The organism is Mesorhizobium kowhaii (assembly GCF_003253745.1).
GTDB classification, from domain to species: Bacteria; Pseudomonadota; Alphaproteobacteria; order Rhizobiales; family Rhizobiaceae; genus Mesorhizobium; species Mesorhizobium kowhaii.
Genome location: NZ_MZXV01000013.1, coordinates 395177 through 450815, shown reverse-complemented (window position 1 = coordinate 450815; position 55639 = coordinate 395177). Strand labels below are relative to the sequence as shown.

Annotated in this window: 55 protein-coding genes (2 of these 55 cut by a window edge); 25 read left to right on the top strand and 30 right to left on the bottom strand. The window is 63.6% G+C overall.

What is annotated here, in order from left to right; translation table 11 throughout:
* Positions 1-18, top strand: partial view of a type II toxin-antitoxin system RelE/ParE family toxin gene (locus B5V02_RS04620; RefSeq protein ID WP_111543023.1) — the 3' portion only. 276 nt of this gene lie to the left of the window's left edge; the window shows 18 of its 294 coding nt (coding positions 277-294); the start codon falls outside the window, past its left edge; it ends in the stop codon at positions 16-18.
* On the opposite strand, the gene B5V02_RS04615 is transcribed toward B5V02_RS04620, so the two are convergent.
* The 3 genes from B5V02_RS04615 to B5V02_RS04605 form a co-directional block, all read right to left on the bottom strand.
* Entirely contained in the window at positions 15-881 is an 867-nt protein-coding gene (locus tag B5V02_RS04615; protein ID WP_111543022.1) for an SDR family oxidoreductase, read from the bottom strand. The two genes, B5V02_RS04620 and B5V02_RS04615, sit on opposite strands and share 4 nt — an antisense overlap.
* Positions 882-991: 110 nt before the next feature.
* Positions 992-1621, bottom strand: a complete 630-nt coding sequence (locus B5V02_RS04610) for a helix-turn-helix transcriptional regulator (RefSeq protein WP_111543021.1) — start codon at positions 1619-1621, stop codon at positions 992-994.
* An 8-nt stretch (positions 1622-1629) separates the two neighbouring features.
* Entirely contained in the window at positions 1630-2502 is an 873-nt protein-coding gene (locus tag B5V02_RS04605; RefSeq protein WP_111543020.1) for a S1C family serine protease, read from the bottom strand.
* Between the two features lie 167 nt (positions 2503-2669).
* On the opposite strand from B5V02_RS04605, the gene B5V02_RS04600 reads away from it, so the two are divergent.
* A complete protein-coding gene (locus B5V02_RS04600; RefSeq protein WP_111543019.1) occupies positions 2670-3617 on the top strand; it encodes a S1C family serine protease in 948 nt (315 codons plus the stop codon).
* Positions 3618-3620: 3 nt separating this feature from the next.
* Here the strand turns inward: B5V02_RS04600 and B5V02_RS04595 are convergent, their stop codons facing one another.
* Positions 3621-4526: an arginase family protein gene (locus B5V02_RS04595; protein ID WP_208647039.1), complete on the bottom strand. Its 906-nt coding sequence runs from the start codon at positions 4524-4526 to the stop codon at positions 3621-3623.
* Between the two features lie 106 nt (positions 4527-4632).
* The gene (locus tag B5V02_RS04590; protein ID WP_111543018.1) at positions 4633-5049 is read right to left on the bottom strand and encodes a VOC family protein; all 417 of its coding nucleotides are present in this window, start codon (positions 5047-5049) and stop codon (positions 4633-4635) included.
* A gap of 66 nt (positions 5050-5115) precedes the next feature.
* On the opposite strand from B5V02_RS04590, the gene B5V02_RS04585 reads away from it, so the two are divergent.
* A complete protein-coding gene (locus B5V02_RS04585) occupies positions 5116-5742 on the top strand; it encodes a TetR/AcrR family transcriptional regulator (protein WP_111543017.1) in 627 nt (208 codons plus the stop codon).
* On the opposite strand, the gene B5V02_RS04580 is transcribed toward B5V02_RS04585, so the two are convergent.
* A complete protein-coding gene (locus B5V02_RS04580; RefSeq protein WP_111543734.1) occupies positions 5675-6634 on the bottom strand; it encodes a LysR family transcriptional regulator in 960 nt (319 codons plus the stop codon). The genes B5V02_RS04585 and B5V02_RS04580 overlap by 68 nt on opposite strands.
* Positions 6635-6745: 111 nt before the next feature.
* On the opposite strand from B5V02_RS04580, the gene B5V02_RS04575 reads away from it, so the two are divergent.
* Complete coding sequence (locus B5V02_RS04575) at positions 6746-7381, top strand: FMN-dependent NADH-azoreductase (RefSeq protein ID WP_111543016.1); 636 nt, start codon at positions 6746-6748, stop codon at positions 7379-7381.
* Between the two features lie 55 nt (positions 7382-7436).
* Here B5V02_RS04575 and B5V02_RS04570 read toward each other — a convergent pair whose 3' ends face one another.
* The 3 genes from B5V02_RS04570 to B5V02_RS04560 form a co-directional block, all read right to left on the bottom strand.
* Positions 7437-8663 carry an ROK family transcriptional regulator gene (locus tag B5V02_RS04570; RefSeq protein WP_111543015.1) on the bottom strand — a complete coding sequence of 409 codons (1227 nt, stop codon included), beginning with the start codon at positions 8661-8663 and terminating at the stop codon, positions 7437-7439.
* A 133-nt stretch (positions 8664-8796) separates the two neighbouring features.
* Complete coding sequence (locus B5V02_RS04565; protein ID WP_111543014.1) at positions 8797-9819, bottom strand: SIS domain-containing protein; 1023 nt, start codon at positions 9817-9819, stop codon at positions 8797-8799.
* Complete coding sequence (locus tag B5V02_RS04560; RefSeq protein WP_245445679.1) at positions 9820-10746, bottom strand: BadF/BadG/BcrA/BcrD ATPase family protein; 927 nt, start codon at positions 10744-10746, stop codon at positions 9820-9822.
* 148 nt (positions 10747-10894) lie between these two features.
* Here B5V02_RS04560 and B5V02_RS04555 point away from each other — a divergent pair, with 148 nt between their 5' ends.
* From B5V02_RS04555 to B5V02_RS04535, 5 genes are read left to right on the top strand one after another with little or no spacing between them, the layout of a single operon-like run.
* The gene (locus B5V02_RS04555) at positions 10895-12145 is read left to right on the top strand and encodes a sugar ABC transporter substrate-binding protein (RefSeq protein ID WP_111543013.1); all 1251 of its coding nucleotides are present in this window, start codon (positions 10895-10897) and stop codon (positions 12143-12145) included.
* 1 nt (position 12146) lies between these two features.
* A complete protein-coding gene (locus B5V02_RS04550; RefSeq protein ID WP_111543012.1) occupies positions 12147-13082 on the top strand; it encodes a carbohydrate ABC transporter permease in 936 nt (311 codons plus the stop codon).
* On the top strand, positions 13079-13927 hold the full coding sequence (locus B5V02_RS04545) for a carbohydrate ABC transporter permease (RefSeq protein ID WP_111543011.1): 849 nt from the start codon (positions 13079-13081) through the stop codon (positions 13925-13927). Before B5V02_RS04550 ends, B5V02_RS04545 begins: the two co-directional genes overlap by 4 nt.
* 31 nt (positions 13928-13958) lie before the next feature.
* Positions 13959-14891, top strand: coding sequence for a 3,5-dioxohexanoate:acetyl-CoA acetone transferase (kce, locus tag B5V02_RS04540; RefSeq protein WP_111543010.1), 933 nt, complete (start codon positions 13959-13961; stop codon positions 14889-14891).
* A 44-nt stretch (positions 14892-14935) separates the two neighbouring features.
* Entirely contained in the window at positions 14936-15994 is a 1059-nt protein-coding gene (locus tag B5V02_RS04535) for an ABC transporter ATP-binding protein (RefSeq protein ID WP_111543009.1), read from the top strand.
* A gap of 62 nt (positions 15995-16056) precedes the next feature.
* On the opposite strand, the gene B5V02_RS04530 is transcribed toward B5V02_RS04535, so the two are convergent.
* Both B5V02_RS04530 and B5V02_RS04525 read right to left on the bottom strand, forming a co-directional pair.
* Entirely contained in the window at positions 16057-16356 is a 300-nt protein-coding gene (locus B5V02_RS04530; RefSeq protein ID WP_111543008.1) for an AzlD family protein, read from the bottom strand.
* Positions 16353-17087 carry an AzlC family ABC transporter permease gene (locus tag B5V02_RS04525; protein ID WP_111543733.1) on the bottom strand — a complete coding sequence of 245 codons (735 nt, stop codon included), beginning with the start codon at positions 17085-17087 and terminating at the stop codon, positions 16353-16355. Before B5V02_RS04525 ends, B5V02_RS04530 begins: the two co-directional genes overlap by 4 nt.
* 171 nt (positions 17088-17258) lie before the next feature.
* On the opposite strand from B5V02_RS04525, the gene B5V02_RS04520 reads away from it, so the two are divergent.
* Positions 17259-17717 carry an Lrp/AsnC family transcriptional regulator gene (locus tag B5V02_RS04520; RefSeq protein WP_111543007.1) on the top strand — a complete coding sequence of 153 codons (459 nt, stop codon included), beginning with the start codon at positions 17259-17261 and terminating at the stop codon, positions 17715-17717.
* Between the two features lie 240 nt (positions 17718-17957).
* Complete coding sequence (locus tag B5V02_RS04515; RefSeq protein WP_111543006.1) at positions 17958-19160, top strand: MFS transporter; 1203 nt, start codon at positions 17958-17960, stop codon at positions 19158-19160.
* Between the two features lie 10 nt (positions 19161-19170).
* On the opposite strand, the gene mocR is transcribed toward B5V02_RS04515, so the two are convergent.
* Positions 19171-20622: a rhizopine catabolism transcriptional regulator MocR gene (gene mocR / locus B5V02_RS04510; RefSeq protein WP_111543005.1), complete on the bottom strand. Its 1452-nt coding sequence runs from the start codon at positions 20620-20622 to the stop codon at positions 19171-19173.
* Between the two features lie 98 nt (positions 20623-20720).
* On the opposite strand from mocR, the gene B5V02_RS04505 reads away from it, so the two are divergent.
* From B5V02_RS04505 to B5V02_RS04485, 5 genes are all read left to right on the top strand, one after another.
* Positions 20721-21839 carry a Gfo/Idh/MocA family protein gene (locus B5V02_RS04505; RefSeq protein WP_111543004.1) on the top strand — a complete coding sequence of 373 codons (1119 nt, stop codon included), beginning with the start codon at positions 20721-20723 and terminating at the stop codon, positions 21837-21839.
* Positions 21836-22735, top strand: a complete 900-nt coding sequence (gene iolE / locus B5V02_RS04500) for a myo-inosose-2 dehydratase (protein WP_111543003.1) — start codon at positions 21836-21838, stop codon at positions 22733-22735. Before B5V02_RS04505 ends, iolE begins: the two co-directional genes overlap by 4 nt.
* Before the next feature lie 114 nt (positions 22736-22849).
* The gene (locus B5V02_RS04495; protein WP_111543002.1) at positions 22850-23806 is read left to right on the top strand and encodes a rhizopine catabolism ABC transporter substrate-binding protein; all 957 of its coding nucleotides are present in this window, start codon (positions 22850-22852) and stop codon (positions 23804-23806) included.
* Positions 23807-23861: 55 nt separating this feature from the next.
* Positions 23862-24959 (top strand): ABC transporter permease, encoded by a 1098-nt coding sequence (locus B5V02_RS04490; RefSeq protein WP_111543001.1) that lies wholly within the window; start codon positions 23862-23864, stop codon positions 24957-24959.
* A complete protein-coding gene (locus tag B5V02_RS04485; RefSeq protein ID WP_111543000.1) occupies positions 24959-25753 on the top strand; it encodes an ATP-binding cassette domain-containing protein in 795 nt (264 codons plus the stop codon). The genes B5V02_RS04490 and B5V02_RS04485 overlap by 1 nt, the downstream gene beginning before the upstream one ends.
* Before the next feature lie 115 nt (positions 25754-25868).
* Here B5V02_RS04485 and B5V02_RS04480 read toward each other — a convergent pair whose 3' ends face one another.
* Positions 25869-26165 carry an HlyU family transcriptional regulator gene (locus B5V02_RS04480; RefSeq protein ID WP_111542999.1) on the bottom strand — a complete coding sequence of 99 codons (297 nt, stop codon included), beginning with the start codon at positions 26163-26165 and terminating at the stop codon, positions 25869-25871.
* Positions 26166-26498: 333 nt separating this feature from the next.
* A complete protein-coding gene (locus tag B5V02_RS04475) occupies positions 26499-27176 on the bottom strand; it encodes a PadR family transcriptional regulator (RefSeq protein ID WP_111542998.1) in 678 nt (225 codons plus the stop codon).
* Positions 27177-27448: 272 nt separating this feature from the next.
* Here B5V02_RS04475 and B5V02_RS04470 point away from each other — a divergent pair, with 272 nt between their 5' ends.
* The gene (locus B5V02_RS04470; protein ID WP_111542997.1) at positions 27449-27706 is read left to right on the top strand and encodes a DUF2798 domain-containing protein; all 258 of its coding nucleotides are present in this window, start codon (positions 27449-27451) and stop codon (positions 27704-27706) included.
* 67 nt (positions 27707-27773) lie between these two features.
* On the opposite strand, the gene B5V02_RS04465 is transcribed toward B5V02_RS04470, so the two are convergent.
* The 6 genes from B5V02_RS04465 to B5V02_RS04440 all read right to left on the bottom strand — a co-directional run bounded on the left by B5V02_RS04465 (position 27774) and on the right by B5V02_RS04440 (position 34846).
* Positions 27774-28166: a thiol-disulfide oxidoreductase DCC family protein gene (locus tag B5V02_RS04465; protein WP_245445677.1), complete on the bottom strand. Its 393-nt coding sequence runs from the start codon at positions 28164-28166 to the stop codon at positions 27774-27776.
* Positions 28167-28206: 40 nt separating this feature from the next.
* Complete coding sequence (locus B5V02_RS04460) at positions 28207-29265, bottom strand: DMT family transporter (RefSeq protein ID WP_111542996.1); 1059 nt, start codon at positions 29263-29265, stop codon at positions 28207-28209.
* Between the two features lie 104 nt (positions 29266-29369).
* Positions 29370-29663, bottom strand: coding sequence for a GYD domain-containing protein (locus B5V02_RS04455; RefSeq protein ID WP_111543731.1), 294 nt, complete (start codon positions 29661-29663; stop codon positions 29370-29372).
* 185 nt (positions 29664-29848) lie between these two features.
* A complete protein-coding gene (gene rpoD, locus B5V02_RS04450) occupies positions 29849-31870 on the bottom strand; it encodes an RNA polymerase sigma factor RpoD (RefSeq protein WP_111542995.1) in 2022 nt (673 codons plus the stop codon).
* A 520-nt stretch (positions 31871-32390) separates the two neighbouring features.
* Positions 32391-34325, bottom strand: a complete 1935-nt coding sequence (gene dnaG, locus B5V02_RS04445) for a DNA primase (RefSeq protein ID WP_111542994.1) — start codon at positions 34323-34325, stop codon at positions 32391-32393.
* A gap of 152 nt (positions 34326-34477) precedes the next feature.
* On the bottom strand, positions 34478-34846 hold the full coding sequence (locus tag B5V02_RS04440; protein WP_111542993.1) for an RcnB family protein: 369 nt from the start codon (positions 34844-34846) through the stop codon (positions 34478-34480).
* Between the two features lie 362 nt (positions 34847-35208).
* Here B5V02_RS04440 and B5V02_RS04435 point away from each other — a divergent pair, with 362 nt between their 5' ends.
* The 3 genes from B5V02_RS04435 to B5V02_RS04425 all read left to right on the top strand — a co-directional run bounded on the left by B5V02_RS04435 (position 35209) and on the right by B5V02_RS04425 (position 38534).
* Entirely contained in the window at positions 35209-36873 is a 1665-nt protein-coding gene (locus tag B5V02_RS04435; protein WP_111543730.1) for a Na/Pi cotransporter family protein, read from the top strand.
* A gap of 107 nt (positions 36874-36980) precedes the next feature.
* On the top strand, positions 36981-37190 hold the full coding sequence (locus B5V02_RS04430) for a DUF2061 domain-containing protein (protein WP_111542992.1): 210 nt from the start codon (positions 36981-36983) through the stop codon (positions 37188-37190).
* A gap of 159 nt (positions 37191-37349) precedes the next feature.
* On the top strand, positions 37350-38534 hold the full coding sequence (locus tag B5V02_RS04425; protein ID WP_111542991.1) for an MFS transporter: 1185 nt from the start codon (positions 37350-37352) through the stop codon (positions 38532-38534).
* Positions 38535-38592: 58 nt separating this feature from the next.
* Here the strand turns inward: B5V02_RS04425 and B5V02_RS04420 are convergent, their stop codons facing one another.
* Complete coding sequence (locus B5V02_RS04420) at positions 38593-40830, bottom strand: heavy metal translocating P-type ATPase (RefSeq protein WP_111542990.1); 2238 nt, start codon at positions 40828-40830, stop codon at positions 38593-38595.
* A 107-nt stretch (positions 40831-40937) separates the two neighbouring features.
* Here B5V02_RS04420 and B5V02_RS04415 point away from each other — a divergent pair, with 107 nt between their 5' ends.
* Positions 40938-41354, top strand: a complete 417-nt coding sequence (locus tag B5V02_RS04415) for a MerR family transcriptional regulator (RefSeq protein WP_111542989.1) — start codon at positions 40938-40940, stop codon at positions 41352-41354.
* 18 nt (positions 41355-41372) lie between these two features.
* Here B5V02_RS04415 and B5V02_RS04410 read toward each other — a convergent pair whose 3' ends face one another.
* Together B5V02_RS04410 and katG are read right to left on the bottom strand one after the other, a co-directional pair.
* Positions 41373-41930: a GNAT family N-acetyltransferase gene (locus tag B5V02_RS04410; protein ID WP_111542988.1), complete on the bottom strand. Its 558-nt coding sequence runs from the start codon at positions 41928-41930 to the stop codon at positions 41373-41375.
* 195 nt (positions 41931-42125) lie between these two features.
* Positions 42126-44312: a catalase/peroxidase HPI gene (gene katG, locus B5V02_RS04405; protein WP_111542987.1), complete on the bottom strand. Its 2187-nt coding sequence runs from the start codon at positions 44310-44312 to the stop codon at positions 42126-42128.
* Between the two features lie 264 nt (positions 44313-44576).
* Here katG and B5V02_RS04400 point away from each other — a divergent pair, with 264 nt between their 5' ends.
* On the top strand, positions 44577-45557 hold the full coding sequence (locus tag B5V02_RS04400) for a hydrogen peroxide-inducible genes activator (protein WP_245445675.1): 981 nt from the start codon (positions 44577-44579) through the stop codon (positions 45555-45557).
* A gap of 8 nt (positions 45558-45565) precedes the next feature.
* On the opposite strand, the gene B5V02_RS04395 is transcribed toward B5V02_RS04400, so the two are convergent.
* Positions 45566-46279 (bottom strand): DNA helicase, encoded by a 714-nt coding sequence (locus tag B5V02_RS04395; RefSeq protein ID WP_111542986.1) that lies wholly within the window; start codon positions 46277-46279, stop codon positions 45566-45568.
* Positions 46280-46656: 377 nt separating this feature from the next.
* Here B5V02_RS04395 and B5V02_RS04390 point away from each other — a divergent pair, with 377 nt between their 5' ends.
* Positions 46657-47643: a hypothetical protein gene (locus B5V02_RS04390; protein ID WP_111542985.1), complete on the top strand. Its 987-nt coding sequence runs from the start codon at positions 46657-46659 to the stop codon at positions 47641-47643.
* A 38-nt stretch (positions 47644-47681) separates the two neighbouring features.
* Here the strand turns inward: B5V02_RS04390 and B5V02_RS04385 are convergent, their stop codons facing one another.
* Positions 47682-48131, bottom strand: a complete 450-nt coding sequence (locus B5V02_RS04385; protein WP_111543729.1) for a GatB/YqeY domain-containing protein — start codon at positions 48129-48131, stop codon at positions 47682-47684.
* 278 nt (positions 48132-48409) lie between these two features.
* Here B5V02_RS04385 and carA point away from each other — a divergent pair, with 278 nt between their 5' ends.
* The gene (gene carA, locus B5V02_RS04380; protein WP_111542984.1) at positions 48410-49615 is read left to right on the top strand and encodes a glutamine-hydrolyzing carbamoyl-phosphate synthase small subunit; all 1206 of its coding nucleotides are present in this window, start codon (positions 48410-48412) and stop codon (positions 49613-49615) included.
* 185 nt (positions 49616-49800) lie between these two features.
* On the opposite strand, the gene B5V02_RS04375 is transcribed toward carA, so the two are convergent.
* The 3 genes from B5V02_RS04375 to ypfJ form a co-directional block, all read right to left on the bottom strand.
* Positions 49801-50721: an aldo/keto reductase gene (locus B5V02_RS04375; RefSeq protein ID WP_111542983.1), complete on the bottom strand. Its 921-nt coding sequence runs from the start codon at positions 50719-50721 to the stop codon at positions 49801-49803.
* Positions 50718-51983: a TCR/Tet family MFS transporter gene (locus B5V02_RS04370; protein WP_111542982.1), complete on the bottom strand. Its 1266-nt coding sequence runs from the start codon at positions 51981-51983 to the stop codon at positions 50718-50720. Before B5V02_RS04370 ends, B5V02_RS04375 begins: the two co-directional genes overlap by 4 nt.
* A 155-nt stretch (positions 51984-52138) precedes the next feature.
* On the bottom strand, positions 52139-53044 hold the full coding sequence (gene ypfJ, locus B5V02_RS04365) for a KPN_02809 family neutral zinc metallopeptidase (protein ID WP_111542981.1): 906 nt from the start codon (positions 53042-53044) through the stop codon (positions 52139-52141).
* Between the two features lie 213 nt (positions 53045-53257).
* On the opposite strand from ypfJ, the gene B5V02_RS41420 reads away from it, so the two are divergent.
* Positions 53258-54439, top strand: a complete 1182-nt coding sequence (locus B5V02_RS41420; RefSeq protein WP_245445673.1) for a hypothetical protein — start codon at positions 53258-53260, stop codon at positions 54437-54439.
* A gap of 719 nt (positions 54440-55158) precedes the next feature.
* Here the strand turns inward: B5V02_RS41420 and B5V02_RS04355 are convergent.
* Both B5V02_RS04355 and mntR read right to left on the bottom strand, forming a co-directional pair.
* Positions 55159-55347 (bottom strand): hypothetical protein, encoded by a 189-nt coding sequence (locus tag B5V02_RS04355; RefSeq protein ID WP_111542980.1) that lies wholly within the window; start codon positions 55345-55347, stop codon positions 55159-55161.
* 103 nt (positions 55348-55450) lie between these two features.
* Positions 55451-55639: the 3' end of a manganese-binding transcriptional regulator MntR gene (mntR, locus tag B5V02_RS04350; RefSeq protein WP_167458365.1), read on the bottom strand. 267 nt of this gene lie beyond the right edge of the window; only the last 189 of its 456 coding nucleotides appear in the window; its start codon lies beyond the right edge, outside the window — the gene reads right to left on this strand; its stop codon occupies positions 55451-55453.

The window sequence follows — 55639 nt, the reverse complement described above, 5'->3', positions numbered from 1 at the left end:
TACCCTAGGCATCTTTAAAACGTATTCCTGATCTTGGTATCAGAATTCGCAAACACCTCGTCCGGCACGAAGAAATCGCCGGCCAGCGGCCCGGTCGCATCAGGTGAGTAGATCGAAAAGTCGCCGACGCCCTCGGCGCGCAGCACCTCTTCGTCGATGTAGAAATTGCCTGTGGCCTCGCGTGATGGTCGCATGAAGATCGCATGCGCGGCATCGGCCATGATGTCGGGCGAACGGCTCATCGCCGCCACGGTCGCACCGCCCAGCAGATTGCGCACCGCGGCCGTGTCGATGGTCGAGATCGGCCACAGCGAATTGACCGCGATGCCGTCCCTGGCGAACTCGGCGCTCATGCCCAGCGTGCACATCGACATGCCGAACTTGGCCATAGTGTAGGCGACGTGGTTCTTGAACCATTTGGCCTTCATGTCGAGCGGCGGCGCCAGATTCAGAATGTGAGGATTATTAGCCAACTTCAGGTGCGGAATGCACATTTTGGAGACGAGGAATGTGCCGCGCGTGTTGATCTGGTGCATCAGATCGTAGCGCTTCATGTCGGTCTCCAGCGTGCCGGTGAGCTGGATGGCGCTGGCATTGTTGACGCAGATATCGATGCCGCCGAACTTTTCCACGGTCTTTGAAACCGCCTCGGCGACCTGCGCTTCCTCGCGGATGTCGCACAGCACAGGCAGCGCCTTGCCGCCGGCCTGCTCGATCTCTTCAGCGGCGGTGTAAATTGTGCCCGGCAGCTTCGGATGCGGCTCGGCGGTCTTGGCGGCGATCGTCACATTGGCGCCGTCGCGCGCGGCGCGCAGCGCGATCGCCAGCCCGATGCCGCGCGACCCGCCGGAGATGAACAGCGTCTTTCCCTTGAGCGACATTTCCTCGCGCCTCCCTTGCAACATAGCAGGCGCGAACCTTTGCGCGGCAGGCGACCACAGCGCAAGGCCCGACACGCTGGACGCCTAGTTACGCTGCGTAGGGTTTATGACTAAACCAGCACCAGCCCCTGCCGCATCGCAATGGCGATCGCATCGGTGCGGTTGGCGGCACCCAGCTTGATCAGGATCGCGGCGACATGGAACTTCGCCGTGTGCACGGAAATGTTCAGCCGCCGTGCGATCACCTTGTTGGGCGCGCCCTCGGCCAGCAGCGCCAGCACTTCCGCCTCGCGCGGCGACAGCGAAGGCCGGGCGGCGTGCTCGTCGGAGGCTTCATCCTCGAACGGCTCGCCATCGCCGGCATGGAAATCCTCATGGCGCCCGCCTCTGCCATCGCCTGATACGCGATAGCCGGCCGCCGCCAGCCGCGCCGCCGCTGCGATCAACAAATCGTCCGCGCCCGCAGGCATCACGGCCAACACCTCGCCGGCAGGCCGCTCGCCGCGTCCCGACAGCAGCACCCGTGGCGTGGAGGCCGGCACGGCATCACCGCTGCTGTCGTCGACGATGGCGACATCGGCCGTGCCGCCGCCGGCCACGACCGGCAGCAGGTCGTCGCTCGCGGCAAGCGAGGCAGCCAGGCGCTCGGCGCGCCCCGCGTCGCCAAGCGCAATCAGCACCACCAGCCGCCGCGAGGCGGCACCGTCATGCACAATCCGGTCGCTGGTGAGCGTGTCCATCACTCCTCTCAGGAAAGCGGCTTTTCGCCGATCGTCAGCACGACATCGCGCTGCTCGCCGCCGCGCACGACACCAAGTGTCACCGAAACGCCAGCGCTGTCGGGTCCGAGCCTGCGGATCAGGTCGCGCGGGCCATGCACGGCCTCACCATTCCATGCCACGATGATATCGCCGAGCGAAAGGCCGGCGGCCTTGGCCGGGCCCTCGTCGTCGAGGCTCATGACCATCGCACCATGCGCGTTGCGGTCGCGCACCGGATGCAGCCCGGCGCCGAGATAGCCGCGCGCGACATGACCCTTTTCGCGCAAGGTCGCAACTGCCCGCTCGATCGTCTCGTAAGGCATGACCAGCGCCCTGTGGCGCGGCCCGAACAAAAGCATGCCGATCAGCGCGCCCTTGGCGTCGAGCACCGGGCCGCCCTCGAAACGGCCGCCGGCGCCGACGGCCAGATTGATGCGCCGGTCGATGGTGCCGCCGCGCATCGAGCGCCAGGCCGGGCCGACTTCACCGACCGAGCCCGACACGGCCAGCGCCGAACCCTGGCTGTTGCCGATGGCGATGGCGACATTGCCGGGCCGTACCGCATCAGCCTTGGCCAGCGGCGCGGCGTTGATAGCATCGGCCGGCTTCAGCAGGGCAACGCCGGTCGATGGGTCGCGGCCGACGAGTTCGGCCTTCACCGTCTCGCCAGAGGCCAGCGTCAGTTCGATCTCCTCGCCAGCCTCGACGGCTTCCTCGGCGGTGACGAAATAGCCGTCGCGCCAGTGGAAGGCGCTTGCCGTGCGATGATGATGCGTGGCGAAACTCGCCGTTGCCGGCGCCGCCTTGGCGGCGAGATCGGCGATGGCTTGGGAAAACGCACTCAGATTGAAATCGCTCATATTGGTCTCCTGGGTTTCTTCATGCCCCAGATATCGCTCGACAGTGCGCTCAGAGGTACTCGCCTGACGGCTAGTTGGCGGTTTGACTGGCCATCTGGTCAGGTCGCGGCGGTTCCAGCCGCTCCGCACATATAGTCACGATCAAGCCTGATAACACGGAGCCCGCCATGGCCCTCGCCGCCGCCAAATTCCAGTCCGATGATACATTGCTCGACGCCTATTCGACGACAGTTGCCGACGCCGTCGACCGCATCGGCCCCGCCGTCTGCCGCATCGAGCGCATTGGCGGCCAGGGCGGCCATGGTTCCGGCTTCGTCATCGCGCCGGACGGGTTGGTCGTCACCAATTTCCATGTCGTCGGCGACGCCAAGACGGTGCGCGTCTCGATGCCCGACGGCGCCTCCCGCGAGGGCCGCGTGCTTGGCCGTGATCCCGACACCGACATCGCGCTGGTGCGCGCCGACGGCAGCTTTGCCGATGTCGCGCCGCTTGGCGATTCCAAACGGCTGCGGCGCGGCCAGATCGCCATTGCCATCGGCAATCCGCTCGGCTTCGAATGGACCGTCACTTCGGGTGTCGTCTCGGCGCTCGGCCGCTCGATGCGCGCCTCCACCGGGCGGCTGATCGACGACGTCATCCAGACCGACGCAGCACTCAACCCCGGCAATTCCGGCGGGCCGCTGGTGTCGTCGGCCGGCGAGGTCATCGGCGTCAACACCGCCATGATCCATGGCGCGCAGGGCATCGCCTTCGCCGTTGCCTCCAACACCGCCAACTTCGTCATCTCGGAGATCATCCGCTTCGGCCGCGTGCGCCGCGCCTTCATCGGCGTTTCCGCCGACACGACCAACCTGCCGCGCCGCGCCGCCCTTTTGTCGCAAGTCTCGACCAGCACTGCGGTGCGGCTGCGCAGCGTCGAGAAGAATGGCCCGGCGGCCAAGGCCGGCCTGAAAGAAGGCGACATCATCGCCGCCATTGACGGCCGTCCGGTCACCGGCGTCGACGATCTGGTGCGCCTGCTCGATGCCGAGCGCATCGGCCTCGAGACGCTGTGCACCGTCGTGCGCCGCACCGGCGTCAGCCAGGTGACGGTGACGCCGGTGGCGCGCAGCTGAGGTCTATCGCTGCTTGAGCACCCGCCCAAGCAGCGAGACCAGCAACGCCGCCAGTTCGCCGGTCGGGTCGAGGTCGGGATCGAAGATCGTCATGTCCATGCCGATGCCGGCGGGACCGGCAACCAGTGCTGACAGGATGGCGACGAGATCGTCGGGATCGATGCCGGGGCTGCCGGGCGAATCCACTGCCGGCATCACCGTCTGGTCGAGCACGTCGATGTCGAGATGCAGCCAGTAGCGAGACCGCGCCAGCGTCGACCGGGTCTTCTCCAGCACCCTCGCCGCGCCAAGCACGCGCGCGGCAAAGACGTCGATCAACGTCATGGCGGTGGAATTGATGTCCGGCCAAGCGAAGTCCGGATCGCGGCTCTCGCGCTCGCCGATCTGGATCACCCGTTCGTCGGCCACAAGCGGCCCGGCGACATCAGGCCACCCGGTCAGCAATGGCTCGCCACGTCCGGTGGCGAGTGCGAGATCCATGCCGGCGGCCGAGCCAAGCGCGGCGCCGGCATCGTAATTGCCGGGATGACGGAAATCGCTGTGACCGTCGACATGCACCAGCGACAGTGGACCGGACCGCCGTGCGGCCGCCAGCGCGCCAAGCAGGATCGAACAATCGCCGCCGACGATCAGTGGAAATTCGCCCTGCCCGATCGCGCCGGCGACAATCTCGGCAAGCTCCAGATTGAAGCGGCGGATCGCGGGACCGTTGCGCAGCCGGGTGCCCGGCTGCGGCTCCGTGCTGTAGGCGGGCCGTTCGAGATCGACCACCTTGGCGGGCGCAACCACCTCGACCAGGCCGGCCTCGCTCAGCGCCTGCGGCGCCCGCCATGTCCCCGGCACATGGCCGGGCCGCAGCGGGCGAAGACCAAGATTGGACGGGGCGCGGATAAGGCAGATTTCACGCATGGAAGGGCCTGGGTTTGCCAAGCCCACCATAGACCGCGAATGCCCGCCAGGTCACGCGGCCGGAACCGCCCCCATCTCTGCCGACAGTTCCTGCCGGCGGCCCCATTCAGGCTCCCTCGGTAAATTGAGCCTGAAACTCCGGGCTTAGCGGGATCGGCTTGATCACGTCGATCAGCACGCCATTGGGGTCCTTGGTGATGAAATGGCGCTGGCCGAAGGGTTCGTCGCGCAGGCTGCACAAGATCGGCAGGCCGACGGCGGTGATCCGTTCGTAGACAGCATCTGGGTTCCTGACCTCGAAATTGATCAGCAGGCCCGACGTGCGGCCCCGCCCCTCTTCCGGGATCGTTTCATGATCGCCATGGACGATGCCGAGATTGACGCGGCGATCGTCGGCGGATTGCAGATGCACGTACCAGTCGCTCTCGAATAGCGGCTTGAAGCCGAAATGCGCGACATAGAAGGCCTTGGTGCCGGCAACATCGCCTGTCATCAGCACCGGGTAGTAGCTCGTGGTCTTCATCTTTCCTTCTCCCGTCAAACAACATACAGTCTGCATGTAAAGCGAATTAACATACAGGCTGCATGTATGCAACAGGAATCCGCGCGCCGTTCCAACCGTGACCGCACCGAGGCGACGCGCGCCGACCTGATCGCCGCAGCGCGCAAATTGTTCACCGAAAAATCCTATGCCGAGACCGGCACGCCCGAGATCGTCGCCGCCGCAGGCGTCACGCGCGGCGCGCTCTACCACCACTTTGCCGACAAGCAAGCGCTGTTCGCCGCCGTGGTTGAGCAGGAAGCGGCAGTTGTGGCTGACGAAATCGAGCGCGCCTCGCCGCCCTCGTTGTTTGCCCGCGACGCGTTGATCGCCGGTTCGGACGCCTATCTCGCCGCCATGCGTGCGCCCGGCCGCACGCGGCTGTTGCTGCTCGATGGTCCCGCCGTGCTTGGCCGCGCCGCCATGGACGCGATCGACAACCGCCACGGCAACCGCTCGCTGCGCGAGGGGCTGGTCGCGGCAATGCGGGCGCAGACGATGACGAGATTGCCGGCGGAAGCGCTGACCGCGCTGCTGGCTTCCGCCTTCGACCGCGCCGCACTGGCCATCGAGGCTGGCGCGTCAGCCGAGGATTACCGCGCCGTTCTCATGGCGCTGATTGATGGACTGTCTCCGGCTCTTCCTCAGGCACCTCGCCCGGTTCGAATTCGTTGAAGCAGCCGAGCTGGCGCTTGAACTGCTCGATCAGCCAGGCCGCCGCCGGCTTCGGGGTACTGTCGTTACGATGCATGGCAAACAGTGGCGAGCTCACCTCCCTGAAAGGCTCGAGGTCGATTTCCACCAGCCGGCCGTTTGCCAGATCGTCGGCGATCAGCCAGCGCGGCAGCCCGCCCCAGCCCAGCCCCTCGCGCATCAGAATATGCTTGGTGCGCACATCCGTCAGCCGCCAGGTGCGGTAGGCGAAGACACCGAAGTCGCGTCCCTTGGTGCGTTCGGACTGGTCGGTCACGACAAGCTGGATGTGTTCGCGTGCATCCTCGATTGCCACGGGCTTCGGCAGCAGCGCCAGTGGGTGTTCGGGCGCGGCAGCCAGCACGATCGACATGAAGCCAATGCGCACAAGATGCACATCGTCGACCTCGCCCAGCAGGCCGCCGATGCCGAGATCGGCCTGCCCGCTGACGACATGATCGGGGATCAGGCCGAGCGAGCCGATATGCAGGCGCAGCATCACGGTTGGAAACTGCGCCTCGAATGCTTTCAGCACCCGAACCAACACCGGCGACGGCAGCGCCGCATCGACCGAAAGCGCGACTTCCGCCTCCAGTCCCTGATGGTGGCCGTCGGCACGCGAGCGGATTCGCTGCAGCACGCCGACCATGCGCCGGGCATCCTCCAGCATCGCCCGGCCGATCTCGGTCAGTTGCGGCTCGCGCGTGCCCTCGCGCTCGAACAACTTCAGTCCGAGCTGCGCCTCGAGATTGGCGATGCCATAGCTGATGACGGATTGCGCGCGGTTGAGCTTGCGGCCGGCGGCCGAGAAACTGCCGGTCTCGGCGACAGTCAAAAAGACCTGAAGTTGGTCGAGCGTCGGATTGGGCTGCATGATCATATCCACTTCATGGATGGATAGTATAGAAAATATACCAGTTTTTCAAATGGGTCGATGGACCCATATCCAGCGGGACAAATTATTCCAACCCCCTGGAGAGCCAACATGTCCATCCTTCTCGTCACATCGAGCCCGCGCGGCGCTGCCTCGCACTCGACCCGCATTGCTACTGAATTCGCTGAAAAGCTCGTCGCCGCCGATCCGTCGAACACGCTTGTCGTGCGTGATCTCGTCGCCAACCCGTTGCCGCACATCGATGCCGACTATTCAACCGGCATCTACACGCCGGCCGAAGCGCGCACCCCGCGCCAGGCTGAAGTGGTCGGCGTTTCCGACGTCGTGCTCGACGAGCTGTTCGCCGCCGACACGGTGATCCTCGCCACCGGCTTCATCAACTTCAACATTTCCTCGACGCTGAAGTCCTGGGTCGATCATATCGCCCGCTCCGGCAAGAGCTTTGCTTATGGCGAGAACGGCCCCAAGGGCCTCGTCACCGGCAAGAAGGTTTATATCGTGCTGGCTTCGGGCGGCATCTACTCCGAAGGCGCGGCCGTGCAGTTGGATCACGCCATTCCCTATCTGCGCGGCGTGCTCGGCTTCCTCGGCATGACCGATGTCGACGTCATCCGCATCGAAGGCGTCGGCATGGGTGCTGACGCGGTGACCGCCGCGCTCGCCAAGGCGACCGCCAAGGTCGATGCCGTGGTGGCGGCCAGCCAGCAGATCTCTGCGGCGGCATAAGCCACCAATCGTTCGAATTTGAGAGGCAGGCGCCTGGCGCCTGCCTCTTTTTTGGTCAAGCGTCCTTTGCTTCAGCGATCATATCCGTCGCGTCTTGCGCCATCTCGGGCAAAGGCGGCAACACGACAGCCGGATGCCGGCCTTCGCGCAGCATGAGCCCCAGACTGTAGTCGACGGCCAGCTTCATCGCACCGAGCGCGGTGCCACCGTCTCCCAGCGAACTGACGGCGATCCGTGTCGGCCACGCAAGTTCTGCCGCGACGCGCTCAACGTTTTCCGTCATCAGCGGGTTTCTGCCGACGCCGCCGCCAAGCACGATCAGGCCGGGATCGAGCATACCGATGCAGCCGGCCGCCAGTCTGCCGATATCGGCGGCGTGACGCTCGACAGCCGCCATCGCAGACGCTGAACCCTCCCGGGCCCGCGCGAACAGATCCTTGGCCGAGTCGGGCGGCGCGCCTTCCTGCAAGGGCCAGTCGGCACGGCATCGCTCGATCAGCGCCCGCGAGCCGAGATAATGTTCGAGCCCTTCACGATAGGGTGTCTCGCTGACGGACCACGGAAACGGCATGCGGCCGATTTCGCCGGCGGCGCCGCCGGCGCCACGAAACAACCGTCCCTCGGTGATGAAGCCAAGGCCAACCCGCACGCCAACTTGCAAAAAGGCGAAGGTCTGGTGGCCCTGCGCGGCGCCGTAATGCATTTCGCCGATTGCCGCGCAGTTGACGTTGTTTTCCAGGATGATCGGCACTTCGACATGACGCCGCAACAGGCCAAGCACGGCGGACGGTCCGCCCGGCCGGTCGAAGCGGTCGTTGGAAACGATACGCGGCACCGCCACGGCAACGGCGCGCAGCGCACGAAAACCCTTGCCCACCTTGGCCATGGTGGCACGCGCCACCGACAGCACAATGGCGCCGACCTCGTCGGGGTGGCTGGATTTGGCTTCCGGTATTAGCTCTTCCGCCGCCGACAGCGGCTGCCCGTCCATCGAATAAGCGACAGCGCGCACCTGGGCTGCGCCGACATCGACGCCGATCGCATAACCGGCGCCCGGACCGATGCCATAGATGGTTGCCGTGCGGCCAATGGCGCCGCGCTCCAGCCCGCGCGAAGCGACGAGCCCCAGTTCGCTCAATTCCGAAACCGCTGCCGACATGGTCGGCTTCGACAGGTCGAGCATCGCGCCCAGCTTCGGCCGCGTCACAGGCCCATGCGCGGCCAGCACACGCAGCACGGCGCGGGCGCTGTCGGTCAGATTGGGGATTTCCGCCGCCGCCATCTCTGCCTTTCGAGCTTTGCCCTGCAAATCCTGTTGCCGGTCCGTGAGAGCGAAACACGCCGCCGCGACTCACACCTCTTCAATGCCTCATTGCCGGGCGGTTTGGCAATTTTCTCGATATCTGGCGGATGCGTCAGACTTCGGTCGGCGACCAAGGCTTCAGCTTGATATCGGTCTGGCGGTAGCGGAAAACGATATCTGTGAGGCCAGCGGCATCCTGCATGTCGCCGACGATAAGCTGGATGGCGATGATCTCCAGGATGGCGTCGGCGACGGCGTTGTCAAGGGCGGGAATGGAGATCACCACCAGCCTGTCTGCAGAGGCGACATCCGTGCGCCGCGTCACCAACACCGAGGGACAGCCAAACATGGCGACATCGGTGGCGATCTTCACCTCGCGGCCGTCGCCGATGGCGATCAGTCCGGTCGCCGCATCCTGCGATTCCATCGGCCCATGCAGATAGTTCAGCGTGTCCCATCCGGATGCCGGTACCCGAACCGCCTCACGGATCAGCATCGCCGCCTCGCCGGCATTGGCGAAGCTGACACCTGCGCCGACGATATCGATGGATGTCCTGCCCTGCAGCAGCGTTGCCGCCTGGCCGGCCGCCTGCTCGGCACCAGAAAGAACGGTGGCGACCGCGCTTGGCAAACGCGCCCAGTCGAAGCTGTTGCCGGCAAGCCTGTCGATCAACATGCCGAGCGCCAGCAAGGTGCCGGTATAGCCGGTCGAACTCGCGCCATTGTCGGCGCCCGAATCCGTGGCAAGCACGGCGCCGGTCAGATCAGCCAGCGGATTGTCGCTGCCACGGCAGACGGCCAGCCGCGGTGCCTCCGACGCCTCGTGCATGACATCCGAAATTTCCCGGCTCTGCCCCGAGGCCGAAAGCGCGATGAAGGCATCCGCGGCGGCTTCCGTCCGGCCATAAAGATCGGTCGGCGTGTAAGCGAAGGCCCGCATGCCGCACGCGCGCAGATAAAGCGCACCGGCCAGGGCGGCCTGATAGCTGGCGCCAATGCCGGCAAGCCCGATCGCCTTGCCGGCAAAGGCGTCGAGATCGAGACCATCGAGCGACCTGGTCACCGAACGCCTGCCGATTTCGAGACTTTCCGTCTGGCGCGCCACCGCCTGGCGGTAGCCGATACGCTTCATCATTCAAACGGCTCCGATCTGTGAGGACACACCTTGGCCGGCAAGTAGCCGCCTGGCCAGCGCGACCCCGCCGAGCACCGGCGGTTCGCGTAGTAGCAGCACCTGACTGGGTGGCGAGACTTTTGCCATGGCGTCGACGAAGGCCGTCATCAACATCGGCTGCTCCGATATGACGCCACCGCCGGCCACGACAAGGGCCGGATTGGCGCCGCGCTCGATCAGCAGTTCGACCAATGCGGCAAGCCCTGCCCCGCCTTCCCTGATCACACGGATAGCCAGCGCCGAGCCGGCGATCGCCGCATCGAACACGGCATTGGCATGGCGGCCCCAGACCGCCGCACCGCGCGTTTCGTTGAGCAGGATGCCAAGCTTGGTCTGGTCGTCAGTGCCGAGTTCCCGCATCAGCGCGCCAATCAGCGGGTCGCCCCCATCCTCGCCACGGTCGAGCGTGCGGCGGATAGCCTTGGCCGCCTCGCGCACTAGGGCAGGCGCGCTGCCTTCGTCGCCGAGGATCCAGCCCCAGCCGCCGGCAGCCAGCATCTTGCCTTCAGCCGTGCGTGCAACCGCAATTGAGCCGGTCCCCGAGACGACGCCGATGCCGTCGACATGGCCAGCGGCCGGCACCATCAGTTCGGCATCGTTGACGACCTGCACCGCGCCGCCGGTCCTGGTCGCCAGCAGCGCCTGGAAGCGAAGGCACTGTTCACCCGTGTCGCAGCCATGCGCGCCGACCGCCAGGGCAGCGGGCGCGACGCCGCCGCACAGATTGGTAACGATGCCGGCCAGCGTCGTGGCATCGGTCTCCATCTGGCGGACGCGCCAGGTCTCGGTCACCAGCACCTCGTCGGCGATCGTGCGTTCGCTCAGGCACACCATGATGCGCGTCTTGGTGCCGCCGATGTCCACGCCTGCAATGATTTTCTGGGTCAACGACATCCACCGCACAAGCCGGACGAAGCGGGTTGCCGCGTCCAATTCATATTAGTTAGGAAACTTTACAAACTATCTTTCCAGACGGCAAGAACTATGGTTTGATAATCGTCGTAAAAGCGCATCAAGCGCATTGGGAGATTGCAACATGAGCAGGAGAAGGATTGGTCTGGCCCTCGCGGCCGCGTCTTTCGCGTGGGGACTCGCAGCAAGCGTGGCGCATGCCACCGACATCTCGTTCTGGACCTGGCGCCAGGAAGACAAGGCCGCCTACAACGAACTTTTCGCCGATTTCACCAAGGCCAACCCGGACATCCATGTGAAGTTCGAGTCCTTCCCGGACGAGAACTATCCAACGATCGTCTCGACCGCGCTGGCCGCCGGCAAGGGCGGCGACGTCATCCACACCCACGCTTATGGCTGGCTGGAGCAGTTCGTGAAGGCCGGCTATTTCGAGCCGCAGGACATGACATCAGTGCCCTCGCTCGCCAACCAGCCCGCCGATGCGCTGGTGGCCGGCACCTACCGCGCCGACAAGAAGGTCTATTCCTTGCCCTTCGCTTCGCAGACGCTCGGTCTGTTCATCAACAAGGATGTCTTTGCCAAGGCCGGGTTGACCCCGCCGACCACCTGGGACGAGTTCATCAGCGTCAGCAAGGCGCTCAAGGAAAAGGGCATTTATCCCTTGGCCAACGGCATGGGCACCAGCTGGTTCAACGAGATGTTCGTGGCCATCTTCACCAACCCGTTCCTCGGCCAGGACTTCGTCAGCGACCTGACGTCGGGCAAGACCACCTTCAAGGACCAGCGCTATGTCGCGGCACTCGGCAAGCTGCTCGAGCTGCGCGACTACATGCCCGACGGCTTCGAAGGCATCGACTATGAAACCGCAGGCCAGCTGTTCATCAGCGGCAAGGCGGCGATGCTGGCCGGCGGCAGCTTCGACATCGCCACCTACCGGACCCAGAACCCGGCGATCAACATGGACTTCGTTGCCCCGCCAATGGCCAAGGCCGGCGACACGCCACAGGTGACCAAGTTCTTCGACGGCGGCTATGCCGTCAACGCCAAGTCGGCCAACAAGGAGGCCGCGCTCAAACTGGTCAACTGGATGGGCACCAAGGAGTTCGGGGACAAGTTCTCGGCCCTGCTCGGCAACATCTCGCCCATCAAGGGCGTCGTCATCAAGGACGAACTGCTCGCCCACGTCGCCAAGTTGAACGAAACGGCCATGCCGCATATCAATGTCGTCTACTTCCGTTTCGAGAAGCCGACGGGATCGGAGCTGCTGCAGGGCGACATCACCAAGATGATGTCGGGTTCGATCACCCCGGACCAGTTGGCCGCCGACCTGACCAACGGGCTCGCCAAGTGGTACAAGCCTTTCCAGGGCAAGTGAAATGAACAACGGCTGGCGCCACACTGCAAAAGCCTTTCGGTGGCGCCGGTCGCTCTGGATCGCATCCCTGCTGACACCAGCCCTGGTGGTCATGGTGCTGTTCGTGCTCTGGCCCCTGCTCTCGGCTTTCCGCCTTGCCTTCTATGAGTTCAATGGCTTGCAGCCCACTGGCTTCGTCGGCTTCGAGAACTTCCGCAAGGTGTTGTTCGAGACGCCGTATAGCGACTGGACCTACAATGCGCTGAAGCACAACATCATCGCCTTCGCGGCGCTGATGGTATTCGAGAATGGCACCGCCTTCCTGCTCGCCTACGCATTGTTGAAGGCGCTGCCCGGCCATCGCATCCACCAGGTTATCGTCTTTCTTCCTGTCGTGCTCTCGGCGGTCATTGTCGGCTTCCTGTGGAAACTGTTCCTGCATCCGCTGTTCGGGCTGGTGAACCAGACGCTGGCGCTTGTCGGCATCGGCGCCATCCCGTGGCTCGGCAATGAATCGACGGCGCTGGGCAGCATCCTGTTCGCCAACATCTGGCACTGGCTCGGCTTCCCGACATTGGTGTTGCTGGCCGGCATGCAGCGCGTCAGCAAGGAAGTGATCGAGGCCGCCCGTCTCGACGGCGCCGGCGACTATGTGCTGATGACCCGGATCATCTGGCCGCTGATTGCGCCGAGCGTCACCATCGTCACCATCCTGACCTTCATCGGCAGCTTCAACTGGTTCGAAATCCCCTATGTCATGGCTGGCCTTACCGGCTCACCCGGCGGCGCCACCGACGTGCTCGGCCTCTATTTCTACCGCACCGCCTTCGGCAGTACGACGACGGGCATCCAGGATTTCGGCCAGGGCAGCGCACTGGCCGTGATGATGTTCATCATCGTTGCCGGCGTGACCGCAATCGCGCTTCGCTACCTGCGCCGTCGTGAGATCGAACTGTGAGCGCAACAGCCGGCAGCAGGGACCGCGGCGAGTTGTTGAAGAACGGCGCCATCCAGCTGATGCTGGCGCTCAATGCCGTCATCATGATCTATCCGCTGTTCGTCATGGTGATGTCTTCCTTCAAGACCAATGCGGAGATCTTCAGTTCGCCGTTCGCCATGCCGTCGAGCTTTTCGCTCACCAATGCCGAGCGCGTGTGGACCGAAACCAACTTCGTCCGCTACCTCGCCAATTCCGTCGGCATCACCACGGCGGCGGTGGCTCTGATCCTCTTGTTCAGCACCATGGCCGCCTACGCGGTCGCCCGCTACCAGTTCAGGTTGAGCGCGCTGGTGCTGATGTTTTTCCTGAGCGGCATGACTGTGCCGTTGAAACTGGCAATCATTCCGCTGTTCATCCAACTGGATACGCTGGGACTGGTCGACAGCTATGCCGGCCTGGTGCTGGTCTATGTCGCCATGGGCATTCCTTCTGCGGTGTTCATAATGACCGGCTTCCTCAGAACCTTGCCGCGCGAACTGGAAGAGTCGGCGCGCATGGACGGCGCCAGCGAATTTCGCATCATGCGATCGATCATGCTGCCGCTGGCGCGCCCGGCTCTGGTCATCGTCGCGATCCAGAATGCGGTTCCGATCTGGAACGATTTCTTCTTCCCGCTGGTGCTGATCACTTCGGACGATCTCAAGACGCTGCCGCAGGGCCTCACCGTCTTCGTCGGCGAGTTCACCACCGATTGGGGCGTGCTGTTCACCGGACTGACGCTGGCGGCGCTGCCCATCACCTTGCTCTACATCGTGCTGTCGAAGCAGTTCATCTCGGGCATCACCCAAGGCGCGGTCAAATAAGGCGCGGTCAAATAGACGAGGATCCTTTCAAGTGGCCAACCAGAACAAGATCATCATCACCTGCGCCATTACCGGCTCGATCCATACGCCATCGATGTCGCCGCACCTGCCGGTAAGCGCCGAGCAGATCGCACAGGCCGCGATCGAAGCCGCTGAGGCAGGTGCTGCCATCGTCCATCTGCATGCGCGCAATCTCGCCGATGGCCGTCCCGACCAGTCGACCGAAGCCTTTGCGCCGTTTTTGCAGGTGATCAAGCAGCGCTCGGACTGCGTGATCAACATCACCACCGGCGGTGCCGCGACGATGAGCGTCGAGGAACGGGTCAAGCCGGCGGCGACCTTTGCGCCGGAAGTCGCCTCGCTCAACATGGGCTCGATGAATTTCGGCCTCTATCCGATGCTGGAGCGCTTCAAGACCTTCGAGCACGAATGGGAGCGGCCATATCTTGAAGGGTCGCGCGACCGCATCTTTCGCAACACCTTTGGCGACATCGAGCACATCCTGCGCACCTGCGCGGAAAACGGCACGCGTTTTGAAATCGAGTGTTACGACATCGGCCATCTCTACACGCTCGCCCATTTCGTCGAGCGCGGCCTGGTCAAGGCGCCGTTCTTCGTCCAGAGCGTGTTCGGCATCCTCGGCGGCATCGGCACCCATCCAGAGGATGTCGCACATATGAAACGCACCGCCGACCGCCTGTTCGGCAACGACTACCGCTGGTCCGTGCTGGGCGCCGGGCGCAGCCAGCTGCCCATCGCCACCCAGGCGATTGCGCTGGGCGGCAATGTGCGGGTCGGGCTGGAGGATTCACTGTGGATCGGCAAGGGCCAGCTGGCGAAATCCAACGCCGAGCAGGTGCGCAAAGTGCGCCAAATCATCGAAGGGCTCGGCGCCTCGGTAGCCACCTCTGACGAGGCGCGGCAGATCCTGCAACTCAAGGGCGGCGACAAGGTCTCTTTCTGAGGCCATTTCTTTTCCGGGGCCAGATCTTTTCCAAGGATGAAACGATGAGCGCGCTTTCCATCACCGATGTCGAGAAGGCCTATGGCAAGGCGAAGGTCATCCACGGCGTGTCGGTGGACATCGCTTCGGGCGAATTCGTCACCCTTGTCGGCCCATCCGGTTGCGGCAAGTCGACCTTGCTGAGGATGATCGCCGGGCTGGAGGACATCAGCACCGGCGAGATCGCACTCGAAGGCAAGGTCATCAACGACATCGCGCCAAAATCGCGCGATATCGCCATGGTGTTCCAGAACTATGCGCTCTACCCGCATATGACGGTGCGCGAGAACATGGCTTTCGCGTTGACGCTGAAGAAGGAAGACAAGCGCGAGATCGACAACAAGATTGCGCGCGCCGCGACAATCCTGGGACTGCAGGATCTGCTTGAGCGTTATCCGCGCCAGCTTTCCGGTGGCCAGCGCCAGCGTGTCGCCATGGGCCGCGCCATCGTGCGCGAGCCGAAGGTCTTCCTGTTCGACGAGCCGCTCTCCAACCTCGACGCCAAGCTGCGCGTGCAGATGCGCTCCGAAATCAAGGCGCTGCACCAGCGCCTGGGAACCACCATCGTCTATGTCACCCATGACCAGGTCGAAGCCATGACCATGGCGGACAAGATCGTCGTCATGAATGGCGGTATCGTCGAACAGGTCGGCGCCCCGCTCGATCTCTACGACCGGCCGGCCAACCTGTTCGTAGCCCAGTTCATCGGCTCGCCGGCAATGAACATCCTGCAGGGCCGCACCACCGCGGACGGCTTCACTGCCAGCGACGGCATCGTGTTCCCGCTACCTGTGTTGGAACAGACCGAAAGCGCCGTCGCCTGGGGCATCCGGCCCGAACATCTCAGGCTTTCCGACAGCGGCGTGCCGACAGTGGTCGAAGTGGTCGAGCCGACCGGCTCGGAAACCCTTGTCATTGCCAAAGCCGGCAACAACACGCTGAGCGCGCTGCTGCGCGAGCGGGTCCGCGTGATGCCGGGTCAGCAGGTTTTCCTGGCCCCGGACCTGACCCAGCTCCATCTGTTCGATGCCGAGGGTCGGCGCATCCCATCCACGATCCAATAGATCGCGGCGGCGACACAGCCATCGGTGAGAAAATGCAGGCGCCGGCGCCGGCCCTTTTTGTCCTAGCCGACCAGATGCCTCAGAAGACCCGCCGCGGTGACCCCGATCAGCACGGTCGGCAGCATGGAGAACCGTGTTGCGGCGACAAAAGTGATGGCCAGCGCCAGAAGGTCAGCCGGGTTCCTCGACACGAAGGCCGGTGCGATCACCGAGATCAGCACGCAGCCGGGCGCCGCCTCCATCACCGCCGTCGCACGGGCGCTGAGTGTGCGGTTGCGCAGCACGAGATAGCCGCCTATCCGGGTCAGATAGGTGACACCCGCCATCAGCACGATGGTGAAGAGGGTCGTCGCGTCGATCATGCTTCTCTCCAGAAGAACCAGGCCGAGACCAGCCCCGACACGGCGCCCGCCGCGACATACCAGCCGCCGGGAACCATGAGATAGGTCAGCGCCGCGACGACCAGGCTGACCAGCCAGGGCCGCGCGGCGGCCACGCCCTTCCACATGCCGCGCATCAACACAAGGAAGACGGCCGGGAACGCCATGTCGAAACCATAGGTCTCGACATGGCCCAACATCGGGCCGAGCAAGGCACCTAGCGTGGTGAACGCCACCCAGGTGAGATACATCGCCAGCGCCGCACCCATATAGTAGCGCGGGCTGAAGGCCGGCGTGATACCAGCCGCGGCGCGCTGCCTGGCGTCGGCAAGCCCGAGCGCCCAGCTTTCGTCGCATAGGAAGAACAGCGCCGGAAACATCTTGCGCCGCGGCAGGTGACGCAGGAACGGCGCCAATGCCGCCCCCATCAGCAGGTGCCGGCTGTTGACCAGGAAGGTGATGGCGACGATGAGCACGATGTGCGGCGGCGACGTCCACAGCTGGATCGCCGCGAATTCCGAGCCGCCGGCGAAATTCAGCCCTGTCATTGCCGAGAGTTCGACGATGCTCAAGCCTTTCTGGGTGGCCTGGGCGCCGAGCACCAGCGCATAGGGGATGGTGCCGAACAGCACCGGCGCGCATGACGCCACGCCACGGCGGAATTCGGACGTCGAACCCTCGCCTGCCGCCTCGACTGCCTGTGAAATGCTCATGCTTTGCCATCGGTCGGCCTCGCGGCCGCCGCTTCCGCTGCGTTTGAAATCAAGTGATGTCGGCGGAGAACATACCCAAACCGTCTCGCAATTTGGTTGCGAAGATTGTTGTATTTCATCGAATTTTGGCATTGAATGTCACAAATTGCCAAAAAAATGGAATCTGTAGCCATGAGGCTGGACGAGATCGACAAGCGCATCCTGCGGGCGCTGCAACGCGACGGCCGCATGGCCAACAACGATCTGGCCAATGAAGTTGGGCTGTCGCCATCGCCTTGCCTGCGGCGCGTGAAGCTTTTGGAGGACGCCGGCGTCATCGACCGCTATGTCGCCGTCCTCAACCCGGCCAGCATCGGCAAGGGCCTCACCTTCTTCACCCGCATCTGGCTCAAGGCGCAGGACGAGGACACGATCGAGCATTTCGCCACCGAAGTGGCCAAGCTGCCGCAGGTGATGGAATGCTATCTGATGCTCGGCGATTGCGATGCCATGGTGCGCGTGGTGGCGGCAGGCATCGACGACTACCGCCGCTTCCAGTCGGAGCATCTGAGCCGCATCAAGGGCGTGCAGAACGTCAAGACCGACGTCCCCAGCCAGACGATCAAATACACATCTGAACTGCCGCTCTGACGCATGTCGCCCGGAGCAGTTTTGAGACAACGACATGCGTCCAAAAAAACCATGTCGCCCAAAAGTGCGAAGCGGTTTTGGGAGAGTGACAAGCCGCCCATAGCAAGCGGCCGGGGCGGCGGGAAAAGGCGCCAGTCAGACTGGATAAAAAATGCAACCGGATTGTAGGATCGGCCTCTGCGTCACCGTCCTTCGGATGCAAGCAGCGTGTAGCGCTGCCCTCTGGCATGGGAGAAAAACATGAACCTTTCCTATCGTTGGGTCATCGTCGCGGCTGGCGCGCTGATGTCCTGTGTCGCCATCGGCACGATGTTTTCGCTGGCGATCTTCCTCGAGCCGATGGCGATCGACACCGGCTGGTCGCGCGCCGGCATTTCGAGTGCCATGACGCTGAACTTCCTGGTGATGGGCCTTGGCGGCTTCGCCTGGGGCGCCCTCTCCGACCGCTTTGGCGCCCGCATCGTCGTGACGATCGGTGCGGTGCTGCTCGGCCTGGCGCTGGTGCTGGCCAGCCGCGCCGGCTCGCTGCTGACCTTCCAGATCACCTATGGCGTGCTGGTCGGCCTCGCGGCCAGCGCCTTCTTCGCGCCGATGATCGCATTGACCACCGGCTGGTTCGACACCAACCGCAGCCTGGCGGTCTCGCTGGTCTCGGCCGGCATGGGCGTAGCACCGATGACGATCTCGCCCTTCGCCCGCTGGCTGATCTCGGCCTATGAATGGCGCACGGCCATGTTCGACATCGGCATCACGGCATGGGTGCTGCTGTTGCCAGCCGTGCTGCTGGTCCGCCAGCCGCCGAAACCGGCCGTGGCCGATACCGGTTCCGCGCCGGTTGCCGAAGGCGCCGGCCTGACGGTCGGCCAGGCGCTGCGCTCGCCGCAATTCATCGTGCTCGGGCTGACCTTCTTTGCCTGCTGTGCGGCACACTCCGGGCCGATCTTCCATATGGTCAGCTATGCCATGCTGTGCGGCGTGGCGCCGATGGCGGCGGTCTCGATCTACAGCGTCGAGGGCCTCGCTGGCCTTGGCGGGCGGCTTTTCTACGGCGTGCTTGCCGATCGGCTTGGCGTCAAGCCGGTGCTGATCGCGGGCCTCGCGATCCAGGCGATCGTCATTGCCGCCTATCTCAGCATCAGCCAGCTCGAGCAGTTCTATATGCTGGCCGTCATCTTCGGCGCCACCTATGGCGGCGTGATGCCGCTCTATGCGGTGCTGGCGCGCGAATATTTTGGCCAACGCATCCTCGGCACCGTGTTCGGCGCTGCAACCATGCTGTCCAGCCTCGGCATGGCGCTCGGTCCGCTGGCCGGCGGCATGGTGTTCGATACCTATGCCAACTATTCCTGGCTGTTCATCGGCTCGGCCATCATCGGCCTTGGCGCGGTCGGCATCGCCATCGCCTTCCCGCCGCTGCCACGCCGGGAGCTGCAGACGGCGTGATCTTGAGAATTTACCCGAAATGGGCTTTCAGCAAGGCCCGAAATTTCTGCATCGTCTTTTCGGTGGTCTGCGCATCGGCAGCCGCAAAGCCCATGACAAGACCGTTCTGTTTTGTGCCGTGACGGTACTGGATCGATAAGGCCGAGACGTTGATCCCCTGTTGGAGCAACGCCTCGGCAATCGCCGCGTCGTTAGATGTCTCGCGGAAAATGCCGACAACCTGGATGCCCGATTCGGTGGCATGGAAATCCAGCCATTCTCCGAGATGCCTTTGAGAGCTCTCCAGGAAGAACTGCCGCCTTTCCGCATAGAGACGCCGCATGCGCCTGAGATGGCGGGTAAAGTGCCCCTCGTTCATGAAGTCCGCCAGCGCAGCCTGGGTGAGCAATGGGGCGAACTGGCCGGTCACGCTCAGCGCCGAGACAATTGTATGGTCTATTGCCTTGGGCACCACCAGAAAGCCGAGGCGCATGGCCGGAAACAGGATCTTCGCGAAGGTACCGACATAGACCACCCGGTTTGACGCGCCGATGCCCTGCAGCGCCGGTATCGGCTGCCCTTGAAAACGGTATTCGCCATCGTAGTCATCCTCGATGATCCATGAGCGCCAGGTCTCGGCCATGTGCAGGAGATTGAGCCGCTGTTCCATCGGCATGGTTACGCCGAGTGGGTGATGGCAGGAGGGCGTCACGAAAATCATTCGCGGAATGACAGGCGGTGGATCGAGGTTCCAGCCTGCATTGCCCACGCGCAGCGGCGCCAGTTTCGCCCCAGCCGAGACGAAAGCCGAACCGGCCCCGTAATATCCTGGCTCCTCCATCCATACCGTGTCGCCTTCATCGATGAGCAGCCGAGCCAGAAGGTCGAACGCCGACTGGGCACCATTGGTCACGACGATCTGCTCGGCGTTGCACTTAACGCCCCGCGACGCGGTGAGATATCGAGCTATAGCCTCGCAAAGGGGCGGATAGCCTTTGACGTGATAGGTCCCGAAAAGATCGATATGCGCAAATTTTGTCCGGCGGCTGAGCAGTTTCGACCAGGTGTTGAACGGGAAATTATCCGGGTCCGGCATGCCGGGATGAAATGCGAGCATGCCAGGTCTGCCGTGATGATAGGGTTGGGCGAGCATGGTCTGCCCGCGCAATGATATTGGATTCTCGCCCTCGGGCGATACATGCTCCGCCGTGGTCGAACGGGTGGGCAGATCCATGACCACCGAGGGCCTGCGTGGCCGTATGGCCAGATAACCCTCCAGCGCCAGCTGGTCGCAAGCGGCAATCACCGTGTTGCGGCCCACATGCAGATCCCGCGCCATGACCCGTGTCGAGGGCAGCGCGTGGCCGCTCGGCAGCACGCGCCGCTCGATCAGATCACGCAACTGGACATAGAGCTGCCGGTGCAGGTTGGCGGAACTGTCGCGATCCAGTGCGATGCCGTCGATTGGAAAACTGGTCTTCATCGTGGTTCCGAAAAATCAATGCAATCTGGTTCTAACAATGGAACCAAAGCAGTCCTAGGCTCAAGGAAAATGCGTTCGGGCTCAGATGGGGCTGACCGATGCAGTGCATAAAGGTGGGAGTCATCGGTGCGGGTGGCGTCGCCCAGGTCGAGCACATTCCGAATCTGCTCAAGTTGCACCGGCAGTTCGAGATCCTCGGCGTCTATGATCCTTCGCGCAAAGTCCGCGCCTTTGTTGGCGAGGAATTCAGCCTGAGCACATTCGCCGATCTCGACGAGCTTCTCGCCATGCCGCTTGACGCGGTGGTCATAGCCTCGCCCGATGCCTTGCACTGGGAACAGGCTCTCGCCGCCTTCGCCAGAGGGCTGCACGTCTTCTGCGAAAAGCCGCTTTGCTACAGCGCCGGGGACATCGACGACTTGATCGCCGCCAGGGATCACGCCGGCAAGGTGCTTCAGGTTGGCTACATGAAGCGTTTCGATCCGAGCTACGAGGTGGCGCTGAAGATGCTGCCGGGCACGGCGCGGGCGCTTCGCTACGTTTCGGTCGAGGTCAGCGATCCCGATGCGTGGCCGTTCGTGCGGCACCACTCCACATGCCGGGGTGACGACGTGGCAGTGGGGTTGGTTGCCTCGACCGAAGCCAGGCAACGCGAGCAGGTGGATCGAGCGGTGCCCGGCCTGGATGATCCCGACGCCTTTCGCGGTTTTGTCGGCGCCTATTGTTCAGCGATCGTGCACGACGTGAACGCCGTCCATGGGTTGCTCGATGCGCTGGGGATCGCGGATGGCGACATTGTCGGCGCCTCGCTCTTTGCCAGGGGCGAAGGTGGCCAGGGTGCCGTGCGGCTGCTCGGCGGCCAAGCGTTGTGGAACATGGCGCATCTGGCCGTACCTAGGCTCGCCGACTACCGCGAGCGCATCACGCTCTACTTCGACCAAGCCTCGCTCGAACTGGAATTTCCCTCGCCCTACCTCAACCATCAGGCGACGCGACTGACCGTCCGCACCAGTGACGGCCATACGCTTTCCAGCCGTGACATCCGCAGCGGATACGAAGAGGCGTTTGTCGAGGAGTTGAAAGGGTTCTGGTCGGCGATCGTCGAGGGCACGCCGGTGCGCAACACCGCCGAGCAGGCTCGTCGCGACATGACGCTACTGGCCGGCCTCGCCCGGCACCACCTTGCCCAGCTCAAGCAATCAGGAGTTCGCCCGTGAAGGTTCGCATCGGCATAAACCCGATCACCTGGAGCAACGATGACGTGCCGGAGCTCGGCGGCGATACGCCGCTTGAGGTCTGTCTCGGCGAAACCAAACAGGCCGGCTATTCCGGCACTGAACTTGGCGGCAAGTTTCCGCGCCGATCGGCTGACCTGAAGCCGATCATGGAGCGCTATGGCCTTGCCGTGATTTCCGGCTGGTATGATGGCCGCTGCGACGAGAAGGATGTCGGCGCGGAAATGGATGCGATCATGCCGCATCTCCAGCTTTTGAAGGATATGGCCTCGACCCATGTCGTCTATGCCGACACCTCGCGCGGACGCCACAACGCGATCTGGGGGCCGATCTCGCAGCGCCCGGCCCTGAGCCCGCATGAGTGGCCGGCCTACGGCAGAAAACTAACTGCGCTAGCCGAGCGGATGGCTAATTTCGGCGTGCGCATGGCCTTTCACCATCATATGGGAACCATCGTCGAGACCGATGCCGAGGTGGGCCTGCTGATGCGGCACACCGGCGATGCGGTCGGGCTGCTCTACGACACCGGCCATTCGATATTTTCGGGCGGCGACCCGCTGGCTTTGATCAGGGCGCACGTCAAGCGGGTCGTGCATGTACATTGCAAGGACGCGCGCAAAGCCGTCCTTGAACGTGCCCGCGCGCAAGACATGAGTTTCATGGGTGCGGTCATGGAAGGGATATTCACGGTTCCCGGCGACGGCTTCATCGACTATCCGGCCATTTTGCGCGTGCTTGCCGACAATGGTTACAGCGGCTGGCTGGTCGTCGAGGCCGAGCAGGATCCCAGCAAGGCCAATCCGCTGATCTATGCGACAATGGGATTCCGGAATTTGTCGCGCATGGCCAGGGAGGCCGGATTTACCGTCATGGAATGATCAAGGCCGCCATGCGGCCTCCAGGGAACCAGTGCTGATGAATGAAACTGGAATAAAGGGGCAACTGGACTGCCGACCGTAACTGCGGCGGCGGAAAACAAACAGGAGGTTGTTATGTTTTCGCTTGCGAAATTAATAAAGCCTGCGCTCGGCCTGCTGGCCGGCGTCACAATGATGGCAGCGGCCACCAGCCTTGCGGCCGCCGATGAGACGCGCGTGGTGTTTGTAACCCATGGCCAGAGCGGCGACCCCTACTGGTCGGTCGTGAAGAACGGCATGGACGATGCGGCCAAGACCCTGGGCGTCAAGGCCGAATATCTGGCGCCCGAAACCTTCGACATGGCCAAGATGGCGCAGATGATCGACGCTATCGCCGCGTCGAAGCCCGACGGCATGGTTGTTTCGATCCCTGACGCCGCGGCCCTTTCAGCTCCGGTCAAGAATGCGATTGCCGCCGGCATCCCGGTCATCGTCATCGATTCCGGCGGCTCGAAGCTGACCCATGATCTTGGCGGCCTGCTGTTCATGGGACAGGACGAATTTCAGGCGGGCGTCATGGCGGGCGAGCGCATCAAGGCGCTCGGTCTCACCAAGGCGGTCTGCGCCAATCATGAGGTGGGCAATTCCAGCCTTGACGACCGCTGCGCGGGCTTTGCCAAGGGCCTGGGCGTCGACGTTCCGGTGATGAATGGCGTCATTGACCCGACTGAAATGAAGAACCGCATGATCGCCTACATGACCGCCCATGCCGATACACAGTTCATCCTCGCTGTCGGCGCCAGCGGTGCCGAACCGACGCTGGCCGCGCTCGATGAAATGGGCCTCGCGGCCAAGGTGAAAACCGGCACGTTCGATCTGTCTCCCACGATCCTGCAGGCCGTTGTTGCCGGCAAGATGGAGTGGGGCATCGACGCCCAGCAATATGCCATGGGTTATATCCCGGTCGCGATGTTCGACCTTTGGAAGAAGTACAAGATCATGCCGATCGCCGACTATCCGACAGGCCCAGGTTTCGTCACCAAGGATACTGCCGCCTCGGTCATCGACCTGGCAAAACTGGGCAAGCGTTGACCGCTCGCGGCCGGGCCTCGGCCCGGCCGCTTTCACTGATGAAGGTAACGCATCCATGGCTGCAGAGATTCGCGACGAGCGGGTCCGGTCCGTCTCCCGCCTGAGCCGCCTGTTAAGCAGGCCGGAACTTGGTGCGGCGGCAGGGACCGTTCTGGTCTTTGTGTTCTTCGCCATCACGGCGGGAAATACGGGACTTTTCAGTGCCAAGGGGATCATCAATTTCCTCGAGGTCTCGGCCCAACTTGGCATTCTCGCCGCACCCGTGGCCCTCTTGATGATCGCGGGCGAGTTCGACCTGTCGGTTGGCTCGATGATTGGCTTTGCCGGAATCCTGATCGCCATCCCCTCCGTGTTCTGGGGCTGGCCTATCTGGCTTTCGCTGCTGTTTTCCTTCGCTGTTTGCGGCGGTATCGGCGCGCTCAACGGGCTCGCCGTCGTCAGGACCGGACTGCCGTCCTTCATCGTGACGCTCGGAAGCCTGTTCATGCTGCGCGGCCTGACGCTCGGTCTCACGCGCGGCATATCCGGGCGAACCCAGGTGTCCGGCGTGCATGAACTGGCGTTGCACGATCCTCTCAACAGCCTGTTTTCGGGGCAGGTCTTTTCCGGCCTAATCGCGTGGCTTTCGGACATCGGCCTCGTCGGCAAGCGGGCGGACGGCCTCCCGTCGATCTCCGGCATTCCGGTATCGATCGTCTGGTGGATCGTATTGACATTGGTCTGTACCTGGTTGCTGACGCGCAGCCGCTTCGGCAATTGGATCTTCGCTGCGGGTGGTGAAGCCAATGCCGCGCGCAATCTCGGTGTGCCGGTAGCGCGCACCAAGATCACGCTGTTCGTCATGACCGCCATGGCGGCTGCGCTCTTTGCGGCGATCCAGGTCCTGGTCACGGGATCGGCCGACACGCTGCGCGGCACCCAGAAGGAGTTCGAGGCCATCATTGCCGTCGTCATCGGCGGCACGCTGCTCACCGGCGGCTACGGATCGGCCATCGGCGCCATGTTCGGCGCATTGATCTTCGGCGTGGTGCAAATGGGCATTTTCTACACCGGCATCGACACGGACTGGTTCAAGCTGTTCATGGGCGCCATGATGGTCATCGCGGTGCTGTTCAACAGCTATGTGCGCAACCGCGCCATGAGGAGCCGGTGATGGCCGAGCCCTATGTCGAACTGAAGTCGGTCAGCAAGTATTTCGGATCGGTCGTTGCACTCAAGGATGTGTCGTTCGACGTATGTCCCGGCGAGGTCCATTGCCTGCTCGGCGACAATGGCGCCGGCAAGTCGACGCTGATCAAGACGCTGTCCGGCGTCTACGCGCCCGACGAGGGTGAAATCCGCGTACAGGGCAAGCCGACAAGGTTTGCGTCGCCGGCCGATACGCGCAACAGCGGCATCGCAACGGTCTACCAGGACCTGGCTTTGGTGCCGCTGATGAGCGTAGCGCGAAACTTCTTTCTTGGGCGCGAGCCGATGCGCAAGTTCGGCCCGATCAGCCAGTTTGACGCCGAGTTCGCCAACCGCACCGCGTATGACGAATTGGCAGCGATGGGCATCCAGCTGCGCGATCCCGAACAGCCTGTCGGCACGCTTTCGGGCGGGGAACGGCAGTGCCTGGCCATCGCCCGCGCCGTTTATTTCGGCGCCAAAGTGCTGATCCTGGATGAGCCGACATCGGCGCTGGGGGTCCATCAGGCATCCGTGGTTCTAAAGCTCATCGTCCAGTCCAAGGCGCGCGGCATCGGCGTCATCTTCATTTCCCACAACGTTCATCACGCTTATGTGGTCGGCGACCGCTTTACCTTGTTGAAGCGCGGCAGATGCACCGGCACCTATGCGAAAAGCGAAATTGATCGCGATCAGTTGCTCAATCTGATGGCGGGCGGCAAGGAGCTGGTGGATCTGGAGCAGGAACTGGGCAAAGTCGCCAAAAACAGCTCGGCGTAAGGGAAGCAGAGGTCAAACTGTGCATGATCTCGGCCATGCAAAACGGTCGATTGGCTGGACTTGATGTCCGCTCCTGTCGCGCAAAGCCGACGATCGTCGCCTCGACCAGTCCACCCTACCCGAAGATCCGCTCACCCTGTTCGTCGACCAGCTGGATGCCCTTCTTGATCGAGATGTCGACGGCATCGTCGAGCCCGGCGAAGCGGTCGGCGCGGATGAATTTGTGCTCCTTCACCACACCATCGATCTCCTTGGAGACGACGCCGCAGGTCTGGTACTGGCCCTCTGTCTTGTAGGGCGTGGCGCTGATCAGGAACCCCTTGTGCTCGACCTGCTTGGCGGGTGCGGCACTCTTCGGGTCAACCGCCTCGGCTCCGCCACCGCCACCGAAAAGACGCTTTAGAAAAGACATCGCTCAAGTCTCCCTGTTCGTCCTGCAATCGCGGCCTGCCCTGTTCGCGATTCACGACGTTGTTGTCCCAGCATGCGCGAATGTGCCGCCGCGTTCCAGTCCCCCTGATGAAGACGTCGACCAGCAGGTCGATCTGCTGGCCGATCTCGTCAGCCTGCCGCCGCCTGTCGGCCGAGAATGACTGTCAAGATCGAGAAGGCATGCAACGAGAAGCTGATCAGCGAATATGTCGGCAAGGAATGATCCCCGAGCATGCCTGAAGACGAAAAAAAGCCCGGGTCTCCCGGGCTTTTTTGTCTGTACTGGTTTTTTGTCTGTAGTGGACCGGCAGCTTCAGCCGCGCGACAGCGCTTCCAGCGCCTCGGCGGCGTCTTCGAGAATGGCGATCGCCTCGGCCTGCTTGTCGGCCGGGGCATCGACGAAGTCGCCGAGAGCCGCACGCAGCCGGTGACGCACGGCGCGGAACTCGTCGCGCGCTTCCGAGCGGCCACCACGACCGCCACGACGCCCGCCCTCTTCAATCTCGTCGTTCCAGCCGAACCAGTCGCGCGCCTTGGCCATCTTGCGGCCGAAACGCTCGAGATGGTCGAGCACGCCGTCGATCATCTCGCGGTTGTCGTTGAGATGCGCCTGCCCGGCTTCGGTGATCGAAAACACCTTCTTGTTGCCGTCGGCGGCGGAGGCGGCATAGCCGGCCTCTTCCAGGAAGGTCAGCGTCGGGTAGACCACGCCCGGGCTCGGGCTGTAGATGCCGCTGGTGCGCTCTTCCAGCGCCTTGATAATGTCGTAGCCATGGCGCGGCGCCTCGGCCAGCAGCGACAGCGTGATCAGCTTGAGATCACCGTCGGCCAGCATGCGCCCGGCGCGGAACATGTCGCCGGGGCCACCACGCCCGCCGCCACGACCGCCATGGCCGAATGGACCGAAACCGCCGCCACGGCCGCCGAACTTGCCGGCCATGTGCATGAACATGCGTTCGCCGAAATGATTATGCCCAAATTGCTTGTGCATTGATTGCTCCTTGAGTTCTATCTTACGATATATCTTAATTAGGCGCACCAATCACTGGAGTCAAGATATATCTTACGATGTATCTGAATGCGGCACCAGAGGCTTGCTTTTGCTGGAACGCGCCGCTAGAAGGCCCGCGAGCGCCTCGGCTGCTCCGTAAGCGTCTGACGTCAAGCAACGCATCCAACCCCGGTCTTTCCGGGCAATTGCGCCGGTCACCGGCGAATGGATGCCAAATGCGACGGACCGGACACTTCAGGGAAACTCCCAAAATGACTGCAAGAAATCGGCGCAGGAAGCTGCCTGCGCGCTATGCTGCCATCCTCAGCCCGCTGGTGCTGTCGCTGTTGATGACCTTCATCGTCTCGTTCATCTCGACGCTGAGAAGCCTTGGTTTCCATCCCAGCCTGCCGTCCATCTGGATGACCGCCTGGGGTCTGTCCTGGATGGTGGCGTTTCCAACGCTGCTGCTGGTGCTGCCGATGGTGCGCCGCATCGTCGGCGCGCTCTGCGAGCCGGCCAGCCGATAAGGCCCGGCGAATGGAGGTCCGCAAATGTTTCCGGACCTCCATTCGCTCCGATCACCGATGGGAACCGCTACCAGCGGCCCTTGCGCCGGTTCCAGGCGTAGAGCAGGTCGGCGAAACGATCATAGGCAAAACGCGTCAGCGGCAGGGCGACCGGATTGCCGAAAAACCTCGCCAGCCAGCCCTCGCCCGGCGTTGCCTGCCACACGGCAATCGCGACATCGGCGCCGACCAGCAATCGGCCGGCGGCGTCGGTGGCGTGCAGCCGGCGGCGGATATCCTCGAGCGAAGCGCCAAATCCGGCAAGTGCTGCCGGTTCAAGGTTGATGTCGCGAAACTCGATCCGCCCGGCCTTGACCGCTTCGATCAGCCGCCGCTTCTGCCGGCTGATGCCGGCATCGCAAACCGGGCAGCGCGTGTTGTACCAGACGGTCAGCAAAGGCTTGGTTTGTTGCTCGGGCATGATTCTTCCAAAAACCGGCGCCTGCTTTCTGGAATCATGCTCAGCCGTGGCCATGCCTGTGGTGCAGGTCAGGATAATGCGGATGCCGGTGGCGCATGGGCGCATGCCGGTGCCAGTGCGAATGCGGCTCGCTCACCGGTCCGTCATGATGGTGCTGGTGGTGCTCGTCATGCACATGGCTGTGCTCGTGTTCCAGCGCCTCATGATCGTGCTCGTGCTCATGGCGTTCCGACAGATGCAGCCAGAGGCCGAAGCCCATCATAACCCCGGCGACCGCCAGCTTGAGCGTGACGGCGTCACCCAGGATGGCGATTGCCAGCAGCGCGCCGATAAAGGGGGCGAGCGAGTAATAGGCCCCTGTCCGTGCCGTGCCGAGATGACGCAGCGCCACGATGAACATCACCAGGCTGACCCCGATGGCAAAGAAGCCAACGGCCGCGGTGACCGCGACGATTGATGCCGGCGGGAACGAAGCCCCGCCGGCAAGCGCCAGTCCGACATTGACGACACCCGCCACCAGCCCCTTGAGCATGGCGATCACCACCGGGTCGGTGGCCGAGATCTTGCGTGTGAAATTGTTGTCCAGCCCCCACGCCAGGCACGCCGCGGCGACGAGCACGGCACCAATGTTGAAGGCGACGCCCTCACCTTGCCATGACAGCAGAACGGCGCCGGCAAGAATGGCGAAGGCGCCCAGGAGCAGGCGCCGGTCGACATTCTCGCGGTAGACGAGCCAGGCGATCGCCATCGTCGCCAACCCTTCGAGATTGAGTAGCAGCGCGGAACTGGACGCGGTGTTGAGGCTGAGGCCGAACATCAGCAACACCGGCGCAACGATACCACCCATGCCGATTGCCAGGGCCAGCCAGGGAATATCCCCAGCGGTCAGCTGCGCCTCGCCGGCGCCGCCGCCGCGAGCCAAGCGATAGAGGGCCAGCCCGGCACCGGCGCCGAGATAGAGCAGGCCGGCCAGCATGAAGGGGTTGACGCGGTCGAGCAGCAGCTTGCAGAGCGGCGGCGCCGCGCCGAACAGGATGGCGGAGCCAAGAGCAAGCGGCACGCCGGGCCACAGATGCGCATGTGAATTCGGTTCGGACATGGCCGCATCCTAACGCATGTCGCCCAAAAGTGCGCAGCGGTTTTGGGCGACATGCATAAACTAAAGACCTGAAACGCGTCGGCCTCCGCGCTGTTTTCAGGGCTCTATCCCAGCGAGGTGATGATCTCGCGGTAGGCGAATTCGGGGAAGGCTTTCAGCGTCCGCGTCCTGATGTTGCCACTCGCCGCCAGCATCAGCGAGAAGCGAGCCAGCACCGCGTCGTCGGGCGCTTCGAGCACCGCCACCATGTCGTACTCACCCATGGTCAGGTAGAACGCCTTGAACGATCCGCCCATGTCTCCCAGCTGCTTCCTGGCGGCGTCGAGTCGTTTCGGTGAATCGCGCACATTTCTGGCGCCCTGTTCCGTCCAGTTCATCAGCACGATGTAGCTTGTCATGCACACCTCCCTCCGGGCCACGGAGCACGGCGGCTTCGCCGGGGCGGGCATCCGGGTTTGTCGCCCAGAAAAATGCATCCGACGCGAAATTATCCTCCCGAAGGATAAGAGCCGCAAGAGCGTGCCATGAACGAAACGAAAAAGGGCGCCATTGGCGCCCTTGAACTCTTTGCTGTCGGCAGGTCCTAGCTGTCCAGGAAGCTGCGCAGCTTGCGGCTGCGGCTCGGGTGCTTGAGCTTCCTCAGCGCCTTGGCTTCGATCTGGCGGATACGCTCGCGGGTGACCGAGAACTGCTGGCCGACCTCTTCCAGCGTATGGTCGGTGTTCATGCCGATGCCGAAGCGCATGCGCAGCACGCGTTCCTCGCGCGGCGTCAGCGAGGCCAGAACGCGCGTGGTGGTCTCGCGCAGATTGGCCTGGATCGCCGCGTCGATCGGCAGGATCGCCATCTTGTCCTCGATGAAATCGCCCAGATGCGAATCTTCCTCGTCACCGACCGGCGTTTCGAGCGAGATCGGCTCCTTGGCGATCTTCAGCACCTTGCGCACTTTTTCGAGCGGCATGGCGAGCTTTTCAGCCAGTTCTTCCGGCGTCGGCTCGCGGCCGATCTCGTGCAGCATCTGGCGCGAGGTGCGCACGATCTTGTTGATCGTCTCGATCATGTGCACCGGAATGCGGATGGTGCGCGCCTGGTCGGCGATCGAACGCGTGATCGCCTGCCGGATCCACCATGTCGCATAGGTCGAGAACTTGTAGCCGCGGCGATATTCGAATTTGTCGACCGCCTTCATCAGGCCGATATTGCCTTCCTGGATCAGGTCGAGGAACTGCAGGCCGCGATTGGTGTATTTCTTGGCGATCGAGATGACGAGACGCAGATTGGCCTCGACCATTTCCTTCTTGGCGATCGCGGCTTCGCGCTCGCCCTTCTGCACCTGGTTGACGATCTTGCGGAATTCCAGGATCGAGATCGCCGTTTCGGTGGCCAGATTCTGGATTTCGGCGCGCAGGTCGCGGATGGCGTCCTTCTCGTTCTTGGTGAATTCCTTCCAGCCGCGCGAGGTCAGGTTGCCGATCGCGCGCGTCCAGTTCGGGTCGAGCTCCGAGCCCTGATATTCCTTCAGGAACTCCTCGCGGCGCACGCCGTAGCTTTCGGCCAGCCTGAGCAGCTTGCCCTCGTTCTGCACCAGGCGCTTGTTGATGTCGTAGAGCTGCTCGACCAGCGCCTCGATGCGCGCCGTGTTGAGCGACAGCGACTTCACCGCCTTGATCAGCTGGTCCTTCAGCTCCTTCAGCCGGCGATCCTGGCTGGGCGACAGCGTGCCGGCCGCGGCCAGCCGGTTCTCGACCTGCTGGTCCTGCAGCTTGCGCAGCTTCTTGTAGGTGTCGGCGATGACGTCGAGCGTCTCCATCACCTGCGGGCGCAGTTCCGCTTCCATCGCCGCCAGCGACAGGCTGGCCTCGTCCTCGTCTTCCTCGTCGTCATCGACCAGCCCGCGCGTGTCGGCGCCGACATTGGTGACGTCATCTTCCTCGTCGCGCGAACGGCGCGGCTTTTCCTCGACCTTGGCTTCCTCGATGCGCTCGACCACCGGCGCCTGCTTGGCCTCGGGACCGGCATAGGTAGCTTCGAGATCGATGATCTCGCGCAGCAGGATCTTCGATTCGTTGAGCTCGTCGCGCCAGATGATGATGGCCTGGAAGGTCAGCGGGCTTTCGCACAGGCCCGCGATCATCGTCTCGCGGCCGGCCTCGATGCGCTTGGCGATGGCAATTTCGCCCTCGCGCGACAGAAGCTCGACCGAGCCCATCTCGCGCAGATACATGCGCACCGGATCGTCGGTGCGGTCGGTCGGTTCTTTCTTGGTGGTGGTGGCGGCAACGGCGGTGCCAGTCTGCTCGGCCAGCTCGTTGGCGTCTTCCTCGGCATCGGCCGCTGTGTCCGCGGCCTCGGGCTCTTCGCCCTGCTCGTCGTCCTCGACCACGTTGATGCCCATGTCGGACAGCATCGCCATCGTGTCCTCGATCTGCTCGGAGGTCACTTCCTCGGAGGGCAGCACCGAATTCAGCTCGTCCATGGTGACATAGCCGCGCTTCTTGGCGGCCTTGATCATCTTCTTGACAGCATCATCGGAAAGGTCGAGCAGAGGGCCATCGGTGGCGCCTTCGCGTTCGGTTTCGACCTCTTCCTTTTCCTTTGTCGCCATAGTCTTTATCTTCTCCTAGCGGCCGAACATCAAAGCCGCGTAAGCTGTCGGACCAGTCAAATCGGATGCGCTCGCTTGTGAAACGCGCCTCACCGGGCCAGTAACTGCATCTATCGTTAAGTCCAGATTAACCCTGATATCTGTGGCAGGCAGCCTGCCTGTCCAGTGACCAGTACCTCACATCGCTTATTTCCCGTCGACGCGGGTTCGGGTTAACGTTTCGAATCGTCCTGATTCCGCCATTCTGCAAGAAGGTCAAGCGCCTCTCGCATGATTCGCCTTAAAAAAGCGAATCAATTACCCGACTTAGCCCGCCGCGCGCCATTTGGACGCGCAACAACGCTTTCACATTTCACTCTCTTACCGAGCCCGTCCCGCCCCTACGGGCCGGCAAGGGCTCTGTCTTCTTTTGGTGGAAGCAAGACCTTATCCCAAAACCGGTGCCCATTTTTCGGGATCATGCTTTTGGTTGGAGCATGACTTTATCCGAAAACCGGTTCCCACTTTTCGGGATCATGCTTTAAGCCCGCCCGGCCCTGCCCGAGGACACGCCGAATCCTTCGATCAGCGCTTCCGTCGCTTGTACATCCTGAAATTGCGCCTGAATTTCGATCAGGTGCCGGTAGTTTTCGTCTGTGGGATCGGTGGCGAGCGCCGCTTCCGCCTGTTTCAGCTCCTTATGTAAGGTGCGCGCGCTGCGCTGCAAGTGCAGGGCCTGGCTGAAAGCGTCGCGGGCATCCTCGAGGGCAGCGGTCTCCAGCGCCGGCCATTGCCGCGCCCGCCGGATCAGCCCGACCGCCCGCTCCCAGATCTCGGCGCAGCCGGCGCTCTCGATCGTCGAGATAACGGCCTGGCGGTCATTGGCCATGTCATGCGCCATCGCATCGAGGATGGCGGCGTGCAGCCGCCTCAGATCGGAGTTGGCGAGATCGAGAAACTCGATATGAGCGAAATTCTCGTCGATCAGCGCCGGATGGTTGACCAGCGCGACGATGATCGTCGCCTCGCGCATCGACATCCCCTCGCTGCCGCGCTTGACCAGCGCCGAGCGTCCGAGGCTCTCGGTGATCGGCGTGCGTCCGCCGCCGGCCTTGGCGAACTGTCCGCCTGGCGGCGGCGCTTTGCCCTGGCCCGGCCGCCCTTCCTGGCGGCCTTGCCTTGTGCCGCGCTGGGCGCCGAAGAAGCTCAGCACGCGCTCGCGCATCTCCTGTTGATAGTGGTAGCGCAGGCTTTCGTCGCGAATGCGGCTGGTCAGCTCGCGCAGCGTCTTTTCGAGCTCCGCCCGCCGCTCCGGTGTGTCGAAGACGCCGCCGGCCGTTTCGCGCATCCACAACAGGTCGGCCAGCGGTCGCGCGTCGGCCAGCACGGAACGGAAAGCATCCGGCCCTTCGGCCTTGACCAGGTCGTCGGGATCCTTGCCTTCCGGCAGCAGCGCAAAGCGCGCCGAGCGCCCGGCCTGCACTGACGGCAGCGCCATGTCGGCGGCCCTCCACGCCGCCTTCAGGCCGGCCTTGTCGCCGTCGAAGCACAGCACCGGCTCGCCGGCCATGCGCCACAACAGCTCGAGCTGGTTTTCGGTGAGTGCGGTGCCAAGCGGCGCCACGACATTCTCGAAGCCGGCCTGCGCCAGCGCGATCACGTCCATATAGCCTTCGACGGCGATGACCGTGCCGCCCTTCGCCAGCGCCTTGCGGGCGCGGGCGAAATTGTAGAGCACATTGCCCTTGTGGAAGAGCTCGGTGTCGGGCGAGTTCATGTATTTGGCCAGCGCGTCCGGTGCCAGTGCGCGCCCGCCAAAGGCGATGATCTTGCCGCGCGAATCCGGGATCGGGAACATAATGCGGTCGCGGAACCAGTCGTAGGAAACCGGGACGTCGTCGCCGTGGCGCACCAGCCCGCAGGCTTCGATATCGGCTTTCGGAACACCCTTGGCGGCGAGGTGCTCCTTGAGTGCATTGCGGCTGTCGGGCGCGAAGCCAAGCCGGAACGATTGCTGCGTCGCCGGCGTCAGCCCACGGTCGCGCAGATAGGCGCGGGCTTTCGCGCCCTCCGGCCCCTGCAGCCGCTCCTGGAAGAAGGCGGTCGCCATCTCCATGACATCGGTCAGGCTGGCGCGTTCCTTTTCGCGCTGTTCCTCCTGCGCATCGCGAACCGGCATCGGCAGGCCGGCCATGTCGGCGATCTTCTCGACCGCTTCGGGAAAACTCATGCCGTCGAGTTCGGTGAGGAACTTGAAATGATCGCCCGACACCGAGCAGCCGAAACAGTGGTAGCGGCCCTTCTTGTCCTCGCAGTGGAAGGACGGACTTTTCTCGCCATGGAATGGGCAGCAGGCCCAATAATCGCCGCGCGGCGCGTTGGTCTTCTTCCTGTCCCACGCGACGCGCTGGCCGATCACCGATGAAATCGGCACGCGGTCGCGTATTTCGTCGAGGAAGGCGGGCGGAAAGCGCATCGGGGAACTCGTTTCCCCACCATATAATCATGCCCGCGGAATCCGACGACCCCTAATGCGGACGATGCCCGGTTTCCACAGGGCAAAAAGAAAGGCGGCCGTTGCAGGCCGCCTTCTTTCAAGTTCCAGCCTTGTGCTGGCTCCGCCAGGTTTTACTGCGCGGCAAGCGCGCCGAAGATGACGCCGGAGAGGACGCCGACCAGCACATAGTCGTTGCCGACACGGATCCATTCCTGGCCGCGGCCGGGACGATGCAGGCCATAACGGCCATAGTCGCGGATCGGCTGGTGACGCTTCCAGCTGGAATATTTCTGGCCGTTGTGCCAATGGCTGCGCTTCACGACGACCGTCTTCTTCACGACGCGCTTCCTGACGTCGACATGCTTGCCGGGCTTCTGCCAGTCGACTTGGCTGTAGTTCGACTGCGGAGCGTTCGGCGCATTCATCGGCGCAGCCTGGCCGGTGAGCGACGTGGCGGCCAGCATCGAGAAAGCGAGAGCGGAAAGGACAATGCGTTTCATACGAAGTCTCCTTGGTTGTCGATGCCCAAGGGATAGCGACCCACCGATGAACCGAAACTGAACGCCTGCATTACAATTCTGTAATGAATTCCTTCACTTACCCAGGAGAGTTGAACATCGTCGCAAAGGCCGCAGCCGCCGTGCTACAGCGGCCTCGCAATGCAACCATTTGCGTGTCCGTCCATTTTCCGACACCGCCTGTCGCGCGGCAACGGCCCCTCGAAATCGACAAGATTTTATTATCCGGCTAAAATAGTCGGGCTATTGTCGGTCACTGCCATGAATTTGATTCGCAACCTCGGTTTTGCCTCTGATCGCCGCGCCGTCCGCGTTGCGAGCCCTGTCCGCATATGGGCGGCGACATGAGCGGTTCCGTCGTCCTTCTGCATCTGGCTGGCGCTGTGGCGCTGATGCTGTTTGCCACCCGCATGGTGAAGACCGGCGTCGAACGCGCCTATGGCGACGTGCTGCGCCATCGTCTGCGCGCCACCATGCGCAATCCGATCATGGCGGTGCTGGCCGGCACCGGCCTCGCCATCGCCCTGCAGAGTTCCACCGCCGTCACGCTGCTGGTCGGCTCCTTCGCCGGTTCCGGCATCGTCTCGGGCGCCGCTGGCCAGCTTGCCGTGCGCGGCGCCGAGATCGGCTCTGCACTGGTGGTCAAGCTGCTGACCTTCGATCTCACGCTGCTGGTACCGCTCTGCCTGATCACCGGCACGGTGATGTTCATGGCCACCGAGCGGCGCGATTGGCGCCAGTCCGGCCGCATCCTGGTCGGTATCGGCCTGCTGATCCTGTCGCTTGAGATGATCGGCCAGGCTTCGGAGCCGCTGCGCAACAGCCAGCTCATGCCGGTCATCATCAACTACTTCTCCAGCGATTCCATCACCGCCTATCTGCTGGCGGCGCTGATCACCTGGCTGTTTCAGTCGAGCATCGCGGCTGTTCTCCTGATGGCAACGCTGGCCGGCCGCGGCGTGATCAGCCCGGAACTCGGCGTCGTTCTCATCCTCGGCGTCAATCTCGGCTCTTCGATCATCGCGCCGATGCTGACCCGCTCGGCCGGGCCTGCCGTGCGCGTCGTGCCGATCGGCAATCTCCTGATGCGCGGACTAGGCTCGCTGGTCGTGCTGATCCTGTTCATGACCTTCAGGCCGCAGGTCGCCTTCCTCGGCGCGACGGCGGCGGACCAGATCGTCAACGCCCACATCCTGTTCAATGTGCTGATCCTGCTCGCCGGCCTGCCGCTGGCCGGGTTCGTCTACCGCGCTTCGGAAAAGATCGTGGCACTTGGCACCAAGCCGGCGCCGGCCTCGACGCTCGACGTCGTCGAACTGTCGGCGCTCAACGAAAGCGCGCTGGACGTTCCAAGCCAGGCGCTGGCCAACGCCACGCGCGAAGTGGTGCGGGTCTGCGAGACCGTCGAGATCATGCTCAAGCGCATCATCGAGCTCTATGAGAGCGCCGACGCCGACAAGATCAAGGCGCTGGCAGCCCTTGACGACCGCGTCGACCGCAAACATGCGGCGATCAAGCTCTATTTGGCCAAGCTTACCAGGAATCCGCTGACCGAGGACGAGGCCCTGCGCTGCCAGGAGCTGATCGGCGCCTGCGTCAAGCTGGAGCAGGTCGGCGACATCATCGTGCGCAACATGCTGGTGCATGTGAAGAAGAAGCTCGAGCGCGGGCTGGAATTCACCGACGAGGGCTGGAGCGAATTGTGCGCCTTCCATAGCTCGGTGCTGGCCAATGCGCGGCTCGCCTTCAACGTGCTGGTATCGCGCGATCCCGAGACCGCCCGCCAGCTGGTGCTGGAAAAGGACCAGCTGCGCGACCGCGAGAAGGAAACCAGCGCCAGCCATTTCGTGCGGCTGCGCGACGGCACCGCCAAGAGCGTCGAGACCAGCTCGATCCACCTCGATACCATCCGCGATCTGAAGCAGATCAATTCGCTGCTGGCGTCGATGGCCTATCCGGTGCTGGAAGAGCGCGGCCTGCTCACCGGATCGCGGTTGAAGGCGAGCTGATTTAACGACGCGATCACGCACCGTCTTCGTTTCGGCGGCAAAATACCTTTGCTCTGTTTCCACCAGTCGGGATAAGGGTCGGTTGGCCAGCCTTTCGGAGGAAATCGATGGACACCCGTTCGCGCAGTTTCGCCAAGGCGCTTTCCTGGCGCGTGACCGGCACCATCGACACGATGATCATTTCGCTGGTCGTGACCGGAAGCATCAAGCTCGCTGCAACCATCGGCCTGACCGAGGTCGTCACCAAGTCGCTGCTCTATTATTTCCACGAGCGGGCGTGGCTCAAGATTCCATACGGACGCAAGACCCCGGCGTAGCAACCCCGGCGCGACCGGGCGTCCTCTCACCCAGTCGCCACGCGACTGGGCGACACGAGAAGTCGATCAAGAAAAGCTAAAGCGGCGCCAACAATTTCTGGATTGCCCGCGACGCCCATCCGTGGTTTGAGGCCTGCATTCGAGGAACCCCTTCCCGCCATGTCGCTTCCGCTCATCGCCCTGTTCATTGCCGCCTTCGCTTTCGGCACCACCGAATTCGTCATCGCCGGCGTGCTGCCGCAAGTGGCGGAGGGGCTTGGCGTCTCGGTTCCATCGGCCGGCTATCTCGTCTCCGGCTATGCCGGCGGCATCGCCATCGGCGGTCCGCTGCTGGCGCTCGCCACCAAGTCGTTGTCGCGCAAGACCTTGCTGCTCGGCCTCGCCGTCGCCTTCACCATCGGCCAGGCAGCCTGTGCGCTGGCGCCCGATTTCACCTCGATGCTGCTGTTGCGCATTGCTGTGGCGATAGCGCATGGCGCCTATTTCGGCGTCGCCATGGTGGTGGCGGTCAGTCTCGTGCGCGAGGACCAGCGCGGCATGGCGGTCGCTGTCATCCTGTCGGGCCTCACCGTCTCCAATGTCATCGGCGTGCCGGCCGGCACGGCAATCGGCAACATCTGGGGCTGGCGTGCGACCTTCTGGGTGATGTGTGCGCTGGGCGTGGCGGCAACGCTTGCCATGGCAGCCCTTTTGCCGCGCACCACAGGATCGTCAGCCAAGCCCGCCGGCCTAGCGCGTGAGGTTCGCGTGCTGGCGCGCCAGCAGGTCTGGACCTCGCTGATCCTCATGCTGATGCTGATGATCGGCCAGTTCGGCCTGTTCACCTACATCACGCCGACATTGCTCGAAATCACCGGCCTTGATGAAAGCCTGGTGCCGTGGGTGCTGCTGCTCAACGGCGTCGGCGCCACGCTCGGCGTCTTCCTCGGCGGCAAGCTTTCCGACTGGAAGCTGATGCCGTCGCTGATCACCATGCTGGCCCTGCAGGCGGTGACGCTGGCGGTGATCTATGCCGTCAGCCCCTATCCCTTGCCGATGGTTGTCGCGATCGTCATCTGGGGCGGTCTCAACTTCGCCATCGGCACGCCGATCCAGACCCGCATCCTGGCCTGGACCGCCGATGCGTCCAACCTCGCTTCCTCGCTCATTCCATCCGGCTTCAATGTCGGCATCGCGCTTGCTGCATCGCTGGGCGCCGCCATGCTGAATGCCGGCTACGGCTACCGCAGCCTGCCGCTGCTTGGCGCCATCGCCATGCTGGTCGCCGTCGCGGTGGCGCTCGCCTCTTTTGTCTGGGAAGGGCGCAGCAACGCCACGCCGCCGCTGACGGCCCCAGCCGAGTAGATCACGATCCGGAAAAGTGGACGCCGGTTTTCCGAGATCGTGATCAAGCAAAAACACCTCACCCACGCCAGCGCAGCAGTCGCATGGCGTTGGCGGTGACCAGCACGGTGGCGCCGGTGTCGGCCAGGATCGCTGGCCACAGGCCGGTGATGCCGGCAATGGTGGTGACCAGGAACACCGCCTTCAGCCCGAGCGCCACGGTGATGTTCTGGCCGATGTTGGCCATCACCGCCCGCGACAGCCGCACCATGCGCGCGACATCCATGACCCGGCCATGCAGGATCGCCGCATCGGCCGTTTCCAACGCCACATCGGTGCCGCCACCCATGGCGATACCGATGTCGGCGGCGGCGAGCGCCGGTGCGTCGTTGATGCCGTCGCCGACCTTGGCCACCTTCAGCCCCTCGCGCTGCAACTCGCCGACAATGCGCTGCTTGTCTTGCGGCAAGAGCTCAGCCCGCGCCTCGATGCCGAGCGAAACGGCGATCGCCTCGGCGGTGCGGCGGTTGTCGCCGGTCAGCATCACCGTGCGGATGCCCTCGGCCTTCAGCGCCGCAATGCCGGCCACCGCATCCGGCCGCGGCTCATCACGCATGGCGATCAGCCCGGCCATCACGCCATCGGCCACCAGCACCGAGACGGTCTTGCCCTGGCCGTTGAGACTGTCGATGGCAAGACGCTGCGCCTCGGTCACCGCAGCGCGTTCTCCCGCTGCCTGACCGGAGCCGAGGAAGATCGCGACACCGCCGACGCTGCCCTCGACGCCCTTGCCTAAAATCGCCTTCGCTGCCAGGGCCGGCGGCACCGGCGCCCTGGCGGCTTTGGCTCTGCCCAAGATCGCCACCGCCAGCGGATGGCTGGAGCCCTGCTCCAGTGCTGCCGCCAGCGCCAGCACGGTGCGTTCGTCGCGCCCATAGGCCACAATGTCGGTCACCACCGGTTTGCCAGCGGTCAGTGTGCCGGTCTTGTCGAAGGCGACGGCGGTGATCCGGCGAAACCCTTCCAGCACAGCACCACCCTTCATCAGCAAGCCGCGCCGCGCGCCGGTCGCCAGGCCTGCGGCGATCGCTGCCGGCGTCGAAATGACCAGTGCGCAGGGACAGCCGATCAACAGGATCGCCAGGCCCTTGTAGATCCATTCGCTCCAGTCGCCGCCGGCGACGAGCGGCGGCAGCAGCGCCACCAGTGCACCGACCGCAAGCACTGCGGGTGTATAATAGCGAGAGAAACGGTCGATGAAGCGCTCGGTTGGCGCCTTGGCCTCTTGCGCCTCCTCCACAAGCCGCACGACCCGGGCGATGGTGTTGTCGGACGCAACCGCCGTCACCCGAACCTTGAGCACGCCATCGGTGCTGATCGTGCCTGCGAAGACAATTTCCGCGATCCCCTTGCGCCTCGGCGTGCTCTCGCCGGTCACCGGCGCCTCGTCGGTATCGCTCGACCCCTCGACGATCACACCATCGGCCGGGATGCTATCACCCGGCCGCACCGCGATCACGTCGCCAACGGCAAGGTCTTCGGCAGGAACCTCGACCGTGCCGCCGGCCCGCTCGACAAGTGCTGTCTTCGGCACCAGGTCGGCAAGACCTTGGATACTGGCCCGCGCGCGGCCGGCGGCGACGCCTTCCAGAAGTTCGCCGATCAGGAACAGCAGCACCACGACGGCAGCTTCTTCAGTGGCGCCGATCATCACCGCGCCAACGGCGGCGATGGTCATCAGCATCTCAATCGAGAACGGCGTGCCGGCCAATGCCGCCATCAGCGCGCGCCGGGCGATCGGCACCAGGCCGACCAGCAGCGCGGCCAGGAAGACCCAGCGCTCGGCCGCCGGAAACAGATGGCCGATGCCGTAGGCGGCAACAAGTGCCGCCGCACAAGCCAGCGTCAGCACCGCGCGGCGGGTGCGCCACCACGCCTGCCCCGGCTCGCCATCGCTGTGGAGATGGGTGGAACCCTCAGCCCGCTTGCCGGCCGGTTCACCGCCATGGTGGTGACCTTCGTGATCGTGGCCTTCGTAATCATGGTCGGGATGGTCATGCGCCCTGGCCACTGAAGCACGCCCGTCGGTCTTGGCTTCCGCCTTGACGATGCCGTAGCCGAGCCGCGCCACCTGTTGCACCACCTTGTCCTCCGGCAGCGCACCACCGTGACTGACCGTCATGCTGGCGCCGGTCACCGAAATCGACACATCAGCGACGCCATCGAGACGACGCACCGCCGTATCGATCTTGGCCGCGCAGGAGGCGCAGTCCATGCCGCCGATCTTGAACCGCGTCTGCCTGAGGGGAGCCGTCATCACATCACCTGTCTGTCTTGCCCGCGCGGTGACCGCCGCATGGGTCTTGAATCCTGATGTCAGGCACTGTAATTGCTCTAGTCACTAGAGCTTCAAGAGGCAAAATCATGTTTTCGATCGGCGATCTCTCCCGTCGCACCGGGGTCAAGGTGCCGACCATCCGCTATTACGAGCAGATGGGTCTGGTTGCAGCACCCGAGCGTTCGGAAGGCAACCAGCGCCGCTATGGCAGGCAGGAGCTGGAGCGGCTAGCCTTCATCCGCCATGCCCGCGACCTCGGCTTCGCCGTCGAGGACATCCGCTCGCTGATCGAATTGAGCGGCCATCCCGAGCAGCCCTGCTGCCATGCCGACCGGATTGCCGAGGAGCAACTGATTTCCGTTCGGGAGAAGATCGCCCAACTGAAGCGGCTGGAGGCCGAACTCGAACGCATCGCCTCTTGCTGCGACGGCAAGACGGTCGGCGACTGCTACGTCATCCGCGCCCTGTCCGACCACGCGCTTTGTGCTGATGAGCACGGGTGAGGATAGGTCGCGCACGCCTTACAACTCCAGCCGGAACCGCAGGCTTTCCGCCCCGCCATAGGCGGCATCCTCGAAGAATCGATCGACGAGCTTGCCGCCATTGGCCAGGATCACCTTGTGCGAAGCCGGATTGCCCGGCTTGGCGGTGATCTCGACATAAGGCAGGCCGACCGCCCTCGCCTCGTCCAGCATCAGCCGCAGCGCCTCGGTGGCGTAACCGCGCCGCCGCTTCCACGGCACCACCGCATAGCCGATATGACCAAGCATATGCGGCGGCAGCGCTGCCGTGCCCTTCTGCCAGCGGAAGCCGATCGAACCTGATGCCTCGCCGTCCCAGATCCAGCGGCGGAAGCCCGGCAGGCGCGGCACCTTTCTGCCGTCGGGCAAGGTGATCGGGCCGCCCTTGGCCAGGGGATCATCGAGGTCGGCGAGAAAGGCCACTGGATCCTTTTCGATGGCGGCAAGCTGCTCACGCGTCGCTTGCTCGAGCCGGACATTGTCTGGCGACCAGCCACGTTCGAGTGCCGCCTTGTAGGACGCCAAATGTTCAAGCGCGGGTTTGACGATTTGGACCATGTTGCACCGGTGGAGACGCTACCCCCGGTAAAATAGCAGCATTGCCCGGGAAGGCACGGTCCACCAAAGCGCATACTCTTACGACAAGGCCGCGTTCCCATCGCTGGAAACGCGGCCCTGGTCTTATGCCCTTGGGAGGAACCGGCGCTCCGGCGCGGCCATTCCTAGGCCGTGCCGGATTGTCCTTGTGTGAGCTCAGGCGATGTCGAAGCGGTCGGCGTTCATCACCTTGGCCCATGCCGCCACGAAATCCCTGGTGAATTTCGCCTTGGCGTCCGCCGTCGCATAAACTTCGGCCAGCGCGCGCAGCTGCGAGTGCGAGCCGAAGATGAGATCGGCGCGGGTGCCGGTCCACTTGACTTCGCCGGTCTTGCGGTCGCGGCCTTCGAACACATCCTTGGCGTCCGAGGTCGCCTTCCACTCCGTGCCCATGTCGAGCAGGTTGACGAAGAAGTCGTTGCTCAGCGTTTCCGGCTGCCTGGTGAAGACGCCATGCTTGGACTGCCCGGCATTGGCGCCGAGAACGCGCAGGCCGCCGACGAGAACCGTCAGTTCAGGCGCGGTCAGCGTCAGCAGTTGCGCGCGGTCGACCAGCGCTTCCTCGACGGTAAGCCGCTGCTTGCCGCTGACATAGTTGCGGAAGCCGTCAACGGTTGGTTCCAGTGGCGCGAAGGAGTGGATGTCGGTCTGTTCCTGGGAGGCGTCCATGCGTCCCGGCGTGAAGGGAACCGTGACGCCATGTCCGGCGGCCTTCTCGATGGCCGCACCGCCGCCGAGAACGATCAGGTCGGCAAGCGAGACCTTCTTGTTGCCGGTCTGCGAAGCATTGAATTCCTTGCGGATCGCTTCGAGCTTATCGAGCACCTTGGCGAGTTCTGCCGGCTGGTTGACGGCCCAGTCCTTCTGCGGCGCAAGGCGGATGCGCGCGCCATTGGCGCCGCCGCGCTTGTCGGAACCACGGAAGGTCGAGGCCGACGCCCACGCCGCCGAGACCAGCTGCGACACCGACAGGCCGGACGCCAGGATCACAGCCTTCAGCGCTGCAGCGTCCTCTTCGTCGATCAGCACATGATCGACCGCCGGAATGACGTCCTGCCAGGGCAGTTTCTCGTTCGGAACCAACGGGCCGAGATAGCGCACGAGCGGGCCCATGTCGCGGTGGGTCAGCTTGTACCAGGCGCGCGCGAACGCGTCGGCGAACTGATCCGGATTCTCATGGAAGCGTCGCGAGATCGTCTCGTAGGAAGGATCGAACCGCAAAGCGAGGTCGGTGGTCAGCATGGAGGGCGCGTGGCGCTTGGCCGAATTGTGCGCATCCGGCACGCTGCTCGCACCCGCGCCGTCCTTCGGTGTCCATTGGTGCGCCCCGGCCGGGCTCTTGGTCAGCTCCCATTCGAAGCCGAACAGATTGTCGAAGAAGTTGTTGCTCCATTTGGTCGGCGTCGTCGTCCAGGTCACTTCCAGGCCGCTGCCGATGGCGTCGCCGCCCTTGCCGGTGCCGAACTTGCTCGCCCAGCCGAGGCCCTGCTGCTCGATGTCGGCGCCTTCCGGCTCCACGCCGACCAGCGTCGCATCGCCGGCACCATGGGTCTTGCCGAAGGTGTGGCCGCCGGCGATGAGCGCGACGGTCTCCTCGTCGTTCATCGCCATGCGCGCGAAGGTGTCGCGAATGTCGCGCGCCGAGGCCAGCGGATCAGGCTTGCCGTTCGGCCCTTCCGGGTTGACGTAGATCAGGCCCATCTGCACGGCACCGAGCGGGTCCTGGAGATCGCGGTCGCCGCTGTAGCGTTCGTCGGCCAGCCACTTGCCTTCCGGACCCCAATAAATGTCCTCCTCGGGCTCCCACACGTCGGCGCGGCCGCCGGCGAAGCCGAAGGTCTTGAAGCCCATCGATTCCAGCGCGACGTTGCCTGTCAGGATCAGAAGGTCGGCCCAGGAGATCTTGCGGCCGTATTTCTGCTTGATCGGCCACAACAGCCGGCGGGCCTTGTCGAGGTTGACGTTGTCCGGCCAGCTGTTCAGCGGCGCGAAGCGCTGCTGGCCGGCCCCGGCGCCGCCACGGCCGTCGGCGATGCGGTAGGTGCCGGCGCTGTGCCACGCCATGCGGATGAACAGCGGCCCGTAATGGCCGAAATCGGCCGGCCACCACTCCTGCGAGTCCGTCATCAGCGCATGCAGGTCCTTGATCACGGCGTCGAGGTCGAGGCTTTTGAATTCCTCGGCATAGTCGAACGCCTCACCCATCGGATCCGACAGCGGCGACTGCTGGTGGAGAATCTGGACGTTGAGTTGATTCGGCCACCAGTCGCGGTTGACCCTGCCGACGGCTGTGTGCACGACCGGGCATTTGCCCGTGCTGGGGTCGTCAGTTTGTGCGTCCATGTTTTTCTCCGATCGTGGCTGTGTTGAGCTGTTTCAACTGCTGCGTGAACAAGGACAATGGATGTCCCTGGAAGCGGTCCATTTCATGGCTGGCGCGATGACCGTATGCCAGATACGCGACCGAATATCTTGGATGTCCTGTCGCTGCGGGCGCGCCCTGGACAAAGCCGTCCCGGCTGCTCCTCATCTCCCTTGCAGCTCCTATAGCAAAGCTGCACGATTAATTTAAGTTGGATTTACTGATTACAGCGATAAGATGACATTATGACAAACCTGACCCTGAAGCAGTTGCGCTATTTCGAGGCGCTGGCGCGACATAACCATTTCGGACGCGCGGCGGACGCCTGTGCGATCTCCCAGCCTGCCATTTCGGTGCAGATCAGGGAATTGGAGGAAACGCTGGGCACGGAGCTTTTTGAAAGAGGTCCGCGACAGGTCCGGCTGACCAATTTCGGCGAAGAATTTGCCTTGCGCGTCCGCGACATCCTGCGGTCGGTGGACGAACTCGCCGACCTCGCGCGCTCTTCGCGCGACAGGCTGGTCGGCCGGCTGCGCATCGGCGTCATCCCGACGATCGCGCCCTACCTTTTGCCGACGATCATTGGCAATCTCTCAAGCATGCATGATGGCCTCGATATCCATGTGCGCGAGACGCAGACGCAGAAGCTGATCCAGGAACTGGCGGACGGTCGGCTCGACGCGGCCATCGTTGCCTTGCCGGTGTCCGAACCGTCGCTGACGGAAATTGTGCTGTTTGCCGAGAATTTCGTCTTGGTCCGGCCCGGCGAAGACGAGGGAAAGCCGGTTCCCAATCGCGAAATGCTGCGTGAAATGCGGCTGCTTCTGCTCGAAGAAGGCCATTGTTTCCGCGACCAGGCATTGTCCTTCTGCAACATGCATTCGGCCCGGCCACGCGAGTTGCTGGACGGCAGTTCGCTATCGACCCTGGTCCAGATGGTCAGTGCCGGCATCGGCGTCACCTTGATCCCGGAAATGGCCGTGCCGGTGGAGACACGCTCGGCGTCGGTCTCCATCGCACGCTTCAGGAGCCCCCAGCCGTCGCGAACGATCGGCATGGTCTGGCGCAAGACCAGCCCGATTGCCAAACAGTTGCTGCGGATTTCCGAAGTCGTTCGGCAATCGGCCGACGCGCTGCGCGCGCAGCACAATCCGACGCCGATTGCGCACCTGCTGAACCTGACGGTTTCGGCACCGGCGATCACCAAATCAACGCTGCCTCAGTGACCGCGTGCTCAGCTCGCTGCCTGGAACCGGATTTCGCCCTTGTTCAGGAAGCAGGTCTTGTTGAACAGCGACAGATCCAGCGGGTTCGGCAACCGGACATCGCTGAGATCGGGAACCGGCTTGTTCGCCGGATCGTATGACCGGTCGATCTGCGAGATGAAGACGAGGATCAATCCCCTGTCGCGCGCAAAGGCCTTGAGCGTGCGAACCTGCGCCATCAGGTCGGGATTTTCCCGCTTCTGATCGAGCAGCTGCAGATAATCGATCACCGCCAGCGTGCCGCGCGGCGCCGATCCCAAAGTCTTGACGATGTAGTCGGCGCTGATGGCGTCGGAATTATCGAATACGAACTGGTCGTTGAACTGCGCCGGTTCCGCCCCGATGGCGCGAAACCGGTCCAGCACATCCTTCTCCGTATACTCCAGCGTGAAGAACACGCCGCGATTGCCGGACTTCATGGCTTCGATCGCGAGTTCGAGGCTCATCAGTGTCTTGCCGTGGCCCGGTCGCGCCCCGACCAGAACCAGGTCTCCGGGCGCCAGTTGTGCAAAAAATCTGCCGACGGGCGCCGCCTCATTTGCCTTGGCCGCAAGCAGACTCCAGCTGGCGAAACCTTCCTGTGCCGCAACACGGTCAAGCGCCTCGTGCAGCGGAAGCCTCTCTTGGCGGGACAACAGCCTGGCTTGACGTTTCAGGTAATAGATGGGCGCGGACAGCTTCATCGCAAAACCTCCTGATGCGAACAGTTTTCGCAACCCCTCCTTATGCCTGGCGCTCGAACAGTTGGTTCGGTGAATAGATAGCCCCGCACGAATGATGCTTTCCCGGCGGAGGGAGGAGGCGCGGGCCGCGCCAGAATCAAATGATAGCGCAATCCCCGCGGATCGAAAATCACGGATTTTACAGACGTGGAGAAGTCCGCCGAAACCCTTGAACCAGCAGTCGGAGTATGCTTCCCCCGCGGTTCTCATGCGGGCTTCCTTTCGGGTGCGCTAAACAAGATGTGTTTCGCCGATTGGCGCGCGGTCTTTTATGATTGGTTCCTGGCGGAAACACCGCAAGGATTCGCAAGATGGCTTTGGCGGGGAGTAGTGATCCGGTGCGGTTGAGATCTGTCTTGCTGGGTGTCGTCGCCAGCCTCCTCCTTGTCGTCATCGCCTTGACGGTGTCGGCCCGGTCGTTTGCCGCGCTGCCATCGGGCGTTCCAGCCTGGCTGCAGGCCCATGTCGGCGACAGCGACGGTCAGATCTCACAAGTGGTTCTGGAGCGGGCGCGCGCGCTCTATCTGAAAAAAGTCGCGCAAGGTGCCGTCAAGAACCCCTGTTACTTCGCCATGGATGCAACACGCCCCGGCGATCTGGGCAACGGAGTGCTGGGGCGCCGATACTATGTCGTCTGCGAAGCCAGCCAGTCGTTTCGTGCAATCTCATCGGGTCACGGCGGCGGCCGGAATCTGAGAGGCACTCTCGATTTTTCAAATGGCAGACGCTGCTCGAAGAACTTCGGCAACGCCATGGATTCGGAATTGACCGCCGGCGGGGCCTATATGACCCGCGAGGCGAAAACGTCGTTCAAAGGCTTTTATCGCACCGGCGCGAAACAGGACGCCGCATTTCTGCGCACCTTCATACAGTTCGACGGCGAGGGCGAAGCTGCTAACGCCAGGCAGCGGGTGATCGGCGGCCACGCGGCCCAGGTGCTGCGCGGCATGTGCCTGCGCAAAAATCCGAACAGTTCATATGCCGACCATGACGGTTTCGTGCCGTTCGGCAAGCTGGTGGAATACGCCGGCGGCCGCAGCAATGGCTGCACCAGCTGGTCGCCGGCGGATGCCCAACAGATCATCTCGATGATCAAGGACAACCCGACGACGCTCTACATCTACCCTGAATCACGCGACATCGCCGCGGTGGCGGCCAACCGTTCGCAGTCGGGCGGTAGGCCTTACTGGAACGCGTCCTGCCTGAAGGAAATCGGCGCTCCAAAATTCTGGCCGCGAAAAACCCTCGAGCCGATGATTGCTCAATACAAAAAGGATCATCCGGCACCTCCGCCACAGCCGCTGCCGATCTGCAAGGGGTCTTGAGGTCCGCCTCATCCTGTTGGAGGCGGGACCTCAATCCCCTACTGCAGCAGCCCCTTGACGATGCCGCTCGCCTTGCCGAAATCCATCTGGCCGGCATATTTCTGCTTCAGTGCGGCGATCACCTTGCCCATGTCCTTCTGGCTGGCCGCACCCGTCGCCGCGATCGCCTCGCGCGCCGCCACGGCTACCGCGGCATCGTCGAGCTGCGTCGGCAGGAAGGCGCGGATGATCTCCATCTCGCCGCGCTCCTGTGCGGCCAGTTCCGGCCGCTTGCCGTCGTCGAAAGCCTTGGCCGATTCCTCGCGCTGCTTCACCATCTTGGCCAGGATCTGCAGGATCTCCTCATCGCTGGCCGGCTCCTTGGCCGAACCGCGATTGGCGATGTCGCGGTCGTGGATGGCCGCCTGGATCAGCCGCAGCGTCGGCAGCCGGTGCTTGTCCTGCGCCTTCATCGCGCTCTTCAGGGATTCGGCGATTTTGCCACGCATGGTGCTTTCTCCTTCGATCGGCGCGGACAATAGCGCCGAGGGCAAGCCAACGCAAACTCTGATATCTTTAGGCAAGTCACTGATATTGCTTGACGAAATAAATCGGCGCCCGATTTCGCATCATCATTGACCACTCTGCCCCCTTCCCCTATGTACTGGGCCTTGCATGAACTGAAGCTTGAGTGCGTGGAAGCCGCGAATTCGCCGCTTTGCGCCATTTGCTGCGCCGATGGCCCACAGGGCCGATTTGAAGCGCGCAGCCTGATAGGAGTGCCGCCTTGGCCGAGATGACGCCCCCTTGGGCCACCGAAAAGCCGACCGCCCTTCTGGTGCTGGCCGACGGCACCGTCATCGAGGGTCGCGGCCTGGGCGCCACCGGCTCCGCCGTCGCCGAAGTGTGCTTCAACACCGCGCTGACCGGCTACCAGGAAATCCTCACCGACCCGTCCTATGCCGGCCAGATCGTCACCTTCACCTTCCCGCATATCGGCAACATCGGCACCAATGACGAGGACATCGAGGACCTCAATCCGGTCGCCCGCGCCGGCGCCGTCGGCGCCGTGTTCAAAGCCGATGTCACCAACCCGTCGAACTACCGCGCCGGCACCGGTCTCGACCAATGGCTGAAGAAGCGCGGCATCGTCGCCCTGTCGGGCATCGACACCCGCGCGCTGACCGCGCTGATCCGCGAAAAGGGCATGCCCAACGCCGTCATTGCGCACGCGCCCGATGGCGTCTTCGACCTCGACGACCTGAAGCAGCGCGCCGCCGCATGGTCGGGCCTGATCGGGCTCGATCTCGCCAAGGAGGTCACGTCAGGCCAGTCCTCGGTCTGGCGCGAGACGCCCTGGGTGTGGAACGAAGGCTTTGGCGAACAGGCCGAACCCTCGATGCATGTCGTTGCCATCGACTACGGCGTCAAGCGCAACATCTTGCGCCTGCTCGCCGGCCTCGGCGCCAAGGTCACCGTGGTGCCGGCCAAGACCGGCGCTGAAGAAATCCTTGCCATGCAGCCCGACGGCATCTTCCTCTCCAACGGCCCCGGCGATCCGGAAGCCACCGGCGACTATGCCGTGCCGGTCATCCAGGACCTGCTGAAGACCGACATTCCGGTGTTCGGCATCTGCCTTGGCCACCAGATGCTGGCGCTGGCGCTGGGCGGCAAGACCGCCAAGATGCATCAGGGCCATCACGGCGCCAACCATCCGGTCAAGGACCACACAACCGGCAAGGTCGAGATCGTCTCGATGAACCATGGCTTTGCCGTCGATGCCGACTCGCTGCCCGCCGGCGTCGAGGAAACCCATGTCTCGCTGTTCGACGGTTCGAACTGCGGCATCACGCTGACCGGCCGGCCAGTGTTTTCGGTCCAGCATCACCCCGAAGCCTCACCCGGCCCGCAGGATTCGCACTATCTGTTCCGACGCTTCGTCAATCTGATCCGCGAAAAGCGCGGCGAAGAATTGCTGGCGGAGCGGGCTTAACTCGAGCCGTTAGCGCAGCCCCTCATCTGGCTGCCGCCATCTTCTTCCCGTGAACGGGGAGAAGGGGCTGGCCGCAACCTCGGCACTTTTTTCTGCAACGTTGGGAATTGGCAAAAGCTCCGGTGAGGGGCAGCGCAAACGTCAGCCGCAAGGAGCACGCCACAAACGTCGCGCCTTCGGAAGGTCTACGCCACCGGCCGGCCTTCGCTGGCTTCCAGGATGGCGAACCAGTGCTGGCGGTCGAGCACGATCTCGATCGCCTTGACCATGGCAGCCAGCCGTTCCGGCTTCATCGAGCCCAGCACCGGCACCAGCCGCGCCGGATGGCGCAGCAGCCAGGCGATAGCGACTGCGGCGAGATCGCCGGTACCGGTTTCAGCAGCCACCGCCGCCAGCGCTGCACGCACCCGCGCCTCTCGCCCCTCCTGTCCAGTGAACAGCGAGCCGCCACCGAGCGGCGACCAGACCATCGGCGCATAGCCGAGCCGCTGCGCATGGTCGAGACTGCCGTCGGTCAATGCGGACGTCTTCAGCACCGACATCTCGATCTGGTTGGTGGCAAGCGTGAACGGCAGCCGCGACGCCAGCAAATGGAACTGTGAGGGCGTGAAATTGGAAACGCCGACCGCCCTCACCTTGCCGGATTTGACCAGCCCGGCCAGTGTTGCCGCCGTCTCGTCGGCATCCATCAGCGGGTCCGGTCGGTGCAGCAGCAACAGGTCAAGATAATCGGTGCCGAGATTGGCAAGCGAGCGGTCGACCGAGGCGGTGATGTGGGCAGCACTGGTGTCGTAGTGCTTCAGGCGGTTTTGCGGCCGGTTGTCCGACGCCAGCATGATGTCGCATTTCGAGATCAGCTCGATCTCGTCGCGCTTGCCTGTCCAGCGCGCCAGCCCGGCGCCGAAGGCCGCCTCGACTTCGTAATTCCCATAGATGTCGGCATGGTCGAAGCTGGTCAGGCCGAGATCGACGGCGGTGCCGATCAGCCGGGCGACCGCTTCTGCATCCGGGCGGCCGGCGCCGTCGAGCAGGCGCCAGGCGCCGAAGACCAGCCGCGACAGCGACGGCCCGTTCTTGGTCAGGGCGATACGCCCGTCATGGCTCATATCTGCGCTCCATCTTCCGCGACGCCGGTGGTGACGTTTCTGAGCGGTGCCGGTCTGGCCACTTTGGTGACGAAGACGATGAGCGCCAGCATCAGGAAACACGCGCCAACCAGATAAGGCGCGCCGCCGAAGGTCACCGGCGCATTCGGCCCCGTGAACCAGGAGAAGATCGCCGTATAGAGCAGCGGTGTGATGATCGAAGTGATCGAAAAGATCGAGGTCATCGCGCCTTGCAGTTCGCCTTGCGCCGAAGGCGGCACCTTGGCAGCGGCGAGGCTCCTCAGCGGCGGATCGGCCAGCGCTTCGAGGCAGCCGGCGACGATCACCGCATAGATCATCCAGCCTTGCGACGCGAAGGCGTAACCGAAGGCGCTGAGCGCCGTGAAGGCAAGGCCGATGACCGCCGTCTTCCACTCGCCAAGCCTGGGGATCACGCGCGGCAGAACCGTCGCCATGACGATCGCCCCGCACAGGCCGAAGGCGCCGAGCGAAAAGCCGATCTGTTGCTCGCTCCAGCCATAGCGGTAATTGGAGACGAACGACCACACCGCCGGATACATCATGTGTCCGAGCGTCATCAGGAAGAAGACAAGCCCGATCCAGCCAATGCCTTTGTATTGGCGCATCTGCAGAAGCGTCCCGACCGGGTTCGCGCGTTTCCACTCGAAACGGCGGCGGTGCTTGTCATCGAGCGTTTCCGGCAACAGGAACAGCGCGATCAGGAAGTTCACGAAAGCCAGCCCGGCAGCGAAATAGAACGGCACGCGCGGCCCGAACGTGCCGAGCAGCCCGCCCAGAACCGGCCCGATGACGAAGCCGACGCCAAAAGCGATGCCGAGCAGGCCGAAATTCTTCGCCCGGTTCTCATCGTTCGAGATGTCGGCGATGAAGGCGGATGTCGTCGAATAGCTGGCGCCCGAAATGCCGGCCAGCACGCGCCCGATGAACAGCATGGGATAGGACCAGGCGAAGGCGCAAATCAGATTGTCGATGGAAAAGGTCAGCACCGAGGCGAGCAGGATCGGCCGCCGTCCGAAGCGGTCGCTCAAGCCGCCCATGATGGGCCCGAAAAAGAACTGCATCGAAGCATAGACGAAGAACAGCCAACCACCCTCGATCGCCGCTCCGCTGATGCTGACGCCGGTCAATTCCCTGAGATAGGCCGGCAGCACCGGCATGATCATGCCGAAGCCGATGATATCGAGCAGCAGCGTGGTGAAGACGAGCGCAAGGCCCCGTCTGGCGGTTTTGGGGTCGATCATAAAGGGTCAAGCTCCTCTGCTCGCCCTGGGGCGCAGGCGGACGCACCTTATAGGCGAGCTTGCCGCACGGAACAATAAGGGAACAGGCCGGATATGTTTATCCTGACATCCCCTGACGACGCTTCGCCGTCAGGGCAGTCTCGGGAAACAGTCTCTCAGAGCGGGCCGCTCAGCGTGTTGCAGTCCGAAAGCTTGCCGCTCTTGTAGCCGCGCGTCAGCCATGTCTGCCGCTGCTGCGAGGTGCCGTGGTTGAAGCTCTCGGGCACGACATAGCCCTGCATTTTCTTCTGCAGCGTGTCGTCGCCGATCTGCTTGGCGGCGTTCAGCGCGCTTTCGAAATCGCCCTGCTCCAATATGCCTTTCTGCGCGGTGTAATGCGCCCACACGCCGGCGAAACAGTCAGCCTGGAGCTCGATGCGCACCGACATCTGGTTGGCCTCGACCTCGCTCATGCCTTGCCGCATCTGGTTGAACTTGGACATGATGCCGGTCAGGTTCTGCACGTGGTGGCCGATCTCATGGGCGACCACATAGGCCCGGGCGAACTCGCCCGAAGCGCCGAACTGCTGGTCGAGCTGCTGGAAGAAGGTCATGTCGAGATAGACCTTGTGGTCGCCGGGACAATAGAAAGGTCCGGCCGCCGCGGAGGCAAAGCCGCAGGCCGAGCGGACCTGGCCGCTGAACAGCACCAGCTTCGGGTCCTCGTAGGTCAACCCTTGAGACTTGAAGATACCGGTCCAGGTGTCTTCGGTCTCAGCCAGCACGGTGGCCACGAACTGCTTCATCTCGTCGTTGGCGGGCGTAGCGCCGCTGTCCTGGCCACCGCTGTTGTCGGTGATCTGGCCGCCGTCGCCACCGCCCAGGATCGTCGACGGATCGAAGCCGAAATACCATCCGGCCAGCACCACCAGGATGACAAGGAAGATGCTACCGCCGCCACCGGCACGGCCGCCGATCGGGATACGGAACTGACCGGGGCTGCCGCCGCCGAGTCCGCCGCCGCCGCTGTCGCTGCGGTCGTCCTCGATATTGTCACTCTGACGACGGCCTCTCCAGAGCATGGCAACTCCTCGCGCTGCGAACTTCCCCATTGTCCCGGTAAGCCCGGCTCAACCCAACAAACAATTATCGCAATGGTTGCGCCAAGTCACAGCATTTTTCGCCGGCCCAGGCAGTGCCGGCATGGCGGCTGCGCCGCTCTGGCCGGGAGAAGACAAGCCCTGTAGCATCGCCTGAACCAAGGGGGCGAGGAGCGCTTGCGAACGATCGGCCGAATGCTGCTTGTACTGGCCCGAATGCTGATTGTACTGGCATTGAGCTGCCTTGGCTTACGGGCAGCCGGCGCGGTGACGCTCGATTCCAGCGTTGCCGTCACCGATCCCGCCACCTTGCAGGCGCTGGAGCGTGGCGGCCTGTCGATCAGCCGCCTGCTGGGCCCAGCACTCGGCCTCACCCGCGACGTCGACAATCGCGGCCTGTTTTCGGTGCCGGCGCTGGCGACGGTGCGCGACACCGTCAAGCAGCAGATCGCCGACGAGCCGAAGACCAGCCCTGACCCCTATGTCGCGGCCATGGCGAAGTCGACGGACACCAGCCAGAAATTCAATCCGAAATACATCGACGACGACGGCTCGACGCTCGACCTGACCGGCGTCGTCAACCGCATGGATCGCGGCTATCTCGGCCACACCGAATGCGGCGAGATCCGGCTGATCTATCGCTTTCATTATTCGGTCGCGGAAAAGCCGGTGAAGGGAAAGGTGAGCCAGCGCATTTCCTCGCGCCTGCCGCTGACCATGAGCCTGGTGTTCAACGCCAAGCCCACGCGGGCACAGGCCCGCGCTTCAAAGGATTTGCCGAGCGCCACCGATGTGTCCTGCACCGAAATCGCCAAGCGCTGGCTTGCCGCCGGGAAGAAGGATCTGCCGCCCGATCAGCTCGCTGCCTGGCTGCGTTCCGACGAAGGGCCGCTCTCCGGCGCCATGTTGAATTCGTCGCAGATCATGCGGCTCGAACTCAACATGCAGGTGCTCAGGCTATCGGCCTCGACGCGGCGCGATTTCGGCGGCCACGCCGAGTACCTGCTGAAGATCTTCAAATGGAATCCGGCCACCTCGAGCTTCTACGAATCGAAGATGGAGAACCAGATCGACAGGGCTATCGTGCTGGCCGACAAGCCGTCCTTCGCCAAATGGCTGCTCACCGACCGCAACATCTACGACCTCGACCATGGCCGGCTGGTCGTCGACGAAAAATTCCTGGCCAAGAGCGCCTTACAGGCGCCGATCCGGCCAGTGAGCCGCGCCGCAACGCCGTCTTCGTGCCGGGCTCGGCCGTGTTCTTTGCCGACCTGCCGCGCCGCCGCGCCATCGTCGAGCAGTTCGCCGCCGGCGGCCACCCCGATTTCACCAGAGGTTTCGCCGCCCGTCCGGACCAGAAATATGCCGAGGCGCTGAAAGGCACCGATCTCTACAATGGCTGGGGCTCGATCTGCTACCGCGGCGAGGATTTAAGCTTCAAGGACTGGAGTTGCGGCGAAGGCCTGCGCTGCGCCGGCGTCCACGAAAGCGCCATCCATCCGGGCTTCGGCACCTGCGTCAGCGAGGCCGGCACCGCGGTCGGCGACCCCGTCGAGTTCGGCGAGATAAAAATGTCGACATGGGGCAACGACCAGTATTGCCGCCTGTCGCCGGCCACCGCCAAGGCATGCGCCATCGATCCGGCGCGGGACAAGAAGCCGCTGGTCAAGCTCGCCGGCTATGGCGCCGCACGCCAGCGCTACGATAATCCGCAGCAGAAGACCGGCGGCTTTCCCGGCGGCATGCTGCGCAAGGCGAGCTGCGACAAGCTTCCCGACGAGGCGACGTGTGGCCGGTTGGCCAAGACCGGCTTCAACGACTGCATCGCATCGGGCAAGGACCACAAATTCTGCACCAAGGAATTCACCAAGACCGCCGGCTTGCGCGCCTGCGACAAGGCGCATCCCTGCCGCGAGGACTATATCTGCACTGCCGGCTACGATGACCTGGCGGAGGCAAAAGCCGGCGAAGGCACCTGCATCCCGCCCTATTTCATCTTCCAGTTCCGCGTCGACGGCCATCCGCGCAGCTGGGTGCAGGATGTCAGGGAGTGAGCTTGCCGCACGCGGCTCAGGCAGCCTGCATGAAGGGAGCGCCTAGTCCCGCTGCTTGGCGCCAGCGCTTTTGCCGTCGGAGCTTTTCGAGCGCTCCTCGAAACGCGCGGCGCCTTTCTTCAGCGCGTGACCGGTCTCGGCCTCGGTCTTGCGCTCGTCCTTCGCCGCCGCCTGCTTCAATCCCTTGGCCGCCTGCTTGCCCTTTGCGGTCGGTGCCTGTTCAACGCCCATCGCTTCCTCCCTTGACGCGCGACAATCGCGCGGTGTCAGTAGCAACGTGCGTAACATCAGGCGGTTCCAGCGGCTCGCAGGTGGGAATCAACAGCGATACGGCTCAGCGCGCCGCCGTCATCGCCTTGCGGAACGCTTCCAGCGTCTCGGCGCTGACATGGTGCTCGATGCCCTCGGCATCGATGCGCGCCGTTTCGGCACTGACGCCGAGCGAGCGCAAAAAGGCTTCCACCGTCTGGTGGCGGATGCGGCTCTCTTCCGCGACCTTGCGGCCGGTATCGGTCAGGAACAC

Coding starts and splice junctions, on each gene's coding strand:
- B5V02_RS04615 (WP_111543022.1), bottom strand. CDS start 881: ATGTCGCTCAAGGGAAAGACGCTGTTCATCTCCGGCGGGTCGCGCGGC.
- B5V02_RS04610 (WP_111543021.1), bottom strand. CDS start 1,621: ATGGACACGCTCACCAGCGACCGGATTGTGCATGACGGTGCCGCCTCG.
- B5V02_RS04605 (WP_111543020.1), bottom strand. CDS start 2,502: ATGAGCGATTTCAATCTGAGTGCGTTTTCCCAAGCCATCGCCGATCTC.
- B5V02_RS04600 (WP_111543019.1), top strand. CDS start 2,670: ATGGCCCTCGCCGCCGCCAAATTCCAGTCCGATGATACATTGCTCGAC.
- B5V02_RS04595 (WP_208647039.1), bottom strand. CDS start 4,526: ATGCGTGAAATCTGCCTTATCCGCGCCCCGTCCAATCTTGGTCTTCGC.
- B5V02_RS04590 (WP_111543018.1), bottom strand. CDS start 5,049: ATGAAGACCACGAGCTACTACCCGGTGCTGATGACAGGCGATGTTGCC.
- B5V02_RS04585 (WP_111543017.1), top strand. CDS start 5,116: ATGCAACAGGAATCCGCGCGCCGTTCCAACCGTGACCGCACCGAGGCG.
- B5V02_RS04580 (WP_111543734.1), bottom strand. CDS start 6,634: ATGCAGCCCAATCCGACGCTCGACCAACTTCAGGTCTTTTTGACTGTC.
- B5V02_RS04575 (WP_111543016.1), top strand. CDS start 6,746: ATGTCCATCCTTCTCGTCACATCGAGCCCGCGCGGCGCTGCCTCGCAC.
- B5V02_RS04570 (WP_111543015.1), bottom strand. CDS start 8,663: ATGGCGGCGGCGGAAATCCCCAATCTGACCGACAGCGCCCGCGCCGTG.
- B5V02_RS04565 (WP_111543014.1), bottom strand. CDS start 9,819: ATGATGAAGCGTATCGGCTACCGCCAGGCGGTGGCGCGCCAGACGGAA.
- B5V02_RS04555 (WP_111543013.1), top strand. CDS start 10,895: ATGAGCAGGAGAAGGATTGGTCTGGCCCTCGCGGCCGCGTCTTTCGCG.
- B5V02_RS04550 (WP_111543012.1), top strand. CDS start 12,147: ATGAACAACGGCTGGCGCCACACTGCAAAAGCCTTTCGGTGGCGCCGG.
- B5V02_RS04535 (WP_111543009.1), top strand. CDS start 14,936: ATGAGCGCGCTTTCCATCACCGATGTCGAGAAGGCCTATGGCAAGGCG.
- B5V02_RS04530 (WP_111543008.1), bottom strand. CDS start 16,356: ATGATCGACGCGACGACCCTCTTCACCATCGTGCTGATGGCGGGTGTC.
- B5V02_RS04525 (WP_111543733.1), bottom strand. CDS start 17,087: ATGAGCATTTCACAGGCAGTCGAGGCGGCAGGCGAGGGTTCGACGTCC.
- B5V02_RS04520 (WP_111543007.1), top strand. CDS start 17,259: ATGAGGCTGGACGAGATCGACAAGCGCATCCTGCGGGCGCTGCAACGC.
- B5V02_RS04515 (WP_111543006.1), top strand. CDS start 17,958: ATGAACCTTTCCTATCGTTGGGTCATCGTCGCGGCTGGCGCGCTGATG.
- mocR (WP_111543005.1), bottom strand. CDS start 20,622: ATGAAGACCAGTTTTCCAATCGACGGCATCGCACTGGATCGCGACAGT.
- B5V02_RS04505 (WP_111543004.1), top strand. CDS start 20,721: ATGCAGTGCATAAAGGTGGGAGTCATCGGTGCGGGTGGCGTCGCCCAG.
- B5V02_RS04495 (WP_111543002.1), top strand. CDS start 22,850: ATGTTTTCGCTTGCGAAATTAATAAAGCCTGCGCTCGGCCTGCTGGCC.
- B5V02_RS04490 (WP_111543001.1), top strand. CDS start 23,862: ATGGCTGCAGAGATTCGCGACGAGCGGGTCCGGTCCGTCTCCCGCCTG.
- B5V02_RS04485 (WP_111543000.1), top strand. CDS start 24,959: ATGGCCGAGCCCTATGTCGAACTGAAGTCGGTCAGCAAGTATTTCGGA.
- B5V02_RS04480 (WP_111542999.1), bottom strand. CDS start 26,165: ATGTCTTTTCTAAAGCGTCTTTTCGGTGGCGGTGGCGGAGCCGAGGCG.
- B5V02_RS04475 (WP_111542998.1), bottom strand. CDS start 27,176: ATGCACAAGCAATTTGGGCATAATCATTTCGGCGAACGCATGTTCATG.
- B5V02_RS04470 (WP_111542997.1), top strand. CDS start 27,449: ATGACTGCAAGAAATCGGCGCAGGAAGCTGCCTGCGCGCTATGCTGCC.
- B5V02_RS04465 (WP_245445677.1), bottom strand. CDS start 28,166: ATGCCCGAGCAACAAACCAAGCCTTTGCTGACCGTCTGGTACAACACG.
- B5V02_RS04460 (WP_111542996.1), bottom strand. CDS start 29,265: ATGTCCGAACCGAATTCACATGCGCATCTGTGGCCCGGCGTGCCGCTT.
- B5V02_RS04455 (WP_111543731.1), bottom strand. CDS start 29,663: ATGACAAGCTACATCGTGCTGATGAACTGGACGGAACAGGGCGCCAGA.
- rpoD (WP_111542995.1), bottom strand. CDS start 31,870: ATGGCGACAAAGGAAAAGGAAGAGGTCGAAACCGAACGCGAAGGCGCC.
- dnaG (WP_111542994.1), bottom strand. CDS start 34,325: ATGCGCTTTCCGCCCGCCTTCCTCGACGAAATACGCGACCGCGTGCCG.
- B5V02_RS04440 (WP_111542993.1), bottom strand. CDS start 34,846: ATGAAACGCATTGTCCTTTCCGCTCTCGCTTTCTCGATGCTGGCCGCC.
- B5V02_RS04435 (WP_111543730.1), top strand. CDS start 35,209: ATGAGCGGTTCCGTCGTCCTTCTGCATCTGGCTGGCGCTGTGGCGCTG.
- B5V02_RS04430 (WP_111542992.1), top strand. CDS start 36,981: ATGGACACCCGTTCGCGCAGTTTCGCCAAGGCGCTTTCCTGGCGCGTG.
- B5V02_RS04425 (WP_111542991.1), top strand. CDS start 37,350: ATGTCGCTTCCGCTCATCGCCCTGTTCATTGCCGCCTTCGCTTTCGGC.
- B5V02_RS04420 (WP_111542990.1), bottom strand. CDS start 40,830: ATGACGGCTCCCCTCAGGCAGACGCGGTTCAAGATCGGCGGCATGGAC.
- B5V02_RS04415 (WP_111542989.1), top strand. CDS start 40,938: ATGTTTTCGATCGGCGATCTCTCCCGTCGCACCGGGGTCAAGGTGCCG.
- B5V02_RS04410 (WP_111542988.1), bottom strand. CDS start 41,930: ATGGTCCAAATCGTCAAACCCGCGCTTGAACATTTGGCGTCCTACAAG.
- katG (WP_111542987.1), bottom strand. CDS start 44,312: ATGGACGCACAAACTGACGACCCCAGCACGGGCAAATGCCCGGTCGTG.
- B5V02_RS04400 (WP_245445675.1), top strand. CDS start 44,577: ATGACAAACCTGACCCTGAAGCAGTTGCGCTATTTCGAGGCGCTGGCG.
- B5V02_RS04395 (WP_111542986.1), bottom strand. CDS start 46,279: ATGAAGCTGTCCGCGCCCATCTATTACCTGAAACGTCAAGCCAGGCTG.
- B5V02_RS04385 (WP_111543729.1), bottom strand. CDS start 48,131: ATGCGTGGCAAAATCGCCGAATCCCTGAAGAGCGCGATGAAGGCGCAG.
- B5V02_RS04375 (WP_111542983.1), bottom strand. CDS start 50,721: ATGAGCCATGACGGGCGTATCGCCCTGACCAAGAACGGGCCGTCGCTG.
- B5V02_RS04370 (WP_111542982.1), bottom strand. CDS start 51,983: ATGATCGACCCCAAAACCGCCAGACGGGGCCTTGCGCTCGTCTTCACC.
- ypfJ (WP_111542981.1), bottom strand. CDS start 53,044: ATGCTCTGGAGAGGCCGTCGTCAGAGTGACAATATCGAGGACGACCGC.
- B5V02_RS41420 (WP_245445673.1), top strand. CDS start 53,258: ATGCTGCTTGTACTGGCCCGAATGCTGATTGTACTGGCATTGAGCTGC.
- B5V02_RS04355 (WP_111542980.1), bottom strand. CDS start 55,347: ATGGGCGTTGAACAGGCACCGACCGCAAAGGGCAAGCAGGCGGCCAAG.